This is a genomic window from Sulfitobacter sediminilitoris (genome assembly GCF_010667575.1).
Taxonomy (GTDB): domain Bacteria; phylum Pseudomonadota; class Alphaproteobacteria; order Rhodobacterales; family Rhodobacteraceae; genus Sulfitobacter; species Sulfitobacter sediminilitoris.
In genome coordinates this window covers 57,078-113,965 of record NZ_JAABNT010000014.1, presented here as the reverse complement: position 1 = coordinate 113,965, position 56,888 = coordinate 57,078, and the positions used below count along the sequence as shown (strand labels likewise).

The following is a 56,888-nucleotide window of genomic DNA, read 5'->3' as shown; positions in this document are numbered from 1 at the left end:
GCCGAGTTGGCCATCTTCCAATACATCAACGGCTTCTACAATCCGCGACGGCGGCATTCAGCATTGGGCTGGAAAAGCCCGGTCGCCTTCGAAAGGAAAGTGGCTTAAACGAGCACTTGGAGCGGCACGAAAACGGGACAGGTCCAATGCGTCATCTGATTAGTAACATACCGCAATAGGCACGATCACAACATCAATGCGCAATCATCACGTGCCTTACGGCCGTGTAATCCTCAAGCGCGTACATCGACATATCTTTCCCGTAGCCGGATTGTTTCAGTCCGCCGTGGGGCATTTCATTCACCAGCATGAAATGCGTGTTGATCCATGTACAGCCATAGCGAAGGCGCGCTGAGACATCCATCGCGCGGCCCACATCCTGTGTCCAGATCGATGAGGCCAGCCCGTAATCGCTATCATTCGCCCATGTGACAGCCTCGTCAGGGTCTGTGAATCGCGTGACGGACACCACGGGGCCAAAGACCTCGCGCTGGACGATTTCATCGGATTGTAGTGCACCTGCGATAACGGTCGGCTGGTAGTAGAAGCCGCTCCCGCTGTGAATCACACCGCCAGTTGTGATTTCCATATGCTTGTGCTCGCGGGTCCGCTCAACGAAGCTTGCAACGCGGTCGCGCTGGCGCATGGAGATGAGCGGAGGAATTTCGTTCAGCGTATCATCTGCGTTGTCATAGACGATCGTTGACACGGCGGATGATAGTTCAGCCACAAGCTTTTCATAGACTTTCGATCCGGCATAGATCCGGCAGGCAGCAGTACAATCCTGACCCGCGTTGTAATAGCCAAACGCCTTGAGCCCATCGACGACGCGGCTCAGATCGGCATCGTCGAACACGATGACGGGTGCCTTGCCGCCCAATTCCAGATGCGTGCGTTTGACGGTCTTGGAGGCGGCTTGCAGCACCTTCTTACCCGTCGCAACATCGCCCGTGATCGAGACCATATCGACGTCAGGATGGCTGATGAGCGTATTGCCAACGCTCGCACCTTGACCGATGACTACATTGACGACCCCTTCTGGCAGGATGTCGGCCATCAGTTTGGCCAGTCGGAGGGCCGTCAGGGGTGTCTGCTCGGATGGTTTCAGCACGACTGTATTACCGCCCGCCAGTGCCGGAGCCAACTTCCAAGCCATCATCATCATAGGGTAGTTCCATGGCGCGATGGAGGCCACGACGCCAATCGGATCACGGCGCACCATAGAGGTATGCCCCTCCATGTATTCTCCAGCGGCGGAGGTGTGCATATTGCGAACAGCACCCGCGAAATAGCGGAAGCAGTCCGCGACAGCAGGAACTTCTTCGTTCCGGACTTCGTTGATGGGCTTGCCGCAGTTCAACGCTTCAAGCTGGGCCAGTTCTTCGAGATTGGCATCAACTGCGTCCGCGATTGCCAGCAGCTTGGCGGAACGCTCCGACGGCGTGGTGCGGGACCAATGCGCGAAAGCCGCACGCGCGGAGCCGACTGCACGGTTGATTTGGTCGCTGTTCGCCTCGGCGAGCTTAAGGATGGTTTCACCGCTGCGCGGATTGAGCACCGACTCTTCAGTATCCGTACCCGCCTCGAACGATCCACCGATCAGCATATTCGTTTCCATGGTGTCACTCCCTTTCGTATTGTTATTTCGGTTTATTTGCCCTGACCGGCGACCGTATCGGTACCGCGTGTCAGATAGTAAGCTGCGAGGATGGGCAGGAAGGTGACCAGAACCACGACCATCGCAACCACATTGGTCACGGGGCGTTCGCGCGGGCGCACCAGTTCTTCAAGCATCCAGATGGGCAAGGTTTGCTGTTGGCCAGCGGTGAAAGTAGTCACGATGACCTCGTCGAACGACAGAGCAAAGGCGAGCATTCCGCCCGCAAGCAACGCCGTAGAGATGTTCGGTAGGATCACATAGCGGAAGGTCTGAAAACTGTTTGCTCCCAGATCCATCGACGCCTCGACCAAAGAACCGGATACCCGCCGGAACCGTGCCACTGCGTTGTTATAGACAACCACCACACAGAACGTTGCGTGGCCCAGAACGATGGTCCAGAAGCTGAAGGGAATATCCGCCAGGTTAAAGGCAGAGCGCAGCGAGATACCGGTGATGATGCCCGGCAAGGCAATGGGGAGGATCACGAGAAGCGAAATCACCTCACGCCCGAAAAACTTCGTGCGGCTCACCGCTGCGGCACACAGCGTGCCGAGGATCAACGCGATCACGGTCGATATACTCGCGACCTTGAGGGAGAGCGACAGCGCCTCCCAGACGTCCGTCCGGCCCCACGTGACCGCGAACCATTTTAGCGTGAAGCCGGGAGGAGGCCACTGGTACGACTTATCTTCGGTCGTGAAGGCGTAAACAAAGATCAGCAGTATCGGCAGATGCATGAATGCAAGGCCGAAACCTGCCGCGATCTTGAGGCCCAAGCGTGCGCGGTCAGAGTGCATCGAAAGCCCCCTTACGCTTTGCAATCCAAAGATAGACGGCCATCAGTAAGATCGGGACCACGGCGAAGGCCGCCGCCAACGGGATGTTTCCTGCCGTCCCTTGGAAGGCATACACCGCTTGCCCGATAAACCGCCGCGAGGACCCGACGATCTGCGGAATGATGTAGTCGCCCAGCGTCAACGAGAAGGTAAAGATCGATCCCGCGATCACACCCGGAAGGGCTAATGGCAGCAAGACATGACGGACGGTTTGCGATGGGCGTGCGCCCAGATCTCCTGAAGCTTCCAGCATCGAGATGGGCACCCGTTCAAGCGACGCTTGAATGGGAAGGATCATGAAGGGGAGCCAGACATAGAGGAACACAAGGAAAGTGCCGGTCACACTCACCGACAGGGAATTTCCACCGATAATCGGGATCGACAGATAAGCGTTAAGAAGCCAACTGAGATGCAAAGTCTCGAACAGCCAATTCAGTATGCCCTCCTTGGCGAGGATCAACTTCCACGAATACACTTTCACCAAGTAGGACGACCACAGCGGCATCATGATGCCGAGATAAAAGATCGCCTTCCATTTACCGCGTGCATATCGCGCGGCGTAATAGGCCACTGGGAAGCCGATTATTGCCGCACCGATTGTGACTGCGGCCGCCATCACGACCGTGCGGACAATGATGTCGAAATTTGAAGGGCGAAACAGCTCACCGTAGGTTTTCAGCGTCCACTCATATTGAATCTGGCCAGTGAACTCATCAATCGAGAAGAAGCTCTGCGCCAGTAGTGCAAAGAGTGACCCCAGATATATGATACCGAGCCATAATGCTGGTGGCAGGATCAGCAAGAAGATCAGCATCGACGGCTTGCGCCACAGTGCGTCCGATATTCGGCCAAGCAAACCGATGTTGCGATCTATGAAGGCCTGATCACTCATGCGCCCATCACATGCAGATCATCGGCTGCCCAGTCGACATGGACCGTCTCGCCACTTTTGGGGATCACCGCGCCTTTGGGCAGCAGCATCGTCATCGGCGTGCCTGCTACATCAAGGCTGACACGCGTGGCCGTGCCCAGAAAACTCACAGTTTTCACCTGCGCAGCGTGACCTTGTGCGGCCAGAGATACGGCTTCGGGGCGGACTGCGCCGTGGGCCTTTGTTCCCGTTAGTTTCGCGACGAATTCAGGAGGCAAGACGTTGGAAGAGCCCACAAAATCCGCCACAAACGGCTGCTCGGGTCGATAATAAATCGCCTCGGGTGTACCGACTTGGATGATCTTACCATCATTAAAGACCGCAACGCGGTCGGCCATCGATAGAGCCTCGCTTTGATCATGGGTAACAAAGACAAAGGTGATGCCAAGGTTGCGTTGCAGGACCTTCAACTCTTCCTGCATCTGTTCCCGCAGTTTGAGATCGAGGGCGCCCAATGGCTCGTCCAAGAGCAACGCTTTGGGCTTGTTGACCAATGCGCGGGCCAGAGCAACTCGCTGGCGTTGTCCGCCGGACAATGCCGAAGGCTTGCGGTCGCCGTAGCCACCAAGTGCTACCATTTCCAACGCTTCATCCGCCGCCTTCTGCCGCGTCGCTTTCATCTGTCCTGCGATCATCAGGCCATAGGCAACGTTGTCGCGTACATTGAGATGCGGGAAGAGCGCGTAATCCTGAAATACGGTGTTCACGTTGCGCTTGTAAGGGGGCGTACCTTGCACGACCTGCCCGAAAATTTCGATGTCTCCGGCTGTCGGGCGTTCAAATCCTGCAATCAGGCGCAGGCAGGTCGTTTTTCCCGAACCCGATGGCCCAAGCATCGCGAAAAATTCGCCCTCAGCGATATCAATGTCGACGCGATCGACAGCTTTCACGTCGCCATAGTGGCGCGAAACGCCCGAAAAACGAATTGCAGAAGTCATGGGGTGTCCCGGGATTTGGGCCCACCACACAAACGTGCAGCGGGCGCATCTTTCTGAGAGGCTTACCGACCGCCGATGACGCCGATGTAATCGGATACCCAGCGATAGTAGGGCACGCATTCATCCTGACTCTCACAGGAGGAGACCGGTGTGGTCCAGAATTTGATGCGGTCGAAATCATCAAGACCGTTCAAGGTACAGCCTTCGGCAGTTTGCATACCGCGGCCGTCTGTACAAGCCGCAGGTACGGCTGGGTTGGCTCCAAACCAGACCGACAAATCTGCTTGTAGATTGGAGGCCAGAGAATGCTCCATCCACATATAGCTGCAGTTCGGGTTGTCTGCATCGACATGCATCATTGTTGAGTCAGCCCAACCCGTCGCACCTTCTTGCGGAATGGTGGACGCAACAGGTGTGTTGTCGCCTTGAAGTAGGTTCACCTGAAACGGCCAAGTTCCAGACGCAGCCATGCCTTCGTTCTTGAAGTCGTCGATCTGGATGAAAGCATCATGCCAGTAGCGGCTGACAATCGTGCGTTGCTCCCGGAGAAGATCAAGCGCCGCGTCGTATTGCTCCTGATTAAGTTCGTAGGGCGATACGATGCCCAGCTCCGGCTGGTGGAACATCAGATAATTGGCCGCATCTGCAATGTGGATCGGGCCGTCATAGGCTTGAACGCGGCCTGCGTTTGGCTGACCATCGGGCAGGTCCATCGCCTTGAAGACGACGTCCCAGCTGGTCGGCGCTTCGGGGAAGACTTCGGTGGAATACATCAGGACGTTCGGGCCCCACATATAAGGCACACCATAGTGTGTCCCATCGACGTAGTGCCACGGCGCTTCCTTAAGGCGGTCATCGACGGTCGACCAGCTTGGGATTAGATCAATGTTGATGGGCTGGACGCGGTTGCCTGCGACCATGCGCAGCGACGCATCGCCAGAGGCCGTGACCAAATCAAACCCGCCTTCGTTCATCAGAGCGACCATCTCGTCACTGGTGTTCGCGGTCTTGACGTTGACCATACAGCCGGTGGCTTCTTCAAATCCGGTGATCCAGTCAAAATCGGGCGATGTCTCGCCACGTTCTAGATAGCCAGGCCATGCGACGATGTTCAGCTCACCTTCGCCTGCGCCAAGTTCGGTAATCATTGTTTGTGCTGTGGCCTGACCTGCAACGGTCAGCGCCAGAACCAGTGTTATACTTGATTTCAAGACATGTTTCATCTGCAGTCTCCCCTTTGAACGCATCATGAGTTTCTCTGTTTTCCTTCACCGTGGGGGAGTCGCGCTGCAATCACAAATTCAATTAACAGAATAATGGTATCGGAAATTCCGATATGACCGTATCAGTCGTTACTGATCATCTTGTGGGCTTGCGCAACATCGATAAATTCGCGCGCAGCCGCGGATAATTGCAATCCCTTGCGCCAAACCAGACCGACCTGAACGACCGGCAACGCGCCCGATACATCACGTGCCTCAATCCGGTCTCCTTCCAGTGACCATGGCCGGTAAACGAGATCCGGTAACAAAGCGACGCCTGCTCCCGTAGCCACCAAAGAACGAACGGCCTCTACCGATCTGGTGCTGAAGGCGACTTTCGGGCGGGTCCCCAAAGCAGAGAGCAACTTAACCGTCTCTTGCTCCATTTCGTCAAGGTTTAGCATGATCAACGGCTCGTTCTTAAGGTCTGCCAAACTGATGCTGTTCTGGCTCGCCAAACGGTGCCCTATAGGCATCCAGAGCCGGTAGGGTGAAACGTCCAGCGTCTCTGAATAGAGGGCGGAGCGTCCGGTCATTTTAGAAGTCATCATGACGGCGACATCCATTTCGCCGCCGATCAGAAGGTGTTCGAGATACTCTCCCGATTCCTCAATCGCACTGATTTCAACCTGCGGATTGGCCCGCCGGTATTTCGCCAAAAGGTCAGAGATAACGTACCCTGCCACCAAGGACGTCAGGCCAAGATGCAACCGTCCTCGCGCCGTCTGGCTTTCATCCTCGAAGGCACCCCGGGCCACCGCGACCTCTGCAAGGATCGATGTGGCATGGCGCAAGAACTGGTGGCCGCGATGCGTAATGCGCAACCCTCTTGAGTGACGATCAAAAAGCGCAACGCCCAGATCAGCTTCAAGATCCTTGATGGATTCGGTGACAGCGCTCTGCGAGATCGACAAGGACTGCGCGCCCGCGCTGACCGAACCATGCTCCGCGACAGCTACAAAGTAGCGGAGTTGCCTCAGCGTGAATGACAAGAGAGACCGCCTTTAACGTTGTTTTGTACATTAAACCTATCGACCTCCGGTGCAGTTCACAATCGTCTGTCAAGGCAAATGCCGATCTTGGCAGCTGAAGGCCATATCGGCTATTCGCTCTGAGCGTGCGAAGCCAGAGCGTTTTCTTTCTGACATCGCGACAGACGTTGTCGCGCTATTCCTGGACGCGTAGCACCGTGGCGAGATGCGCATGCAAAGGGATGATGATCCGAGAGATGCGTTTGACATTCTACTCCGGGTCAAACTAAGGGCGCTGATTTTAGCCACGAAAGGGTATGTGCAATAGGTGGATCGCAGCCCTGAATCGATTTATGACGAAACAAGGGTTTATCCAAATGGCGGTCATATGCCCCTTAAGTTGCTACGCTCTCAAATGTCCGCTTCTGGGAGAAGCACCGCAGCGCTGTGAGATTCAGTCAGCGGTAGCTTTGGGCCGGTCGCGAGTGCCGAGTTGATGCTGCAAATGCGAAAAGCCCTTGTTCTGATACGACTGCAATGGGCTCGTCTCGGTCATCTGAGCGTTTTGCTCAGATGTCTGCAAAACGTCTGATACCGGCCACTTGGCGCTGGTCGGCAACGAAGCAGGGTCCGCTTTTACCAACACCGGCCATCCGCTGCGGTTGCGCTCGATGTCTCACATGCGGATAAACCCGCCGTCGAACAAAAAAATGTTCAGACCATTCCCAACTCATTCCTTTAGTCCAGCCGATGAATTAGGTGCTCGCCTTCAAGCCCTTGCAACTGCACCGAAGTGGTGTAGGCAAAGCGGTAATCCCGCGTTTCGCTGACCATTTTTCGAGTGGCATCAGAGACTTGGATTTCGCCGGGTGCTGCGAGGGCAGCTATTCGGGCGGCCTTGTTGACAACGGTCCCAAAGAAATCATCCTTTGTCTGGACGACTTTGCCGGTATGGATGCCGATGCGCACAGCGATGGCAGGCCCGTCGGACTGCTCATTCGCTTGGAGGATAGCCCGCGCAGCCTGTAGCGCCTTGGCTGGCTGCGGAAAGCTCGACATGGTTCCATCGCCCAATGACTTTACGAACTCACCGTCTGCATCTTGGATGATTTTGCGCAGCGCGGCAAAGTGCCGGGCCACCTCGGAGGACCAAAGGCGGTCGCCCATCATCGATGCAAGGCGCGAGGAATTGACGATGTCAGTGAACATGATCGAGGCAAAGCCTTCCCGCTGATCCAGTGAGAAACCTTTCCGCGCAGCAGCGACCAGATCGGCAATGGCGTTTTGTTCGATTCCCGTGAACTCGATGTTCGGGATCGGCACCGAGCCATGGCGGTGCACGATCTTCCAGACGCCGTCTTCGAGCGCAAAGATCAAGGTGGTCCTTACATGGAATGTTCGGTCGGGTTGATCGGCGAAAGCAATGTCATGAGTGAGGCAAGCCCATCCGGTTTCACCATTCTCGAATGCTTCGGCAAATGTTTCATCGTGTTTGGAAATTTGCGGGATTACTCCAAAAAAATCTCCGATACCCTCGCGTACTGCATCACCCGCCCACAGTTCGCCTTCGCCGCTACCGACGAAGCGCAGGTGGTCGTGTCCGGACAGAATGTTGCGCAGCTCGTTTTTCCGCTTGTGTCGGATTGCTTCGATCCAACGGCGCGAAACGGCGAGCAATTCCTTAGACGGCCGCGTCATCGCCGCTGGTCCTGCCAGAAACTTGCCAGCACGAATTTCTGTTTTTCCAACCCGAACCTCCGGAATTATGCGTCGCTTTTCACGCTCTCGCCGAGATTAGCACATTCCAGCGGACTTGCGATAAGTGCGATGGAATGCTCCGTCTGCATTGGGCTCGGACCGGTCATTCGCTGCTGACGGCATGAAGGTCCGGTATTGGCGATTGACCTCGAGTCGAGCGCTCCGCGACCGATGGAGGAGTAGAACGAAACTGACTTTTTACCAATAAGTTAGGGGATGGTTTGCACGCGAAAAGCACAGGGAATTAGCGGCTTCTCGGAGGTCTATTGACGGTCGACTCCGGGCTGGGTCAAGCGATTGAGCAAGGGGCGCAGTCACAAATCCAACTAGTCATCGCCATTTGCCTGTCTTCGCTCTCGGGGGGATAGACCACCCCAATCCGTGTGCAGTATGTGTGCAACATGGCCCCGAAAACCGGATCGCGGACCATAGGAGAACCAAGAATGCCCAACAACGCAGCCACTGCGGCAGCGAGATTGTCCATCGCGCCGATGATGGACTGGAAAGGTTTACTCTTATTTTCGATAAGTTAAGTGACACCGTGTGCACCGTGTGTGCAACATTAAATCGGCATCTGGCGCGCTCTGTCGTGTGCTCTGCGGTACAAATGATTTGATCCAATCACGGGTCATTTCAGCGAAAAGTTCGAAATTTCCCAAAGACCCCAAAACTATGGTCTCCATTCTTTGGAGATGTGTTGAACAAGCTTTGGGCGAGATCTCAGATTTGGGTAACCATGATGAGGAAATGTGAGGGCAGGGGCTTTAAGACGTCGTTTCTTTGAAAGTGCTGAGTTCAGAAGAACCAACGGCCTGATAAGATGGGATGCCAAGCTGACCCAAAGCGCGGACCAATTCCAACTGCAATAATTCAAACGCACGCTGAGCGCCTGCGTCACCGCCTGCACCAACACCATAGGCGAACGCGCGGCCTACAAACGCAAAGTCAGCCCCTAGGGCCTTTGCGCGCAGGAAATCTGCACCGCGCCGGATGCCGCTATCGAGAATAATGGTCATGCGGCTTGCGACGGCCTCGGCAATGGCAGGTAATACTTCGATCGTGGGCGGGCCAAAGGCCACCTGACGGCCGCCATGGTTGGACACCACAATTCCATCGCAGCCCTGTTCGGCGCAGGCCACGGCGTCTTGGGCATGCAGGATGCCTTTGACCAGAAGTCGGCCTTTCCAGCGCGCACGCAAGCGTTTGAGGTCTTCCCAGGTGAACCCCGGAGTAATCAGGGTTTTTTGTACATCCGAGTAGGACGTCGCGCTTTGCAGAAGGTCGGCATAGTTCGCCACGTTTGGCGTGCCATGTTTCAGGCTGGTCAGTGCCCAACGCGGGTTGGCCATACATTGCAGGATCACTTTGGGCGTAAAACGGAAGGGCACAGCAAGCTGGTTGCGGATGTCGCGGTCGCGCTTGCCCGCGGCTGGGACATCGGCCGTGACCATCAACGTGGTGTAGCCGGCCGCTTCGGCACGTGCGATCAGGCCTTCGGTCACTGTTGCATCGCTGGACACATACAGCTGGAACCAACCGTTGCCGTCTGCGGCTTCGGCCAGTTTTTCGAGCGTGGTCGAAGAGGCAGAACTGGCCGTGTAGGGGATGTTTTGCGCCTTACACAGCCGCGCGAGCATCAGGTCGGCACCCGGCCAGAAGGCGTTAAGCATACCGATAGGTGCCATGCCGAAGGGGGCATTGAAGGTTTGCCCGAATATTGTCGCACGGGTGTCGATGTTGGACACATCCACCATATAGCGGGGCGTGAGCTCTACTTCCTCAAAAGCTTCTGTGTTGCGGCGCATATTGCGTTCATCTTCCGCACCGCCATCCACCAGATCAAACGCAAAGCGCGGGATGCGGCTTTTGGCGCGCAGCCGCAGATCATCGATTGAAGCTGCGCGGTCCAATCCCATCAGATCGACCACCCACCATCGACGGCAAAGGCCTGTCCGGTGGTAAAGGCGGACATGTCCCCTGCCAGATAGCATACCATCTCCGCGATTTCTTCGGGTTGGCCGAGCCGCCCCATGGGCTGGCGTTCTTTGAATGCGGCGAGGGCTTTGTCAAAATCACCGGTTGCGGTCAGGCGGTCGTTCAAAGACGGGCTTTGCACGGTGCCGGGACAGATTGCGTTACAGCGGATGCCGTCCCTCACGAAGTCAGCGGCGATGGCCTTGGTCATGCCAATGATCGCCGCCTTGGACGCGCCATAGGCAAAACGGCGCGGTGCGCCTTTCTCGCTGGAGACGATGGAGGCGATGTTGATGATCGACCCGTTCTTGTTGGCGAGCATACCTGGCAGCACAGCCTTAGTGATACGGTACATCGCCTTTGCGTTCAGATCGAAGGCGCGGTCCCAGACGTCTTCGTCGCAATCGAGGATCGTGCCGTCGTGAACCCAACCCGCACAGTTGAGCAAAATGTCGACGGGTGGCAGGGAGGCAACAAGCGCCTGAACCGCTGCGGCGTCAAGCACGTCCAGAGCGTGGCCTTCTATATTGGGTGATGTTTCGGCCAGATCAGCAACCGCCGCGCCATCCAGATCGGTGGCGATGACCTGTGCGCCACGCGCCGCAAGCGCTTCGGCGCTGGCGCGGCCAATACCTGCGCCCGCTGCAGTGATCAGCGCGATTTTTCCTGTAAGTGATTGTTCCATAGTCTTTCTCCTAGCGGGCGAGCCAGCCTCCATCGACGGTGACCACGCTTCCGTGGCAATAATTGGCGGCGTCAGACGCCAGAAAAACCGCAGCACCTGCGATTTCCGAAGGGTCTGCAAAACGGCCCGCAGGAATGCGTTCGAGCAGCGCCTTTGAGCGGTCCGGATCGTCGCGCAGCGCTTGCGTGTTGTCTGTGGCGGTATAGCCGGGCGCGATGCTGTTGACGTTGACACCGTGCGGTGCCCACTCATTGCAAAGTGCTTTCGTCAGGCCGACCACCGCGTGTTTGCTGGAAACATAGGCCGGAACCCGCAAACCGCCTTGCGATGCCAGCACAGAAGACACGATGATGATTTTACCCGAGCCTTGGGCCACCATGCGCTTACCCGCCGCCTGAGACAGCAGCCACACAGAATCAAGGTTCACCGCCAGCACGCGCCGCCAATCCTCCAGCGGCATGTCGGTACTGTCTTCGCGGTGGATAATCCCAGCGTTATTTACCAAAATGTCTAGTCCGCCCAAGGCGTCGCTGGCAAAGCCTATCACGTCCTCGGCCCCGGTCTGATCCATGTTGGAAAAGTCAGCTTTCACTGCGGCACCTTTGACACCCAACGCCTTGATCTTCGCGAGGGTGTCTTCGGGTTGATGGCTGCGATAGGTCAGCACCACATCGGCCCCGGCGGCAGCAAGGCCGAGGGCAATGCCCTCGCCGATGCCGGTCGCGCCGCCGGTGACCAATGCCTTGCGACCGGTCAGGTCAAACGGGTTGCCCATATCAGTACCGGTTCGCGATCGGCAGTTCTTCCGCTGGGAAGAGGCTGATGACCTCGCAGCCGGTTTCGGTCACAACAACTTCTTCTTCGATCCGTGCGGCTGAATAGCCGTCGGTTGCAGGGCAGTAGGTTTCCAGCGCAAAGACCATTCCGGTCTTGATCTCCATCGGGTGATCCATCGACACCGCGCGCGAGATGATGGGCCTCTCGTGCAACGCAAGGCCAAGCCCGTGACCGAATTGCAGCCCAAAAGCTTGGTCTTCGCTCGCAAAGCCAAGCGATTGGGCCGTTGGCCAAACCTCGGCCACCTTATCGGTGGAGACGCCCGGTTTGATCATCGCGATGGACGCATCGATCCATTCGCGGGCCTTCACATAGGCATCGTTCTGCGATGGTGTTGCGCGGCCGACGTTGAACGTGCGGTAGTAACAGGTGCGATAGCCTTGGTAGGATTGCAGGATATCAAAGAAGGCCTGATCGCCTGGCCGGATAAGGCGGTCTGTAAAGTTATGCGGATGCGGGTTGCAGCGTTCACCAGAAATGGCGTTGATCGCCTCAACATCGTCTGACCCCATCTCGTAGAGCATTTTGTTGGACAGGGCGACGATATCGTTTTCGCGGATGCCCGGTTTCAGCTCTTCGTAGATCATATGATAGACGCCATCGACCATGGCAGCCGCTTGGGTCAAAAGCTGAATTTCATCCGTATTTTTGATTTCGCGCGCCGCCAACATGATTTGCTGGCCATCGACCACATTGAGGCCTTCTTGTTGCAGCGCGTGGAACATTGCCGTTTCCGCATAATCCACACCAACGGGCATATCGGCCATACCGGCATCGCGGATCAATCCGGCGATCTGCTTGGCGTATTTCTGCATCAAACCGAATTCCGGCGGGATAGTGCCGCGCATGCCGACAACGCCAGCAAGGCAGTGGCTGGGCTCGAGCCAGTCTGAATGCCGCTTGTGGTGCTCTGCGGCTGATCCAAAATCCCAGACATAGGGGCTGTCGTCACCTGTCAGCAGACAGAAGCGGCACATCTTGTCGCGTTCCCATTCGCCGATCTTGGTGGCCGAGACGTAGCGGATATTGTTCACATCGAACAAAAGCAGCGTGCCAGCGTTCGAGGCCTTGAGCGATTGCCGTGTCCGCGCGAGGCGGTAGCGACGCAGGCGGTCGTGGTCGATGCGACGTTCAAAATCCACGGACATATGGCCATGGGCTGGCAGTTTTTCGCGCCATTCCCAATTGGGCTCAAGATCCATTGGGGTGAGCAAGTTCGGCATTAAGGCATTGCCTGGACGTTCTGACATTGAAGTCTCCTTCGGGGCACGCGGCCCCGTTCTGAATTACAGGTTAGAAAAGGGTGGCCCGTTACTGGATGCACCAGCCGCCGTCGACATGGATCATCTGGCCGGTCATGTAGTCGCTGTCGTCGGACGCGAGGAAGGACGCGGTGCCGACGATGTCTTTGGGGTAAGACACACGCTTGATCTGAAGCGCATCGCGTACGATGTCGTCATAAGCCTGGCCTTCTTTTTCTTTGAAGCCGATATCAACAAGGTCCTTATCGAGCTGTTCCCAAAGCGGGGTCACAACGACGCCCGGTGCATAGCCATTCACGGTGATGCCGTGCTCGGCCAGACCAATTGCGCCACAATGGGTCAGAGCAAGGCAGCCGTATTTCGAGGTGCAGTAGACCGTGACATCCACCAGCGGCTTGCGCGACGCGATGGAGCCAACGTTGATCAGCTTGTAAGGGTGACCCTCCATCGGACCCTGTTCGATCATTTGGCGTGCAGTTTCCTGCATACCCAGCCACATCGCTTTGGTGTTTACGTTCATGATCATGTCCCAGTTGTCTTCATCGATATCCATGAAGAACCGGGGTTTGTTCAGACCCGCGTTAAAGACGCCGACATTGATGGACCCGAAGGCTTCGACAGTCGCGGCCACAGCGGCGGCGTTGTCTTCACGTTTGGTGACATCCATTTTAACGGCAATCGCATTGCCATTTCCGGCTGCATTGATCTCATCCGCGACAGTTTTCGCCATGTCCAGGTCCAGATCACCGATGCAGACGTTGGCACCCTGTTCGGCAAATGAACGTGCGTTGGCCTCACCCATGCCGCGAGCGGCGCCTGTGATGAGAATGTTTTTACCTTTGAGGCGGTTGGGGTCCATGGGTGTCTCCTCCTGACGTCATGATTATGTTGGTGGTTGTAGGGTTGCGTCGGCTTTCTCTTGGGCGCGGCGCAATGCATCTTGCGGGCTGATGATGCCGCGCAGCATGTCGTGAAATTCTTCTCCGCAAATCTGGATGATATCGTTGATTTCGGGGATCGGCGGCCTAGGCCAGAACTGCAGTTCGTCGCGCCAGGACATCCCATCGACCGCTTCGAATATCGGGGACAGACGCCGCACATCGGGGTCTGATCCCACGGAATAGCGTGGGTTGGTACGGCTGCCGTTCTGGACATACAGCTTTTGCGCAGTGGGGGAGGTGAAGACCAGCAGGGCTTCGACCGCCGCTGCAACGCGTTCTTTGGGCAGGTTGGCCGGTATCCCCATCACATAACCGCCAACTGGGGCGATGGGTGCCCCGTTAGGCCCCGCGGGGTGAGGCAGGTATCCGGTCTGATCCTTGGCGGGCGACGCGTCATCAAGTTCGAAATAGGGGGCAAGCAGCGTGTAGCCGTAAGCCATCGTGATCCGCCCCGCGGCATAGGGGCGAATGCGTTCGTACCATGACATCGAAAGAATATCCGGGGGTGAATACTTGAGCAGCTCCCTGAGGAACTCTGCCGCTTGCAGACCCGCTGGCGTATCAATCGTGAAGCGGTAATCGCGGTTTGCAAGATGTTGCGTTTCATAACCGCCCGCATTCGGTGTCAGGTCAAGGATGGGTTGCCCGAAATCCGCCAGTGTCATCAGAACCGTATGACCCAATGCTGTCCCGCGCGCGGCGTTCCAAGCAATGCCATGCAGCCCGCGCTGCGGATCGTGCAGTGCCTTTGCGGCGTTCAGCAAATCTTGCGTCGTCCTCGGAGGCTCAAGGCCCGCCTGTGCAAAAAAGTCCTTTCGGTAGAACAATAGCTCAGGGGTCGTTTGCGCAGGAATACCATATGCACGACCGCCCCAATGAGCGGCTTGCCAGCCAGCCGTGTGGAAATCCGACGGGTCGATGCGGGCAATATCCATGACCTCATCAAGTGGCATCAAGACGTTCTCTTCAGCGAACCCGCCGACCCAAGGCAGATCAACGGCGATGATGTCGTAATTGCTTGATTTGCGGTTTGCGTTGCGCACCGTTTCTTCGCGCAGGCGATCAATAGAAAAGGCGCGTTGATGAATTTGCGTGCCGATCGTCTGTTCAAACTGGCGTTTCAGGTTGTCCATCACCATGAAGGTCGGATCGCCATGCACCAGAACACGCAGCCCCCCCGCCAGCTTGAGCGGCTCGGAAAGGACCTCCATCGGCGGGATCGATTTCGCGCTAAGGTACGATCCGCCGAAATAGTAATCTGAAGTTTCTGCTGCGGCGGCACCGCCGAATTGCGAACTTGCAAGGCGCTGCACGCGGCTGGTCAATTGTGTCCATTGATCCAACAATTGAACGCTGGGATGTAGAGAAAAGCTTTTTCCTGTCACGGTGCGCGGCCGCTGATCTATCAGGCCGGCCTCCTGCATGTCCTTTATGCGGCGATTGGCCGTTGCATAGGGCGCGCGGCTGGCACCAATCAGGGATGTCATCGTAGTGAGCCGCCCTTCCAGATGACCACGGATCAGATGCATCGTAATGCGTAGGTTCGTTGTGGATGCAAACAGCTCAGACGAGTTTTCCAGCTCATCGCCGAGATTTTCCATAAAGGACAGAACGCTCAGCATATCGGCCTTTGCCTGAGGCGGTATGAGCTGATTGAAATTCTCCCCCCTCATGACATTCATACCCTCCGCTGCTGCCTTCCTTTTATTGTGGCGATGGCGCGACTGGCCTCGACCACGTGATTTATCCATTTCGGATGATTTTTGAATCGTCACGAGTTGCTCCTCATGTTGATGTGGGAATGGCTTCGAAGTGTATCGCAATAATATCCAAAATGGATACATAAATGTCCAAATTGGATATTATTCTGGAGGTTATGCTGGCAGGCTCACGGCAAGGTGAGGGAGATCATATCGGTACGCCGAATGGTGATTCCCCCTTGGGAGAGTGGGGAGCAGACATAAAAGTCTAATAAGTTCTTGGAGGAGCTCACTATGAAACTACGCACAATTTTGACTGCAACTGCCGCAACGACAGCACTGACTGTTGCAGGGGCGGCCTATGCAGACGGCCACAGCCCGATGCGCATAGGCATCACGCAGAACAACGTCGGCGTCGATAGCTACCAGACTACATATGAAAAAGCATTCATCGCCGCAGCCGAAGCAAACGAGAAGGTCGAAGTCGTCGTTCTGGATGCTGGCGGCGATGTCGCCCGCCAAATTGCCCAAATGGAAGACCTGATCCAGCAGGAAGTTGATGCCATCATTATCTGGCCAACAAACGGTGAAGCGGTGATCCCTGCTGTGCGCAAGGCGCATTCTGCTGATATTCCGGTTGTTGTGACCAACTCCAACATCGCTGAAGCCGGTTTCGATTTTGTCGCAACCTTCTCTGGTCCTGATAACATTACCCAAGGGTCGCGTTCCGCTGAGATCATGTGTGACCGGTTTAAGGCACTCGGTATCGAGGACGAAGCGCGCGTTGTGCAGATTTCTGGCCAGCCCGGCTACACCACCGCCATTGAGCGCCAGCAAGGCTTTGACGACCGCCTGCCAGAGGTGTGCCCGAACGTCACGCTGGTTGAGACACAGCCAGGCGACTGGAACCGTGAAAAGTCCCAGCAGGTCATGGAGGCGTTTCTTGTGAAGTATGACGACATTGATGGCGTTTATGCTGGCGACGACAACATGGGTGTTGGCGCTCTGAACGCTGCACTTGCGGCAGACCGTGCCGAAGGCATCACCTTCGTCGGCGCGACCAACTTCGCAGTTGGGTATGAGGCCATGGAGCGCGGCGAATACTGGGGTTCGATCTATCAGTCGCCCGTTGATGACGCAGAAGCGGCGCTTCAGTCTGCCATCGACCTGATCAGTGGTGAAGAGCTTCCGTTCCTCAATTACTTCGACACACCGAAGATCACACAGGACAACATGACAGAGTACACAAAGCCTGTGTTCTGAACACCTCCCGGGTTGCGGGGCGCTTAGGCGCCCCGTTTCAGTTCTATTCTTATTACAGATTTGCGGGGGGTGCGTCATGGGGCGTGTGACTGGACGGTCTTGTATTGTGACAGGTGCCGCGCAAGGTATCGGGCGCGCAATTGCCGAGGCGTTGTTGGATGAAGGCGCTGACGTATGCTTTGCAGACATCAACGGTGACAAGGTCGCGCAAGTTGCGGATGTAAATGCTGACAGGGCAACGCAGCATGGCGGCAAGGTCATCCATGCGCAGGTCGATGTAACGGATCGCGCGTCAGTCAAAGCGATGATCGCACATGCGGTTCAGTCCTTCGGCAAACTTGATGTCAAATTCAACAATGCTGGCGTGAACCGCCCGATGAATTTTCTGGACGTGACCGAAGAAAATTGGAATTTCATCATGGGGGTCAACGGCTTGGGCTGCATGATCGGTATGCAAGAAGCGGCCCATCAGATGATCGCCCAAGGCACTGGCGGCAAGATCATCAACACTGCCTCGATCGCGAGCCGTCAGGGGTTTGACAATGTTGCCCCGTATTGTGCCAGTAAATTCGCGGTCGTGGCGCTGACCCAATCGGGCGCGCGCGATCTGGCAAAGCATAACATTACCGTCACAGGCTTTGCGCCCGGCGTCGTTGCCACGGAAATGTGGGAACAGGTTGATCAGGACCTGATGGAGATTGGTGCCGCAGATCGACCTGGACAGGCGATGGAAGAATTCTCTTCAGAGATCCTGCGCGGCCGCGTTGCCAATACGGAAGATATTACCGGAACAACGACGTATCTGGCGTCGAAGGATAGCGATTACATGACCGGACAAATCGTCATGATCGATGGTGGGATGACCTTGGTCTGACGTATAGGCAGACTATGGCCGGGCCTTTGGCCTTTGGGAGGGAAATATGGCGAGCATGTCTAAAGCGGACATAGGACGATTTTTGGCGCGGCAGGGCATCTTGATTGCCTTTGCCGTGTTCATCATCGGGTTCACATTGGCCAACGAACGGTTTCTGAGCCCCGACAACGTTATGGGCGTGGTGCGATCTTCTGCCATTCTGGGAGTCATGGCGCTTGGTGTGACATTCGTTGTCATCAGCGGCAACCTTGACTTGTCGGTCGGGTCAATGATGTCGTTCTCAACCATCGTGGTTCTGGATCTGCATGACAAGCTCGGACCCGCGCTTGCCATTCCCGCGATGTTTGCAATGACACTTTGTCTGGGGGCGTTCATCGGGTTTCTGGTGGGCTATCTCAAGCTGAACTCTCTGATTGTGACCTTGGGCATGCTGTCGGCCATTCATGGCCTGACGCTAACCTATTCAGGTGGCCAGAACATGGATATCGTTGATAAGGAGGGCACTTGGTTTGGCGTTTTTGGACAAGGGTCCGCACTTGGGATTCCTGTGCCCATTCTCATTTTCGTGGCTTTGGCTGCGCTTTTGGGCATCATATTGGCAAAGACGCCCTTCGGTCGCAAAGTCTACGCGGTCGGCGGTAACGGGACTGCTGCGACCTTCTCGGGTATCAAGCGCGCCCGCGTGGTCTTCTTGTGCTACGTGATGTCCGCGTTTTGTGTGGCCGTGGCTGGTCTTATTCAAGCGAGCCGGTCGATGGGATCGCAAAACACCGTCGGCCAAGGGCTCGAACTTGACGTGCTGGCCGCCGTGATCTTGGGCGGCGCGTCCTTGCTAGGTGGGTCTGGAACCATCTTCAAAACCGTCATTGGTGTGCTGATCCTTGGATTTATCCAGAACGGTCTGCTGCTGGTCGGCCTTCAATTCTATGTCCAATTCGTCGTGACATGGGTCATCATCATTCTTGCGGTCTGGCTCGATATTGCGGCCAAACGCGGCAGACTTTGGTCAAACATCGCGTAGGGGAGCGGAAAAATGGAAGCTGGAAAACTGTCCAAATTTCTCAAGAACGGCGCGATCTGGGGCTTTATCGTGCTTGAGCTGATCTTCTTTAGCGTGGCGGGTGAATTCATGTCGTTGTCCGACAAGGCGTTCATGGACGTCGACAACATGCTGCTGTTGCTCAAGCAATCGGCCCCCATCGGCATCATCGCCATGGGCATGACGATTATCATGGTGAACGGGAATATCGACCTGAGCGTCGGTGCCATTTTTGCCTTATCGGCGGTGATACTGCTCGACAGTATGACGTGGGAAGTCCTTGCCGGTCTGGGCGATTGGGTGATCCCTGTGTCTTGGGGTCTGGCGTTGCTAACGGGTGTCGTCTTGGGGGCGATCAACGGTTTGATCGTCTGGAAAACGGGCGTCGACGCCTTCATCGTGACGCTTGGGTCCATGTTGGGCTTTCGCGGTTTGGTGTTCATGTACAATGGCGAAAACCCGACTTCGAGCCTCAACTGGACCTTGGTAGACTTTGCCGAGGCGCAATTTCTGGGACTGCACACGGCAACATGGTTTCTGGCCGTCGTAACGCTCGTGATCTGGTACGTGATGACGCGCACAGTGCATGGGCGCAACGCCTATGCCATCGGGGACAACCGCGAGGCGGCAGTGAACGCTGGTATCAAGGTTGGTCCGCACATGTTGATCAATTTCATGATCATTGGCTTTTTGGCGGCCTTGTCGGCGGTGGTGTTTTACTCCGAATCTGGTTCGGTCAATCCAAACGATGGCCAACTCTATGAGCTTTGGGTCATTACAGCGGTGGTTCTTGGCGGTACCAAATTGACCGGTGGGGCAGGGTCGATCGTTTCGACGTTGGGCGGGGTTCTGGCCATACAATTGCTCCGCAAGGGATTGGGTCACATTGGTGCAGATACATCGACAGTCAATCTTGTGATCGGACTGATCCTGATCGCCGTCCTGTTCCTTGACCGCCAGTTAAACACCAAGGGCAAAGAGGAGTTGAAGATATGACCGACCAGACACCCGCCTTGCGTCTTGAAGGGATCGTCAAAACCTTCCCCGGTGTCCGCGCGCTTGATGGCGTTTCCTTTTCGGTGATGCCCGGCGAAGTCCACGCCCTGATGGGAGAAAACGGAGCTGGAAAATCAACGCTTATGAAGGTCTTGGGCGGTATCTACCAGCCCGAAGAAGGCCAGATCATTGTTGAGGAAGTGCCGACTGTGATGACTTCGCCCTTGCAGGCGAAATCCAAGGGGATCGTATTCATCCACCAGGAACTCAGCCTCGCGGAAGAGCTGACCGTGGCAGAAAATATCTATCTGGGTGAACTGCCACGCCGCTCCTTCGGGCGGGTCGACTGGGCTACGCTTTATGCGCAAACCGATGCGATCCTCGAAAAGCTGAAGGTGGGGTTCAACGCCAAAACGATTGTTGGTGATCTGTCCATTGCCAACCAGCAGATGGTCGAGATCGCCCGCGCGCTTACCGTGGATGCCAAAGCGGTCATTTTTGATGAACCCACAGCCTCCCTGACCGACGCCGAAAAGGTCGTGTTGTTCGATGTAATTTCCGACCTGCAAAGCCAGGGTGTAGGGATCATTTACATTTCTCACCGGATGGAAGAGATTTTCAAGATCACCGACCGGATCAGCGTTCTGCGGGACGGGTCCTATCGTGGCACGCTGGAAACCCGCAACACCAACGAAGAAGAGGTCACGCAGTTGATGATCGGCCGCGCGCTTGATCTGTCGCGCAATGAAACCCATCACGAGATGGGCGATATCGCCCTTGAGGTGCGTGGCCTGTCCTGCGGGGACCTTTTCGAGGACGTCAGTTTTGAGGTCCGGCGTGGTGAGGTCTTGGGATTTTACGGTCTGGTCGGGGCAGGGCGCACGGAGATTGCAGAGACATTGTTTGGATTGCGGAACCCCAGTGCCGGCACAATTCTGTTGGACGGCGAAGAGGTCCGCGTATCGTCCCCCGCCGATGCAATCAGTAAGGGCATTTCTCTGGTGCCGGAGGACCGTAAAGGCCAAGGCCTCGTGTTGGGTATGAATTGCCGTGATAACATGACCCTGCCGCAGGTGGGTGATCTGTCATCCGGCCCCTTTGTCGCCACCGGCGCTGAGACAGAGATTTTTGACAAATACAAGGACAAGCTCGATATCCGAACGCCGGGCTGGAAGCAGACGGTGGGCAACCTGTCTGGCGGCAATCAGCAAAAGATCGTTATTGGTAAATGGCTGTCGATGCATCCCAAAGTGCTGATCGTGGATGAGCCGACGCGAGGGATTGACGTCGGATCAAAGTCCGAGATTCACAACCTGATCCGCGAGCTGGCTGCACAAGGCTATGCTGTCATCGTGGTCAGCTCCGAGATGCCCGAGGTGCTGCACGTCAGCGACCGGATCGTCGCGATGTTCTCAGGCAAGGTGATGCGGACGTTTGCCTCGGCAGAGGTCACCGAGGAGAGCCTTATTCAGGCGATTTCAGGGATCACTGCTACCGAAAAGGTCGCCTGAGGTGCGCATCGGCTTTGCTGGGTTGGGCAGGATGGGGCAGCCCATGGCCCGCAACCTGATCGCAGCCGGTCATGAGGTGTTCGTCTGGAACCGGACCGAGCAAACTGCCACAGATTTTGCTGTGACCGAGGGTTGTATGGCGGTGCCGACCGCTGCCAATCTAATGGCGCAGGCCCAAATCGTAATTACCATGTTGGCCGATGACGCGGCCTCTGTTGCAGTGCATCTTGGCAAAAACGGATTGTTTGCCTCAGCACGCAGCGCGACTCTAGTTGAAATGGGCACGATGAGCCCTGACCACATCGCCGAATTGGTAGCAAAGGCGCCGAAAAATGTACGAGTGATTGATGCGCCGGTTTCCGGTGCGACACAAGCTGCTGCGAATGCAGACCTGCTGATTATGGCCGGATGCCGTGACGAAGATGCAGATCTTGCGGCTATATTCGATGCGGTAGGTCGCGAAACCATCTATCTCGGTCAGTCCGGGGCAGGGGCTGTGATGAAACTGGCGGTGAATTCGCTGATCCACGGGATCAATCAAACGCTGGCCGAAGCAATGACCTTGGCCGAAGCATCCGGCATCACGTCCGAGGTAGCATTCGATGTGATCGAAGCATCCGCTGCCTGTGCGCCGATGCTCAAATACCGGCGTCCGCTGTATCTGAACGAGGCAGATCACGACGTGACATTCACGGTGGCACTGGCCCGCAAAGACATGGAAGTGACGGTACAACTTGCAGATCGGCTTGGCTCTGCGATGCCACAAGGCCGTACCACCTTGGCCAAATTGATCGAGGCGGAAAAGGCAGGTTATGGCACCCGCGACATGGCGTCGATGCTGAACTACATGCGAAAGGCCACACCATGAAAGCGGCCTTGTTCGTCGGCGGCTGGGAAGGCCACACGCCGACCCATTTTGCGGATTGGTACAAAGACTTGCTGGAAGCCAACGGTTTCGCGGTCGATGTCTATGACTCGCTGGAACCCCTAGCGCAGCCGGAACATTTGGCGGATGTCGATTTGATCACGCCGATCTGGTCTTCTGCGCGCTCAGGTCACCAGGAAGAGTTCGGCAACATGACCAAACCGCAAGAGGACGGTCTGTTGAAGCTGATCGCAAACGGGTGTGGGATTGCAGGATGGCACGGGCACATGGGGGACGCGTTCCGCGACCGCCCGACTTATCATTTTCTGATCGGTGGTCAATTTGTGGCGCATCCGCCCGGATGGCCTGACAACCTGCAGCCGCGTGAAGACTACGTTGATTACGACGTGACGATCTGCAAACCAGACGATCCGATTGTGCAAGGCATCAAAAGCTTCCGCCTGACGTCCGAGCAATACTATATGCTTGTCGATCCGTCCAACGACGTCCTGGCGACCACGACGTTTTCGGGCGATCATCTGTGGTGGATCGAAGGCACCGTGATCCCAGTTGTATGGAAGCGGCGCTGGGACAAGGGCCGCGTGTTCTACTGTTCGATCGGCCACGAACTGGACGACCTGAGGGTGCCGCAAGTCACCGAGATCATCCGCCGCGGGGCGCTGTGGGCGGCGCGCGGCGCAGCCTGATGAAACCAAATTCACTCAATAAAAAAGAGGACACGATATGAAACTTCTCCGCTATGGCGCACCTGGCGCAGAAAAACCCGGACTTTTGGATGCATCAGGCCGTGTGCGCGATTTGTCGGGCGTCGTGCCGGACATCTCTGGCGATACATTGCGCCCCGCTGGCCTGAAGGCCCTGAACGCGCTGGACTCGGAAACGCTGCCACTTGTGGAGGGCACACCACAAGAAGATCTGCGCCTAGGAGCTTGTGTGGGGAATATCGGCAAATACGTCTGCATCGGTCTGAACTACGCGGATCACGCCGAAGAGGCCGGCATGCCGATCCCCGAAGAGCCCATCATCTTTAACAAATGGACATCTGCCGTGGTTGGCCCGAATGATGACATTCAAGTCCCACGCGGTTCGGTCAAAACTGACTGGGAGGTCGAACTGGGCGTCGTGATCGGCGAACCGGGGTCCTATATCGACGAGGCTAACGCGATGGACCATGTCGCTGGTTTTTGCGTTATCAACGATGTGTCAGAGCGAGATTTTCAGCTCAACCGCGCAGGCACCTGGGACAAGGGTAAAGGGTGCGACACCTTTGGGCCGACAGGCCCGTGGCTTGTGACACTTGATGAGATCGCAGACATGGACAACATGGACATGTGGCTGGATGTGGATGGCAAACGCATGCAGACCGGATCAACCGCGACGTTGATCTTCAAGATCCCGCACCTTGTTTCCTATTGCAGCCAGTTTATGAGCCTGCAGGCGGGCGATGTGATCTCGACCGGGACACCTCCCGGTGTGGGCATGGGGCAGTCCCCGCAGCAATACCTGCACGGTGGCGAGGTTGTGACCTTGGGTATTGCCGGATTGGGCGAGCAAAAATCGAAAGTGTTGCCAGCCTGACAGGGCACCAATAGCCCCGGCCTATCAAGCCGAGGCCATTTTATCTGAAACTGCTTTTTGCGCGATCACTTTGGCTTGGTCGCGTAAGACAAATTTCTGAATCTTGCCTGTTGACGTGCGCGGGATCGGCATGAACACGAACTGTCCCGGCACTTTGTAGGGCGCAAGCTGGTCCTTGCACCAAGCGCGCAAAGTAGCGGCATCCACAGTTTCACCGGTGGCCAATTCCACAAAGGCACAGGGCGTTTCTCCCCATTTTTCGTGGGGCATGGCCACCACGGCGACAATCGCGACTGCGGGATGACGATAGAGCGCTTCTTCCACCTCGATGGAAGAGATATTTTCGCCGCCCGAAATGATGATATCCTTGGAGCGGTCCTTGAGCTGAATATAGCCATCGGGATGCCGCACGCCCAGATCGCCAGAATGGAACCAGCCGGCGGCAAAGGCCTCTTGCGTGGCTTTCGGGTTGCGGAAATAGCCCTTCATGACGACGTTGCCGCGAAACATCACCTCGCCCATGGTTTTCCCGTCGCGCGGAACCGGCAGCATGGTTTCTGGGTCCAGCACATCCAATCCCTCAAGCGGCAGATAGCGCACGCCCTGACGCGATTTCAGGGTGGCCTGTTCGACGGGTGACAGATCATTCCAGTCCTGATGCCAGTCATTCACCACAGCAGGTCCATAGGTTTCAGTCAGCCCATACAAATGGGTCACATCAAAGCCCGCTGTTTTCATATCGGCCAACAGTTTTTCTGGTGGCGGGGCTGCGGCAGTGAAGAACTGCACGGTTTGATCCAGTTTGCGCTTTTCGGTATCGGGGGCCGAGATCATCAGCGACATGACAATGGGCGCGCCGCAAAGGTGGGTGACGCCCTCATCAGCCAAAGCGGTCCAGATCGGTTCTGCCCGCACCTGACGCAGGCAGACATGGGTCCCGATGATCGCCGACAGGGTCCATGGGAAACACCATCCATTGCAGTGAAACATCGGCAGCGTCCACAGATAGACCGCATGTTTCGCCATCGACGTGGTCAGCGCATTGCCCTGCGCCAACAGATAGGCGCCCCGGTGGTGCGAAACGACCCCCTTTGGATCGCCCGTCGTCCCCGAGGTGTAGTTGATCGAAATCGCGTCCCATTCGTCCAGTGGCATCAGCCAGTCAAATTCAGGGTCGCCCATCGACAAGAAGGCCTCGTAATCCTGTGCATCTGTCGCCGTTGCAGGCCCACAGAATTCAGCGTCGTCATATTGGATCAGCAGTGGTGTCACCGTGGCCAACGCCAGCGCGTCCTGCATCAACGGCATGAATTCGCGGTCTACGATGACGATTTCGGACATGGCATGGTCCAGCTGAAACGCAATCACCGACGCATCGAGGCGGGTGTTCACGGAATGCAGAACACCGCCGCACATGGGAACACCGTAATGGCATTCAAGCATCGCAGGCGTATTGGCCAGCAAAGCCGACACCGTGTCGCCGCGCCCGATGCCATGTTGTGCCAAAGCGGACGCCAACTGACGTGATCGCGTATAAAATTCGGCATAATCGCGCCGCAACGCGCCATGCACGATCGCTGTCTGATCAGGAAAGACTGAGGCCGCGCGTTCCAGAAATGTCAGCGGCGTCAACGGCTGATGGTTTGCAGGATTGCGGTCCAGATCGGCGTTGTAGGGGTTCGCGGTCATGGCTCAGGCGTCCTGCCATTGGGGCGCGCGCTTTTCGATGAAAGCACCGATGCCTTCTTCGGCGTCTTGCGCCAACAAGTTATTGACCATCACACCCGAGGCGTAATCGTAGGCATCAGGCAGCGACATTTCGCGTTGTGCGTAGTAGGCGCGTTTGCCCGTTGCCAGCGTCATGCTGGATTTCGACGCAATTTTGCGCGCCATCTCCATCGTTGCCTCTTGCAGGGCTTCGGGGGCAACCACGCGGTTCACAAGACCGATCTCGGCTGCCCGCGCGGCTGACGTGATATCACCGGTCAGCAACATCTCCATCGCGTGTTTGTCGGCCACATTGCGGGACAGGGCCACCATGGGTGTGGAACAGAACAGCCCGATATGCACGCCCGGTGTGCTGAACTTTGCTGTGTCTGCTGCAATGGCCAGATCACAGCTTGCGACCAGCTGGCAGCCTGCTGCAGTGGCCACGCCAGTGACTTCAGCGATAACGGGTTTGGGGCAATTAACGATGCCCTGCATCACGCCTGCGCACATCGCCATGACATTTGCAAAATAGGCTTTTCCACCATCCTCATTCAAACGCCCGGCGGTCATTTCCTTGAGGTCATGACCCGCACAAAACGCAGGACCTTTGGCCGCCAGAACAATGACCCGCACCTTTGGGTCGGCCCCCGCGTCTGCAAACTTAACTCTTAGTTTCGCCAGCATCGCCTCGGACAAGGCATTGCGCCGCGATTCATCGTTCAAGGTCAGGCGCAGTATACCGTTCACGTCCAGATCGCTCAGCAAGATGTCAGATGTGGTCACGTGGCTTTTCCTTTTGAGTGCTAGAGAATGTTGATTTCGACACAGTCGGCCAAGGTGTTCGCGATAAAGCAGTAGCGGTGCGCGCGGTCCTGCATCTGCGCCAGCTCCTCGTCGCTGACCGAAAAGCCGGTGTCGAAACGCACCACTGGACGCAGGTCAATCCGCGTCACCGACATCTGGCCCTTGGGGTTCTTCCCCAAATGGGCTTCAGCGTAATCGTGGTAACTGGCCACGGGCCAACCCGCTTTTGCTGACAGCGCAAGAAAGGTCATCATATGGCAACTCGACAGCGCCGAGGCGAGGGCCTGCTCGGGGTTCGTGTTTTCCGGATTTCCGCCCCAATCAGGGGCGGAATCGACCAGCAGGTCATACCGGTTGTTGTATTGCACGGTATGCTCGTTCGAGTAGGCACCAGTTTGCAATACGGGAGTGGCGCGCTGCCAATGCAGCTCGATCGCGAGGTCTGACATTTCGGTCTTCTTTCGTGTGGCAGGGCGTTAAGCGGCCGCGATTTGCTTTTTGGGATCATAGAACGGACGCTCGCAGATCGTTGCGCGGATGGGGCCGGATTTCGTGACGACCTCAACCTGGGCACCGATGTTGGCGTGTTCGGCTGAAACCATGGCCAAAGCAATGTTCTGCTCCAAACGTGGGGAATAAACGGCGGATGTAACCTTACCGATTGCTTCGCCATCGGAATTGATTTCCCAGAACGTCGTGTTGGGACCAGATAGAGGGTCACCGTCGATGATCAGGCCGATCTGCTTGCGGCGGACACCTTCGTCCTTGATGCGACGCAACGCGGCTTTGCCGATGAATTCAGCCTCCATGTCCAGGTTTACCAGCCGGTCAAACCCAAGCTCGTAAGGGTTGGTGCTCATGTCGGCATCCGCGTGATACGACAACATCCCACCTTCAATGCGGCGGATGGACGATGTGTGTCCGGGCTTGAGGCCGAATTCCAGACCTGCCGCCATGATGGTTTCCCACAGCAGATCGCCTTTGGATCCGTCGCGCAGGTAGATTTCGTAGCCCAGCTCGCTTGACCAGCCTGTGCGGGACACGATCAGCGGGATGCCATTCAATTCGACTTCGCGCAGCCAGTAGTAGCGCAGGTCCATAATCTCGTCGCCAAACAGCGCACGCATGATCTCGCCGGACTTGGGGCCCTGCAATTGCAGCGGGGACACATCCGGCTCACCAATCGTGACATCAAGGCCAGAGTTGATCGCAACCCCCTGTGCCCACAGGAGGATGTCGCTGTCAGCCAGAGAAATCCAGAAATGGTTTTCTGCAAGGCGCAGCAGGATCGGGTCGTTCAGAATGCCCCCATCTGCATTAGTAATCAGGATATATTTGCACTGGCCCACGGCCATCTTGGACAGATCACGACAGGTCAGCATCTGGGTGAATTTGGCAGCGTCAGGGCCAGTAATTTCAACCTGACGTTCAACGGCCACATCACACAGGATTGCGTCATTCACAAGGTTCCAGAAGTTCTGCTCCGGATCTCCGAAATCGCGCGGGATATACATGTGGTTGTAGACGGAAAATCCTTGCGCGCCCCAACGCACTGTGGCGTCAAAATAAGGCGACTTGCGGATCTGTGTGCCGAAACCAAAATCATCTGCTTGCATTGGAACTTCCTCCCGTTTTGTCCCTGATCGCTTTGATCGAAGACTGTCAAAATCTTTGCGAGATGTAGTCCAGGACAGGCAACGAAAGTGGTCTGAAGATTCCGAGTTCTCAGACCATGTGGGCCGTTTTTTTGGCCCTATCAGGACCGATTGGGCCAGATTGGCTATTTTGTGTTTGCAGCGGCCAATTTCGAGAGGTTCGGCAAACCCGATTTCACTTGTCGCGTCGCAAAGTGGGTCATGTAGCGGTCAATGCCGAGATCTTCGGTATGAAATTCTTCCATCAAGTCTTGAAACGCAGCAAGGCTGGGGCTGATGATCTTCATGATATAATCGACCCCGCCGCCGGTGGCGATGCAATCAATGATCTCATCTCGGCTGTTGAGGAAAGCCTCAAAGCGTTCAAAATCAGCCTTTCGATGGCGGCTTAGGGAAACTGTCACAATCACTTGCGCGAAATCTGCGAGATGCCCCAGAGCAATATCGGCATGATAGCCGCGAATATATCCGCCCGCTTTCAATCTGCCCAGCCGCGCCCAGCACGGGGTCGCGGAGAGACCGCTAATCTCGGCTAGCTTAGCTTTGCTCAATTGCCCATGCTGCTGAAGCGCACTGAGAATGCGGATGTCTGCTGCATCAAGGGCAAGTCTCTTCATTCAATCGGGTCTTTCATCGTATGAATGCACGGCCAAATGTCGCACGACCGCATGCTAGATTAGGATCTACCTATCTGAAAGCTTTCCATCACATGATTGGTTTTGCGACCGAAACGAGCAAATCCACGTCCAATTGATCCGCGTTGTCCGCCAATACGGGCTTATCGCGGTGCGATATCAACATGTCCCGGGGCGCCCATCTCCGAAAAGGCAATGCAGTCCGAACTCGTGCATACAGCTGTCTCTGTCCAAGCTCAGCAACGGCGAAAGCCACAGCAAGAAAATGCTTCGGGCTGCAGCCGGATTTTGGTTGCATCACGTTCTATGCCACGAAGTACGTTTAGGATCACTGCACGATGGACGGGATTTCCAGATATTGGAGCTTTTCTAATCCAAAACTGATTCAGCGTGGTTCGGAAGCTGTTTTGTGCCCCATCAGCGAAGCCATCTCTGATTGCAATGATACGTTGAAGGCCTCTTCTCAAATTATCACCGATGGAGGAGTAGAGCGCATCTGAAGGAGCAGGAGTGAGTTGGGCGTTGATGTGCACGAAACTTGCACACGTGCGTTTTAGCAGTGCCTTTCCCAAGACCCTTCCGTGACTGGGCCGAGCGAAAGGATAGGTGAGCCAGATCATAGCCCAACCCAATCACCGCCGATTGCCTGTCGTCACTCTCGGGGGGCTAGACCACCCCAATTTGTGTGCAGTATGTGTGCAACATGGACGCGAAAACCGGTTCGCGGACCATAGGAGAATTAGGAATGCCCCACAACGCAGCCGCTGCGGCAGCGAGATTGTCTATTGCCCCTATGATGGATTGGACCGACCGTCACTGTCGGTACCTGCACCGCCTGCTGAGCTGCCAGACCTTGCTTTATACCGAAATGGTCACGGCACCTGCATTGGTGCGGGGCGGTGCGGTGCATCTGCTGGAATACGATGTCTCCGAACATCCGGTCGCGCTTCAGCTGGGCGGTTCAGATCCGCGTGAACTGGCAAAGGCGGCCAAGCTGGGCGCGGATGCCGGATATGATGAGATCAATCTAAACGTTGGCTGTCCATCTGACCGGGTGCAGTCGGGCTCGTTCGGTGCCGTGCTGATGGAACAACCCGCGTTGGTTGCGGAATGTGTGGCTGAGATGATCGCGGCGGTGGATGTCGATGTGACCGTGAAATGCCGGATCGGCGTCGACGATCAGAACCCCCAAGACGTGCTGCCGGAATTTCTTGCCCGTGTCATCGCTGCAGGCTGCACGCGGGTGTCGATCCATGCGCGCAAAGCGTGGCTGCAGGGGCTCAGCCCAAAAGAGAACCGTGATATTCCGCCGCTGGACTATCCGCTGGTGCAAAAAATGAAAGAGTATTTCCCAAACCTGCATATCTCGATCAACGGCGGAATCACCTCACTGGATCAGGCAGAGGCGTTTCTGGACAGCGGTCTGGACGGCGTGATGATAGGGCGCGCAGCATATCATCAGCCTTCGGATATTTTGTGTCAGGCGGACCGGCGCATCTTTGGCACGGGCGCCGACACTAAGCCCGAAGATGCAGTCATGGCCATGATCCCTTACATCGAAGCACATCTGGTATCCGGCGGCAGGCTTAATCAGATCACACGGCACATGTTGGGTCTCTTTGCTGGCCGCCCTGGTGCGAGAGGCTGGCGGCGGGCGTTGTCGGAGGGTGCGTCAAAGCCGGGCGCAGGGCCTGAGCTGGTGTTGGATGCGCTTGATCAGCTAGAGACACTGGCAGCCCGGCAAGAAGCGGTGTAGCAGGGCGTCATCACTGCCGGAGAGACCGCGATGCCTGATACCATTCTCTTGATACAAATGGCGCTTCTGTTGATGGCCATTGGCGCCTTTGCAGGGGTGCTGGCGGGCCTTTTGGGGGTCGGCGGTGGCATCGTTCTGGTCCCGGCATTCTTTTATGCGTTTCAAACCCTTGGTTACGATGGTCCGCAGTTGATGCAGATGTGTTTGGCGACGTCGCTGGCAACAATCATCGTGACCTCCGTGCGTTCAGTTTTGAGTCACAACAAGAAAGGCGCGGTGGATTGGGATATCTTGCGCAGTTGGGCTCCGGGGATCGTCATTGGTGCCGTGATTGGGATGTTTGTGGTGGCGCAATTGCGCTCAAACACCTTGCAGGCGATCTTTGGTGTTCTTGCACTGATCGTGGGTTTGTATATGGGCTTTGGCCGTTCCGAATGGCGTCTGGGGCAGGCCATGCCAACGGGCCTCACCCGTGCCATCCAGTCACCGCTTGTTGGTTTCATGTCCGTGCTGATGGGCATCGGCGGCGGCAGTTTCGGGGTCCCCTTGATGAGCCTTTATAACACGCCGATCCATCGCGCTGTCGCCATAGCGGCGGGCTTTGGTGTGTTGATTGCCGTGCCTGCGGTGATTGGTTTTCTGTTTGTACCCATGCAGACGGGCGCACCGCCGCTAACGATTGGCACGGTCAATCTGGTTGCCTTTGTCATTATCATCGCAATGACTTTGATCACCGCACCATGGGGCGTGAAGCTGGCGCATGCGATGGATCCAAAGCCGCTGAAACGGGTATTCGCTGTGTTTCTTGTTCTGGTCGCCCTGAACATGCTGCGCAAGGCGCTTGGATGGTAGAGGACGGCTTTGTCGTCTTTGATAGTGACCCGGACGTCAAGCGCTGGGCTGCGGCAGCACATCGGATCGCATGTAAAGTTTCTGCAGACCCGGCAATACGCGCCGCAAATCTGAGGCATGGTGAGACGTGGTTCGTTGGTGTGGACTGCCTTCCAAATAATGCCAGCGGGGCGATCTGTGATGTCGCATTGAAAGGACCGTGGGAGGCCAAGGTCCCGGCTCCTTCGAAATGGCACGCAGCACAGCTTTCCATCGTTTATCCGGGTTATCCGGCGCAAGACCCCGAAGAAAGTGATGCAAATCATCGCTACCGCATCAAAAGGCACGCGGCGCATGTGGACGGCCTGCTGCCCTTGGGGCCGAAGCGGCGGAGATACCTGCGCGAACCACATGCATTTATTCTGGGGCTGCCGCTGAATGAGGCGAACGCGGCCCCATTGATGGTCTGGCCGGGCAGCCACCGGATCATGGGGAAGGCATTTCGGCGCCTTGTCGGTGATCGCAACCCCCTCGATGTTGATCTGACGGACATCTATCAGGACGCACGTCGCGAAGTGTTTGAGCATTCAGCGCCGCAAGCCATCATTGCCAAACCCGGCGCATCCATCTTGTTGCACCGCCATCTGCTCCACGGCGTTGCCCCATGGGCGCAGGGTCAGGTCGCACCGCCCGAAGGCCGGATGATCGCCTATTTCCGTCCGCAGTTCAGCGCCGCCGATTGGCTGGCCGATACCTGATGAAATTGGAAACAATCAAACAAAGACCCAAAGCTTGCCGCATTGTTGCCAGATCCGACACGATATTGAATGCCATAAACTCCGGCAAACGGGACAGCAGTACGATGGCAGCAATCATGACAGGCACACATGGCACCTTGGCTTATTGGGACGCCGCACCGGCAACGGAATGCGGACGTGCCTTTGGGCCAAGGGGCGACTTTCGCAAGCCGCAGCTTATCAGCTTTGCGCGGCTCAGCGCCTTTGCGGCAAACGGCAATCATGCGCCATCTGAATGTGATGGTGCAGTGACTTGGGACGCAGGTCTTGACCTGCTTTTCAGGATCGCGGGCAGGCGTTAAACGCCGCTAACCCTGCGCAAGGCGCGCAGCGCGGCCGCCACGCCGCTTGCGCAACTGACCTGCGCGCGATGGCAGAGCGTTCATGATCTCACGACGTTCGATTGGGCTCATCTTTGACCAGCGTGTGATCTCGTCGATGGACCGCAGGCAGCCGGTGCACAGCCGCGCCTCTGGGTGGACGACGCATATTTTCACGCAGGGGCTTTCGACCTCTTCACGCTTCCAGATAGTATCGCTCACGTCGCGGCTCCTTCGTTGCGCATCACCCTCAAGCGGTCCAACACGCCTTGAAGGATATACCCTGCTGCGACGTGATCAATCACCTCCGCGCGACGCTTTCGGGTCGTATCCGCCTCCAACAGTGCCCTTTCTGCCGCAACCGTGGACAGACGTTCATCCCAAAAAGTGATAGGCATCGGCGTCAGCCGGTCAAAGTTTCGGGCAAAGGCGCGTGTCGATTGGCAGCGCGGCCCTTCGGACCCATCCATGTTGCGGGGCAGGCCCAGCACCAGACCGCCGATCTGCCGGTCCTGTATGATTTCATTAAGACGGGCGGCGTCCACGCCAAATTTCTTGCGCTTGATGGTTTCAAGGGGGGTGGCAACGCTCAGGAAGTTATCCGTGACCGCGACACCAATGGTCTTCTCTCCCAGATCAAGACCGATCAGCGCGCGCATTGGCGGGACCGCTGCCGCAAACTCGGCCATGTCCTCAAAGATCATTCGGCAACTCCGGCCTGCTGGCCTGCGGCGCGGATAGTATCAATTGCCCCCGGTTCGCCTGCGAAAACTTCCATCGCATTGTCATAGATCGCCCGCGCCTGCGACGGGTTGCCCATGATCGCCAGCGAAGTGATCAGCCGCGCCCAATCCTGCGGTGGCCCACCTTCTGTTGCCAAACGGTTCGACAAGCCTTCGACCATGCCGCCGATCATTTCCATCCGCTCGGCGGGGGTCATATCGGCCGCAGTTTCGATATCTTGGGCGGAAGGGCCGGGTGCATCCGAACCGCCAATTGCCGGAATGGTGTAGTTTACGCCGGCAAGCTGCGCGACGCTTTCGATCTGAGCGAGAATGGGTTCAATCCAAGGAGCGTCAGCCGGACCGCGTCGCAGCAAACCGTCCCAAAGCCGGAAGGCGAGGTCGGGCCGTCCGGTCTGGATCATCATCAAACCGATATAGTAGCGCGATCGCGCGTCATTCTCATCTTTGGCCAAGGAGGCGCGAAACGCTTTCTCCGCCTCGGGCGAGACGTAACCGCCCGCTGCCATCACCAGCAATTCACCGTAGTCAGAAATGTCGTCGGCAGTAATCTCGCTGCCCTTGATGCGCAGCACAGCTTCCTGCGCTTTAGCGGCGGCAGTGAAATTGCCTATCCGTGCCTCATTTTGCGCCAGCAACTGATGGCCTTGCAGATCGTTAGGACGCCCCGAAACGGTTTCACGCAGGCGTTTCATCAGCGTCGTGAATTCCTCACTCAAGTCTTCCTGCGGGACAAAAGGCGGTAGGCTGTCGACGGCGGTCTGTTGACTTGGTCGGTTCTCGCGCATCTGCTCTGCAAAGGCGATCCGGTCCTCAAGCGCAAGATCGCCGTAGCCCGGCTGACCGATCCATGTATAGAGCGCGACGCTCCCGCCGATCAATGCTACGGCCACCAATCCAATCAGCAGGCACGGCGCTGCCGTATCTTTCTGGCCAATGACGCTACGGTTTGCATCGGCGGCAAGGATGCGGCGCGAGATTTCGGTGCGGGCCCTTTCGGCATCCTCTGCTCCGATAACACCGCGCGTGACGTCCCGGTCGACCTCGGCCAATTGATCACGATAGACCTTGAGATCGTAATCGGAGGCATCGGGTACCAGATCATCCCCGGCCTGCAACATCACCCGGCCCAACATCAGAACGACAACAGCCGCGATGGCAACAATGATGATCCAGAAAGTCATGAGGCGCCCATACGTTAAAACTTTGCACGTACCTAAGGCTTCCGTGCGCCGGACAAAAGGGCTCAATCACGGTGATAGCTGCGACGCCTGAGCGCAATTGCATCTCATGTCGCAAAATTGATAACAAATGCCGTGGCCAGTATCCTTTTTTCCCAAGCATCCGCCAGAACGGGGGCACTAGCCAAGAGGGTCCCGAATCCGGGGCCAATCCGCCTGTTCCAAGGAAGCGTGACATGAAGAAGTATTCCGTCTTTGCAGTGGCCCGCGAGGCCATGCGTAATCACACCGGCTGGGATCGGGCGTGGCGCGATGCACAGCCCAAGTCGAAATACGACGTCATCATTATCGGGGCAGGGGGCCACGGGCTGGCCACTGCGTATTACCTCGGCAAGAATTTCGGCATCACCAATGTGGCGATCCTTGAGAAAGGCTGGCTGGGTGGGGGCAATACCGGTCGGAACACGACGATTATCCGCTCGAATTACCTTCAGGATCCTTCGGCGGCCATCTACGAGAAATCCCGCTCGCTGTATGAGACGATGTCGCAAGACCTCAACTACAACGTCATGTTCAGCCCACGCGGCGTGATCATGCTGGCCCAAACCGAACACGAGGTGCGCGGGTACAAGCGCACGGCGCATGCAAACGCTCTTCAGGGGGTCACGACCGAGTGGATAGACGCGGCGCGGGTAAAGGAACTGTGCCCGATCATGAACATAGACGGCCCGCGTTATCCGGTGCTGGGCGGCCTGTGGCAGGCGCGCGGCGGTACGGCGCGGCACGACGCGGTCGCCTGGGGCTATGCGCGGGCGTGCTCAGACATGGGCATGGACGTGATCCAGAAATGCGAAGTTACAGGCATCCGGCAGGAAAACGGCAAGGTCACGGGTGTAAGCACCAATCGCGGCGACATCGCTTGTGACAAGCTTGGTATGGTCGTGGCCGGTCACTCCGGGCATCTGGCAGATATGGCTGGTTTCCGTTTGCCGATTGAATCTGTCGCCCTTCAGGCGCTTGTGTCCGAACCGATCAAACCCTGCATGGACATCGTGGTGATGGCCAACACGGTGCACGGCTATCTGTCGCAATCCGACAAGGGCGAGATGGTGATCGGCGGCGGCACCGATGGCTATAACAATTACACCCAGCGCGGGTCGTTTCACCATATCGAAGAAACCGTGCGCGCACTGATTGAAACCTTCCCGATGCTGAGCCGCCTCAAGATGCTGCGCCAATGGGGCGGTATCGTGGATGTGACGGGGGACCGGTCGCCGATCCTGTCAAAGACGCCTGTCGAAGGTATTTTCATCAACTGTGGCTGGGGAACAGGTGGCTTCAAGGCGATCCCCGGATCAGGCTGGGCCATGGCCGAGTTGATGGCCAAGGGCCGTTCGCCGCTGACGGATGCTTTTGGGCTGGAACGCTTCACCGAAGGCCGGTTCATTGATGAGTCTGTCGCAGCTGGAGTGGCGCACTGATGCTGCGCTGCGTAGTGAATCTATCGGCCAGTCTTGGCTCAAAAAGCGTGTCTGGCGACAAATCTCTTGATTTGAACTATCCTCCGGCCATGCTTCTTGCATCCAAAGGAAAGGATGCGAAATGGCACAGCAGACCATTCACAACGGAGGATCACGGCGCGGAATTGTTATCGCGCTTTTGGTTCTTGCAGTCTTCGTTCTCGGCATTGCCATGCTGGGCAACGGATCGGCGCCCGACGGCGTTGCACCGACCGCAACAGCGACGGACTAGGCTCGGCTTCTACGGGCGGCGGGCTGGCAACAGCCTCCGCCTGCACAGCGCGCGGCTTGCGCGCACCACATCAAATTCAGAAGATACTGCCACCATGCGGGGGCTGTGCGATCGAGCTTTCGGCGCGCAGTTTTTCCGCGTCGGTATAAGCCGCTCGCACGCAGTCGCGCGTCGGGTCCGGGCTGTCATTCGTCACGATGGACCGTCGCTTGCGCCACTCATAGAGCGCCAGCACAGCGGCACCGAGGGCCAGTGCACCCAAAGCATACATAAACCACATGATATCAATGAGATGGGCTCACGCCCCCGTTTTTTCAAGCCTGGAGCCATCCCATGCTGACCATCCACTGCCCCAATTGCGGCGTTACTGCCGAAGAAACCGAATTTCATGCTCACGGCGAGGCGCATCTGACGCGCTTTGGTCCCGGTTCCACGGATGATCAGTTCGAAAGCTATCTGTTCATGCGCCGCAACCCCAAGGGTGTGCATTTTGAACGCTGGCGGCACCAGAACGGCTGTGGCAAGTGGTTCCATGTGGCGCGCTGCACCATGACGCTTGAAGTCTTTGGCAGTTATTCGGCCCAGACCACAGAGCCGCCCCAGGACATCATCGATATCATCAAGGACCGCCGCCCCGATTGGGACGGTTTGGAGGCCACCACATGAGCACACGTCTTGCCACCAAAGGTCGCCTGATCGACACCAGAAAACCGCTGTCGTTCTCGTTCAACGGTAAGAAAATGCGCGGGTATGCGGGGGATACGCTTGCCTCGGCGTTGCTGGCCAATGACCAGATGCTTGTGGGGCGTTCATTCAAATACCACCGTCCGCGCGGCGTCGTCGCTTCGGGCGCGGAGGAACCCAACGGTCTGGTGAACCTTGGCAAAGAGGGACAGTTTGAGCCGAACCAACGCGTTACCACAACAGAGCTGTTCGATGGACTTGAAGCGGAAAGCCAGAACCACTGGCCCAGTCTTGAATTCGACATCGGTGCGATCAACAAGCATCTAAGCCGCTTTCTGCCTGCCGGTTTCTATTACAAGATGTTCATGTATCCCCGTGCCGCGTGGAAACATGTCTACGAACCTTTCATCCGCCAGTCGGCTGGTCTGGGTAAAGCGCCCAAATCACGGGATGAGGACACATACGAGCATTTCTATGCGTTTTGCGATGTCTTGGTCGTGGGCGGTGGTGTCGCCGGTCTGCAGGCGGCGCTGACTGCGGGCAAATCAGGCGCGCGGGTGATCCTGCTGGAACAGACCGATCACTGGGGCGGACGCGCGCCTGTCGACGGCGGGACCATTGATGGCGGGCCTGTGGATAAGTTCGTGGACGAAACCCTTGCCGCATTGAAATCAATGGACAACGTCCAGTTGCGTAACCGAACGATGGGCGCTGGTGTCTATGACCACGGCTATGCGCTGGGCTACGAACGCCTGACGGATCATGCGCCTAAAGCTGGCGGTCCACGGCACCGCCTGTGGCGCATCCGTGCGGCGCAGATCATCACTGCGACAGGGGCCATTGAACGCCCGCTCAGCTTTGCCGGAAACGACATTCCGGGCGTGATGCTGGCCTCTGCTGTGCGCGACTATGTGGTGAACTACGGCGTTTCAGTCGGCGACCGGACCGTCGTTGTGACAAACAATGACAACGCTTACCTTACGGCAATTTCGCTTAAGCATGCAGGCCTCGACGTGCCTGTCATCCTTGATGCGCGGGTGCTGCCAGATGATCGAGGGCTGGTCGCGCAGGCCAAGGCGCTGGGCATTCGTGTGCTGATGGGTCACGGCATTGCGTCGGTCAAAGGTGGTAAGCGGGTGACCGGTGTTCAGATCTGCTCTCAGGCCGGTGAAGGTGCCGTGCTGGAAGAGGTGGCATGTGATGCGGTCGCCATGTCTGGTGGCTGGTCACCGGTGGTGCATTTGTGGTCCCACTGCGGCGGCAAATTACGCTGGGATACCAGTCATGCGTGTTTTTTGCCGGATGTGGACAATCCGCCGAAAGGCGCTGATGGCATGGGTTTTGTCACCCCCGCCGGGGCTGCATCGGGGATGTTCGCGCTGGATGACGTGTTGCACGACGCACACTCAGCAGCTGAGGGGGTCATCACCAGCCTTGGTATGAGGCTTGCCAAGAATGTGAGTTCTCCGATTGCGGATCGCCGCGAGGAATCCCCGCTGGCGCCCGTCTGGCTGATGCCGCATGGCGCCAGCGCCAAGCTGCGAGAGAAAACCTGGCTGGATTATCAGAATGACGTGAAGGTGTCTGACGTCCGTCTGGCGGCGCAAGAGGGCTTTGTATCGGTCGAGCACGCCAAGCGCTACACCACACTTGGCATGGCGACGGATCAGGGCAAGCTGAGCAACATCAACGGTCTGGCAACCCTCGCCGGAGCGTTGGATGCGGATATTCCCACCGTGGGTACAACCACCTTTCGACCGCCGTACCACCCGATCTCGCTCGCTTCGATCGCAGGAGAGGCAAAGGATCACGTGTTCCAGCCCATCCGCCGCACGCCGATTCACGACTGGCATGAAGCAAACGGAGCCATCTTCGAACCTGTTGGGCAGTGGCGCAGGCCGTATGCCTTCAAGCGGGGACTGGAAAGCACGCATGATGCCGTGATGCGCGAAGTGAAGAATACCCGCGAAAAGCTTGGCCTTCTGGATGCGTCCACCCTTGGCAAGATCATCGTCAAAGGGCCGGACGCGGGCAAGTTTCTGGACATGATGTACACCAATGTGATGTCGACGCTGAAGGTCGGAAAATGCCGCTACGGGTTGATGTGTTCGGAAAACGGTTTCTTGATCGACGACGGCGTTGTTGCACGGATCGATGAAGACACTTGGCTTTGCCATACCACCACCGGCGGGGCGGAGCGTATTCACGCCCACATGGAAGAATGGCTGCAAACGGAATGGTGGGACTGGAACGTCTACGTGGCCAATGTGACAGAGCAGTACGCGCAGGTTGCCGTCGTTGGCCCGAACGCACGTACCGCGCTTGAACGGCTTGGCGGTATGGACGTGTCGAAAGAGGCGCTGGGTTTCATGGATTGGGCGGATGGAGAGCTGGGCGGTTTCAAGGTGCGTGTCTATCGCATTTCGTTCTCCGGTGAGCTGAGCTATGAGGTCGCAGTCGATGCCAGCCACGGACAGGCGTTCTGGGACGCGTTGCTGGCAGTTGGTGCTGATCTGGGTGTGATGCCCTATGGCACCGAATGTCTTCACATCATGCGGGCCGAGAAAGGCTTTATCATGATCGGCGACGAAACCGATGGGACCGTGATCCCGCAGGACCTTGGGCTGAACTGGGCCATTTCCAAAAAGAAAGACGACTACCTTGGCAAGCGCGCGCAGGAACGCAGCCATATGACCGATCCGAACCGCTGGAAATTGGTAGGGTTGGAAACCGTCGACGGCTCAACCCTGCCTGATGGCGCCTACGCCGTGGGCGAGGGGACGAACGAGAACGGTCAGAAGAATATGATCGGGCGGGTCACCTCGACCTACCATTCGCCAACTCTTGGCAAGGGGATTGCCATGGGGCTGGTCTTGCACGGCCCCGACCGCATGGGTGAAGTGCTGAGCTTCCCCGGTACGGACGGCAAGACCTATGAGGCCAAAATCGTTGATCCGGTCTTTTGCGATAAGGAAGGGGAGAAGCAGAATGTCTGAGCCCGTTACCGCCCTGAAAGGTGGGACCAACACCGCAGGCTTCGCCTCCGTCACCGAAATCGGTCCGATTGGCATGATCACGCTGCGCGGCCGACTGTCAGAAAAAGCGATCACCAAGTCTGCAGTGGCCGCAAGCGGCGTAACGATGCCGGAACAGCGCATGTGCAACACCCAAGGCGAACATGGCATCGCCTGGATGTCGCCTGATGAGCTGCTGGTGATGTGCCCCTACGCAGAAGTCCATGACCGTTTGGCTGATCTGCAAGAGAAGCTGGCCAAGCATCATGCGCTGGCGGTCAACGTATCGGACGCGCGGGCGGTGTTTCAGGTCAAGGGCGAAGGGGTGCGTGAAGTTCTGGCGAAACTCGCGCCAGTGGACATGCATCCCGATCAGTTCACGCCGGGCATGTTCCGCCGCACGCGGCTGGCACAGGTTCCCGCTGCTTTCTGGATGACGGATGATACCACCGTGCACATCATCTGCTTCCGCTCGGTGGCGCAGTACGTGTTTGAAGTGCTGTGTGTTGCGGCGCAGCCAGGCTCAGAGGTTGATCACTTCTAAGCCATCTTGGGCGTTTCGTGTTTGCCGCACTGGCCTGCTCCTGTAGGTAGGGTTCCAACAATGGCTCAAATCGCGAACATCATCTCTGGAACTTTGCGCTGCGCTGCCTTCGCAGTGTCACTGTGTTTTGTTTGGGCTCAGGCCACAGAGGCATCTGGCTTTCTGTATGAATGTGATATGGATGACCCTGATCAGGGGCTGGGTTGGGTCTCACCCAAGATCGCCATCGTGCTGCCGGGCGACGGAAGCGTGACCGTGGTGGACGCCCTGACGCTCACGTTTGCCGAAGATCCGGTCCTTGGTAGAATTTTGCGCGACAATGATGCGCGGTTTATCGTGAAATGGACGCTAAAGGACGTGCGCGCCGATACAGGCCGTAGCTTTGCCAACTTTGACTACCGCGCATCTATCGCCAAATCGACAGGCCGGATCGAGCTGACCGCTGGTCCGAGAACCTTCGATTCCGGCCTGCGGAGCGTCGGAACCTGCCGAAAGCGCACCGAATAGCGAGGAAGACAGTCCAATTCGGGCAGCTTGACCTTGACGGCAGGGCAATCTGCGCTCCATTTGATGCAAGGAAACACCAATCATCAAGGAGGCCCAACAATGGCTTTTTCACTTCCCGATCTTCCCTATGCCCATGACGCGCTTGCATCCAAAGGCATGAGCGCCGAGACGCTGGAGTTTCACCACGACAAGCACCACAACGCCTATGTCGTGAACGGGAACAAGGCGATCGAGGGCACCGAGTGGGAGGGCAAGTCCCTCGAAGAGATCATCAAGGGTACCTATGACCCCAAGGCCGTTGCACAGAACGGCATTTTCAACAACATCAGCCAACTGTGGAACCACAACCAGTTCTGGGAAATGATGGGCCCCGGCGAAAGCAAGATGCCCGGCGAGCTGGAGAAGGCGATCACCGAAAGCTTTGGCTCCGTCGACAAGATGAAAGACGACTTCAAGGCAGCGGGTGCCGGTCAGTTCGGTTCTGGCTGGGCATGGCTGGTCAAAGACACCGATGGCAGCCTGAAGGTCACCAAGACCGAGAACGGCGTGAACCCCGTCTGCTTTGGCCAGACAGCGCTGCTGGGCTGTGACGTGTGGGAGCATTCCTATTACATCGACTTCCGCAATGCGCGCCCTGACTATCTGGCAAACTTCCTCGACAATCTCGTGAACTGGGAAAACGTCGCCTCCCGCATGTAAGTGCGAATGCTGATCCGCCGTTGCTGAACAGGTGATGGTTTGCAAATACCAAACCCCCGCGGCTTTACGTTGTCGGGGGTTTATGTTTTTGCTGGTTGATGTGGTTGAATGCGAGGTTAGCCAAGACGGTCGCGCAAAGCCGAAAGCGCAGCTTGCGCATCTGGCACAACCGTCAGGTAGGACAGGATCGTCGCATCAGCAAAGCCGCTATCGACCACATGGTTGAGCAAGGACATCAACGGTTCCCAGTATCCGACCGAATTGATCAGGAAAACTGGCTTTTCATGCAGCCCAAGCTGGCGCCAGGTCAGCACTTCGAACAGTTCATCCAGTGAACCGGCGCCTCCTGGCAGGACCACTACGGCGTCGCAGTTCATGAACATGACTTTCTTGCGTTCGTGCATCGTCTCAGTGATCACATAGGCAGTCAGATCAGTCTTTCCGACTTCCCAATCCACCAGATGCTGCGGGATCACGCCAAAGGTCTCTCCTCCGGCATCCTGTGCCGCCCGCGCAACTGAGCCCATCAGGCCAACATCGCCCGCGCCATAAACCAGCCGAAGCCCGGCATTTGCAATCCCCGTGCCAAGCGCAGCTGCGTCCTCCGCATACGCCGGATCGCGGCCCGGGCGTGACCCACAATAGACACAGACAGATTTCCGTAGCATTGGCGCGCCTTTTTCTTGCATTTCCAGTTGTACTGGGATGGACCTGTTTTGACCCCTGTTAGCCTGCTTGCTAATAAGGCTCAACCTTATGGGATGATGGGACATGCGGAATTTCTTGGCAGGGCTAAGCGGCGGATCAGGTGCCTTTGCGGCGGCAGTTGTCGCTGCGGCGCTGATCGCAGCGGGACTTTGGGTCCAATCGCAACGCAAAGCTCAGGACATCTCCGAGGAGGTCGCCATTGTCGCCCCATCACCGCAGTCTGTCACAGATGCGCAAGCGCCTGCGCTTGCCTTGGACGAGGACAATGCAGCCAAACTGGCCGAGCCGCCGGAAGCACCCCAGACGACGGATGCGCAATCCGACGAAGGTTCTCCAGACGCTGAGACCACACAAACGCTGACAGAGACCGATCCTCAGCGCGCTGAGCAGTCTGAGGCGGCTTCTGTGCCATTGCCTGCCTTCGATGAAGTACGCCGGGAGGCGGATGGTGTGACCGTGATTGCCGGGCAGGGCGCACCGGGTGCGGATGTGCAGATTTTGCAAAATGGCAGCGTTGTCGCGCGTGTCACGGCAGACCGGTCAGGCAAGTTTGCAACCATCGCACTGATCCCGCCGGACGGGCAGGGGCATGTGCTGACCTTGATGCAAACTTTCGAAGGGCAGGAACTGGCGTCAGAGGACGAGATTATTCTTGCCCCTATGACGGCACCGGTCGTTGTGGCGCAGGCATCACCGGAGCCTGAACCCGAAACGGCAACGCAGCAGGTCGCGGCGCAGTCCGTAGAACCAGACCCTGTCGCCCCACTGGCGGAGACCGACAAGACAGAAGAACAAGACGAAACGGTGGTGGCCGCAGAGCCGAAGGCGACTGAAACGCCGGCACCGTCCCAGCCCGAGGCAGATCAACAGGTGTCCGCCCTGGCACCGGAAGATAATGCTGAGCCGTCACAGCCGCAAACCCCGTCGGCGGTACCAGCCCAAAGCGTCGACGCCCCCGTGGAGGCGGAGCCGTCAGCTCAGGTTGCAGCACCGGCACCGGAACAAGCGCAAAAAGCAGAAACAGTCGCCATTCTCAAATCGACAGCAGAAGGTGTCGAACTGCTCAACACACCGTCCCCTGAGGTGATGGACAACGTGGCCATCGACACCATCAGCTATTCTGACGCCGGCGCGGTGCAACTCGCGGGCCGCGCACAGACCAAGGCCACCACTGTCCGCGTTTATCTTGATAACAACTCGGTCATTAGCCTTCCTGTGGACGATCAGGGCCGCTGGCGTGGAGATCTGCCAGAGGTGGATGAGGGCATCTATACCCTGCGCATTGACGAAGTTGCAGCAGACGGACAGGTCACAAGCCGGGTTGAAACACCTTTCAAGCGGGAAGCCCCCGAAACGCTGGCGGCAGCGGCAGCGCTGCAGGACGGGCCAATCAAGGCGATCACGGTGCAAAAGGGGGCGACCCTTTGGGCGATTGCACGGGACCGATATGGGGACGGACAGCTTTACGTGCGGATATTTGAAGCCAACCGTCAGTCCATTCGCGATCCTGACCTGATCTACCCCGGTCAGATTTTCGATCTCCCGGACTAAGCTTCTCCTCTGGAATGATCTTATTCCGCTGCTTGGCTGGCAACCCCCCGGTCGTGGGACTATGTAGCAGTCAAACAGACGGGATTATCCATGGCCGCCGATACAACACAATCGCCTTCAACAGCTTCCGAGGCAGCCGCTAGCCAACGCAACACGGCAGCGGCCATGGCAGAAGAAGAACGCCAGTCGGGTTTCTTTGTGCTGCGCAAGGTTGCCCCCTACCTGTGGCCAGCGAACATGCCTTGGGTCAGACGCCGGGTCTTGCTGGCGATGATTGCGCTTTTTGTCTCAAAGCTCATCTCAGTTGCAACGCCGCTCTTCTATCGGGACGCGGTGGACGCGCTGGCGGGCGAGGGTGTGCCCATGGTCGCTCTTGGTGCCATTGGCCTGACCATCGCCTACGGCATGGCGCGCCTTATGACAGTTGGTTTCCAACAGCTGCGTGACGCGATCTTTGCGCGCGTGGGTCAGCGCGCTTTGCGCATGCTGGCGCTAGAGACATTTGAGCATATCCACAGGCTGTCGATGCGGTATCACATCACGCGCAAGACAGGCGGTTTAAGCCGAATTATCGAACGCGGTGTGAAAGGCGTGGAATTTCTGCTGCGCTTTTTGCTCTTCAACATTGGCCCGCTGATCCTTGAACTGCTGATGATCGGGGCCATCCTGACGATCCTCTTTGACTGGTCCTATCTCTTGGTGGTGGCTGTCACCATTGGGCTTTATGTCTGGTTTACGTTCTCGATCACAGAATGGCGCGTGCGTCAGCGCCGCCAGATGAATGAGGCGGATACCGACGCCAATCAAAAGGCGATCGACAGCCTGCTGAACTACGAAACCGTCAAATACTTCGGAGCCGAGGCGCGAGAGGCGGACAGGTATGACAGCGCGATGGCGGGCTACGAGGACGCTGCGATCAAGACCAGCCTGTCGCTTGCTTTTCTGAATTTTGGTCAGTCCCTGATCATCACCGCGGGTCTTGTCGGGGTTATGGTGATGGCAGCCATCGGGGTGCAGAATGGCACGTTGACGGTTGGCGATTTTGTCATGGTCAACGCGTACATGGTACAGATCACGGTGCCTTTGAACTTTCTTGGTACGGTCTATCGCGAAATCCGGCAGGCGCTGGTGGACATGGGGCAGATGTTTGGTCTGCTGGAACAACCGGCCGAGATTACGGACAAGCCTGATGCGCCGGATCTGAAGGTAAGCGGTGGTCAAGTGACGCTTGAGAACGTGCATTTTGGCTATGATCCCGAACGGATGATCCTCAAGGGCATCTCGCTTGAAGCCAAGCCAGGGGAAACCGTGGCCATCGTCGGCTCTACAGGGTCGGGCAAATCCACCATCGGGCGGCTGCTGTTCCGGTTCTATGATGTAGACAGCGGCGCGCTGAAAATCGATGGGCAGGACGTGCGCGATGTCACGCAACTGAGCCTACATCAGGCCATTGGTGTGGTGCCGCAGGATACTGTCTTGTTTAACGATACCATAGGTTACAACATCGCCTACGGCAAAGACGGTGCAACGCAGTCCGAGATTGAGGCGGCGGCCAAAGATGCGCAAATCCATGATTTTATCAAAAGCTTGCCGGATGGTTACAACACGACCGTGGGCGAGCGTGGTCTCAAGTTGTCGGGCGGTGAAAAGCAGCGCGTGGGCATAGCCCGAACGCTGCTCAAGAACCCGCCGATCCTGCTGTTGGACGAAGCCACCTCGGCGCTTGATAGCGAAACCGAGAGCGACATTCAGGATGCGTTGATGCGCGCAGGCGAGGGCCGCACGGTTCTGACCATCGCGCACCGCCTCAGCACCATTGCCGATGCGGATCGCATCGTTGTGCTGGAGAAAGGCGAGATCGTGGAGCAGGGGCGGCACGAGGCCCTTTTGGCCAAGGACGGTCGCTATGCCCAGCTTTGGCATCGCCAGCAGGCCGAAGACGCGACGTGAGCGGTGGCAGGGGCAAGGATTACCCTCGCACACCAGATGGACATTTCTTTGTCTCGAAAGGCCGGCTCTGGCGCTGTACCGATCCCTCTCTTGAGGACAGCGAACGTCGTGCAGCGGTCAAGGCCCTGATGCAGGCGCGCCTTGCCGTCAGAAACGCCCGATACGAGGCCGAGACAAAAGAGGCACGGGCAAAGGTCGATGCCGCCAAGCGGCGGCTGGGAGAACGTGGCCCGGTCTGGTGGGACGGGGACAGCCCCGACGAGGGTGGCAAACATCCCAAGAACACGATTTACGCCGCGTGGTGGGAAGCGCTTGATCCGGAAAGCCGCGAAAAGGGGCTATAGTCAGTAGCAGCCGTCGCTACGCACCGAGCGTCAGCTTATTAATCGTCTGAAATTGCCTTTGTTGTCAGCTTGTCCAAAGCACCTGTCATCATTTGAATATACTTCGCATCCGTGGGCAGCCCGTGCGTTTCGGCCAGGCTGGCAGGCGCGTGATATGTCACATGCACGATCCCGTCTGCATCCGCATAGGCGAGCACCCGCAACGGCAGATCAAGGCCTGCAGTCTGCCCATCTAGCATCGCGGGGGTTCCAAGCTTCGGATTGCCAAAAATCAATAGCTGCGTCGGTCGCAGTTCCATGTCTACTTTCGCTGCGCCTGCCGCGTGATCCACGCGGGCAAAGACAGTGGCACCTGCCCCCTCAACAGCATCGGATAGCCGGTCCATCGTAACCTCAACGGTATGGGGGCTGACCTTATCGATCATCTCGTTGGCGTAGACGGGCAGCGACAGTACCGTGCTCAAGGTCACGGCAGCAAGGGTTTGACGGATCATCGGGCAGTCTCCTTTGGCAATCTCCCTCAAGACTACCGCGAAGCGGCCTAGATGTGAGAACACGCGCTCTCACATCTGCTTGATCGGTGCTATTCCGCCGCTGAAAGACGTGGTGCTGCCATCGGTGCGATGGGCGCCGCATCCGGATCCCAAATGATTTCGTCCGCCTTCAGGCGCCGCGCGTCGCGCTGCAACGCCCAGTCCCGCGCCGCTCTGCTGGCCCGTCCCAGTGACATCTTGGCCAAAAGCCGCGCTACCCAGTGTACATAAGTTGTCGCCCAAACACGGATCGCCAGCATCGAAGGTGTCACCAGCAATGTCAGCACCGTTGCAATGCCCAGACCAAAAACAACCGCCGTCGCCAACTGCTTCCACCACAGCGCTGTGGGGCTGTCGATGGTGTAGCCGCCGTCCGCAAAGTTGAGGCTGAGGCCGAACATCATCGGTGCCAGACCAGCCATTGTGGTGATTGTAGTCAGCAAAACCGGCCGGATACGCGCCTGTGCGGTGCGGATTATGGCTTCGATCCTTGGCATGTACCTTTCATATTCCTGATAGGTGTCGATCAGGATGATATTGTTGTTCACAACAATTCCGGCCAAGGCGACGATGCCTGTCCCGGTCATGATGATCGAGAACGTCTGATCCATGACCAGCATGCCGATCAGAACCCCGGTGGTAGACAAGACCACGGCCAAAAGCACCAGAATGGCATTGTAGAAAGAGTTGAACTGCGCCAGCAAGATGATGAACATCAAACCCAGCGCTGCTGTGAAAGCGGAACTGAGGAAGGCTTGGCTTTCTGCCTGATCTTCCTGATCTCCGGTCCATTCCGTGCTGACGCCCAAGGGCAGGGGGGTATCGTCCAGCCATTTGGTGATTTCGGCAATGCGTTCGTTCGCATTGATCGGGATGAGCCGAAGCGCACCTGATTTCACACCCCCGGCGATGTCGACATCAGCACCCTCATCCGTTTGCTGAGTGATCTTGTAGGCGGTGCCGTCAGGCGCACGTACATCGGCATCATTTCCCGCAGGCCTTAGCGTGGCGAGGGTGGTGGAGACATCTGCACCACCTATCCGAGCGGTACGCACGACCTTCATCAGTCCGGGTGCAACATCGGCTTTGACGTCAAGGTACCGTTTTTGATCAATGCGGTTGATCTCGGCCAGTTTTGGCACCGGTGTGCGGGAGATGAAGTTGCTCAGCGGGATCAGGCCGTCAGCGGTGCGGACTTTCAAAGTATCAAGCGTGCTCAGAACGCGGTCCTCTTCGGGCAACCTGACACGAATTTCAATTTCCTCATCCGAACTGTCCACGCGCATAGTGTCCAGCAGCAAGCCGCGTGTGACCAGCTGCACCATCGCGCCCACGGTCAACACGTCTGCGCCGTAGCGGCCCGCCTTCTCAACATCAACGTCGATCTGCCAGTCAATACCGGGCAGGGGGCGCGTGTCTTCAATCAGGGTAAGGCCCGGCGTTGCCTCGAACTGCTGGCGAGTCAGCGCCGTAGCAGCCAGAAGGTCGGTGAAATTGTCAGACTTGAGACGCAGATGCACTGGTTTACCAGATGCAGGTCCACGGGCCTGCGCCAGAATTTCGATGCGAATGCCCGGTATGTTTGAGAGTCGCTCAGTCAGTTCCGCAAGGATCACGTCGCCATCAAAAGCGGGATCCTGCGTTGCACGGGTCACAGTGTAACCGATGAAAGGGACCGTAAAGAGCGGGGTCACCTTGTTCGGGCGATCTTCCCACGGGATTGTTTCAAGCTGGATTTGGCCGATTCTGTCCTTGGGCGCCTGCGCGCCGCCTGTATTGCTGTCGAGCCCCCCTTCACCTGCAAAGGCGAAAGCGGTCTGCACGCCGGGATGCTGCAGTACAATCTGTTCGGCGCGCTCCAGCAAGTGATCCTTTTCCTCAAGGGACAGGTTGCCGCGTGCCAAGACGTAGACGATGGCCTGCTCCGGCTCGGATTCGACAAAGAATTCCACGCCTTTGGAGTTGTTGCCAAAGAAGATCATCACTGTGCCCACAAAGACAAAGACGATCCCCGCCATGACCAGCGGCATCACCGGGTTGCCGACGATAAAGGCGATTACACGGCCAAAGGTGCTGCGGCGGTAGCCCGCATCAATTCGGTCTGGCGTTTTGCGGAAAAGCTTGGAGGTAATCCAGCGCCCGCCGCGACCTGCGCGGGTGAAGACGCCAAAGAACGCCAGCAATCCCATCATCGCCCCCGACAGGCCCACAGACAGCAACGCGCAAAGCGCTACGATACAAAGGAAGACAGTGACGAAGGTCGGGATGACGGACCCCAGCAGGTTCAGCCCGTCCATCGCGGCAAACTGGGCTGAGATAACGCCAAAGAGAGGCTGCATCAACGACATCGGTACGATAATCATCGCCAGCGCCAATGGGAAAAACAGCAGGTGCAGATACCACCGCAGACCTGCAATGGCCTCCATGTTATCGGCCATCCAACGCTCAAGCCGTCCGGTCACGCCGCCCATGACAGGCAGGTAAATCAGGGCCACAACAAGTGAGGCTGAGAGCACGAATATCAATGTGACCGGCAGCATTCCCATGAACTCGCCCGGCACACCGGGCCAGAACAGCATTGGCAAAAAGGCGCAAAGCGTCGTGGCTGTAGATGAGATAATGGGCCAGAACATCCGCTTGGCGGCATGGACATAGGCCTGCATCGGCCCTTCGCCCTGTTGCTGGCGCGCATCCGCGTATTCGACCACCACGATCGCCCCGTCCACCAGCATACCCACGGCAAGGATCAAACCGAACATCACGATGTTGGAGATCGAAATGCCCATAAGCGCGAGGAAGGCAAAGCAGAGCAGGAACGATGTTGGAATCGCAAAACCAACCAGCAGGGCCGCCCGGATGCCAAGGGCCGCCAGCACGACAATCATCACCAGTGCAATCGCGGTAAAGACTGAGCCCAAGAGCTGCTGGACCATGGAATTCACCACGCGGCTCTGGTCGTTTGAGGTACCGACTGTGACAGCGGCTTGCAGGCCATCGGGCCAGCTTGCGGCCCGCGCCTCAACGATCTCTTTGACCTGACTGGACGTGTCGATCAGGTTGAAACCCTTACGCTTGACCACTTGCAGCGCCAGCGTCTTTTCCCCGTTAAAACGCGCCGTACCCTGACGATCCTCAAAAGTAAGGTTGATTTGGGCCAGATCGCCCAACGTCACCACGCGGTCGCCGTTGGTCTTGACGGGTAGGGAGTAGACATCGCGCGGCTCATTGAAAGACGACGGTATCTTGACGGCAAAAGTGCCTTGAGCGCTCTCGATTTCACCGGCTGCAATCAACTGGTTGTTGTTCTGCACAACATTGATCAACTCGCCTGCGGTGACATTATAGGCCTCCAGACGAAGCGGATCGATCAGCACCTCCAGCATCTCGTCACGGTCTCCCGCAAGGCCTGCCTCCAGCACGGAATCGAGTGCCTCCAGCTCATCCTGCAAGTCTCGCGCCACGCGGGCCATCGTGCGTTCAGGGACCGGGCCGGTCAGGTTCACGATGATGATCGGAAATTCGGAAAAGTTGAATTCGTTGATGGAGTATTTCTCATAGCCGTCAGGGAACTGCGCCTCGGCCGTTGACATCGCGTCGCGTACATCGGCCATCACACGGCTTTTGTCCCAGCCGAATTCGAACTCCAGCACTACGCCGGCGTAGTTTTCCGCCGCCGTGCCGGTCATCTGTTTCAAGCCGTCCAGATCGGCAAGCTCTGTTTCCATCGGCTTGACGAGGAGCGTCTCACTGTCAGCGGCAGAAATGCCGGGGAATTGAACAGAGACGAACAATGCCGGAATTTCAATGTCCGGCTCACCCTCTTTTGGCAGGGTGGAATAAGAATAGCCGCCGACCACGAGGCTGAGCAGGATAAAGGCCAGCACCATGCGTGCACGGCCTGCGGCCCAATCGACGACGCCGGTCATTGCGTGACCTCCACCCAGGTGGGGGCCACTCTGACACCTGCCGTGACGTATTCTTGTCCGACAACGATCACGTCCGCGACCTCTGGCAAACCGGTGACCCAGATGCCCCGGCTGGTGTCGCGCATGATTTCGACGGGGGCAAATGATACGACCGCATTTTCATCGACTAACCGCACGCCCAATGTGCCGTCATCGTTCAACGTCAGCGCGGACTGCGGGACGAGATGGGCTTTGACACCTGCCGAGGAAATCGCGATTTCGGCGGTCTGACCGTCGCGGATGCGCAGATCATCGTTAGGCACTTCAATCTCGACGCGGAACGTTCGCGTCTGAGGATCGGCAGAGCGTGAAAGGAACGTCACGTTGCCGATGACCTGCTCGCCGCCAGCTGCCAGCCGTGCACCTGCCTGCGCGCCAAGCATGACCCGGTTCACCTCGGTCTCGGGTACAAATCCCACCAGTTTGATCGGATCAAGTTGAATGATTGTGGCGCACAATGCGCCCGGCTGCAAAAGACTGCCCAATTCCGCAGTGTCGCTTTCCAGCAGTCCGCTGAAGGGCGCTGAGATCGTCAGACGTGCAATTTCCGTTTCCGCGGCAGCAACGGCGGCGGTGGCCGCTTCAATGCCGGAACGTGCCGCGCGCAAACCTGATGTGGCGGAGCTTACACCCGCCTTGGCGGCGGCCACCGCGGCATCCGTCGCGGCAAGCCTTGTCTGAGAGGCAAAACCATCTTCACTCAATCGGGCCGCTGCGTTTTGATTGATTTCTGCCTCATCCAGACGGGCTTTGGCTTCTGCCAGCCGTGCCTCCCCCTCCGGTACGCGCGATTCAGCTTCTGACAACCGTGCGCGCGCCTCGTCCAATGCGGCCTGCCGAGTGCCGGGGTCGAGCACGCAGAGTGCGTCACCTTCCTCAACGTGCGCGCCCTTGCGCAACGGATCGGACACGATCACGGCAGATGTCTCGGACTTTACGTCCACCTGACGCGCGGCTTCCGTTTCGCCGCGCAGGATGACCGCACTGTCAACCTGCTGTCCGGTCAGCTTGCGCACCTGTACCTTGACCAATGTGTCCGGGTCTTGTTCCACAACGGAAGGTGTCTCGGACACCTGTTCGGTGGTCTCTTGCTCTGTCCGTGTTTCGTCACCGCCGAGCAATGCCACAAGCTGCGGACGCGCGAGGATCGACATCGCCAGCAAAAGGGTTACCGCCAGTGCGGCCAGAATGGAGAAAATACGCATTGCGATACCTCGCGCCGGAAATGCCGGGACACCTGCCCGGTTGGTTGCGCTTTATGTAGTGCATGATAACTGAACTGACTAGTTTAGATGGCATGTTTTTTAATAGAGGTGGCTTTGCTGCCCAATTCTCGGGCAAAGACCTGATGGAACGGGGTCTTGGCTTGCCCCGTTCTGCGGGGTAAGAGGGTCAAAACCGTACCGCCAGAGGCAGATCAGATGAGCAACACAGACAGCTTTATCGAAGAGGTCAATGAAGAGGTCCGCCGCGACCGGCTTTATGGCTATCTGCGCCGCTATGGCTGGATTGCCGTGCTGGCGATCCTGCTGATTGTTGGTGGGGCGGCCTATTCCGAATACCGCAGGGCACAGGCGCGCGCGCAGGCCGAGGCGCTGGGCGATGCGATGCTTGCTGCCTTGGCTGTGAATACAAGCGCAGAACGAGCCGAAGCACTTGGTAGTATTGAGCCTGCAAAGCCGACCGCAGCTGCCGTACTTCGCATGATGACTGCCGCTGAACAGGCCAATGCCGGTGATACTGACATGGCTGTGGCAACACTGAGCGCAGTGGCTGTTGATGGTGATGTACCGCCGGTCTACCGGCAGTTGGCACAGTTCAAGGCAATTACCCTGCAGGGGGCTGATGCGCCTGTCGCAGACCGCCGTCAGGCGCTTGAGGCCATGGCGCAGCCGGGCAATGCCTTTCGTCTGCTGGCCAGCGAACAACTCGCGCTGATCGACATCGAAACCAGTGACACCGACGCTGCCATCAACCGCTATCAGGCGATCCTGTCGGATGCGGAAGTCAGCGCAGACTTGCAACAACGCGCCCTTCAGGTGATTGTGGCACTGGGTGGCGAGCCGGAACTGTCTGACGTGGTTGGTCTGGGTGGTGGAAGCGCAGCGGCCCAAGATAATTGATCCATGCCCCGGCGGGCAACGAGAGCGATAAAAAGAAGTGAGCAGGGCCATGAACCATCCAGCGTATTTCGGGACAAAGGCGTGGGGGGTCGGGCTTTTGTCAGCTGCTTTATTGCTCAGTGCATGTAACGAACGTCAGGTGTATCTGCCCGGACCACGTGAAGACATAAGGTCGGTTCTGCAAACACCCGAACTTGCCGCCCCAATTGAAGGCGAAGTCACGCCCGAGAATACAAGCCGTCCGATATCCTTGGGTGTTGCAACCAATAACGCCAATTGGACCCATGCGATCGGAACGCCCACCTACCGCGTTACCCATCCTGCCCTGCGGAACGCTCCCCAGCTGGCTTGGTCGGCTGACATCGGCGACGGTGACAGTCGTCGCTACAGAATTACTGCCGATCCTGTTGTGTCCGATGGCCGGGTTTTCACGCTCGATGCAGGTGCGCAGGTCGTGGCGACCTCGACTTCTGGACAGACCCTTTGGACCCGCGATCTGACCCCGGCAAGTGACAGGCAGGGACAGGGCTCTGGCGGCGGATTGGCCGTTGAAGGCGACACGCTTTACGTCTCTGTCGGGTACGGCGTCCTTGCAGCAGTGGACGTGGCGACGGGCGGTGTGCGCTGGACGCAAGACCTGGACGCCTCTGGTTCAGGAACGCCGACTGTGTTTGGTGATCTTGTCTATCTTACTGCGGGGGATGACACCGCTTGGGCGGTTGAAAAGGCCAGTGGTCGCGTCGCATGGCAAACCGGTGGCAGCACCAGTGTTAACAATGTGCTTGGTGCGCCGGCCCCGTCGGTGACAAACGAACTCGCTCTGTTTGCTTATGGGGCTGGCGAAGTGCAGGCTGTGTTCCGCCGTGGGGGGCTGGACCGCTGGAATGCCTCCGTCGTGGGGAAACGGCCCGGTCGGGCATTATCCTCAATATCTGATGTCACAAGCGCGCCGGTGATCTCTGGTGACAGGGTTTTCGTCGGTAACCAGTCCGGGCGCCTTGCCGCACTCAGCCTGGGGAGCGGCAAGCGGATATGGACTGCACGCGACGGTGCCGTAGGGCCAGTCTGGCCCGCGGGCGGTTCTGTTTTTGTCATCAGTGACCTGAATGAAGTGCTCCGCCTTGATGCCTCGGACGGCGCGCGTATCTGGGGCGTGCCATTGCCAAACTTCGTCAAAGACAAGCCGCGGCGCCAATCCGAAGTCTATACCCATCATGGGCCGGTCGTCGCTGGCGGGCGCGTTTGGGTGGCATCTGGCGACGGCGTTTTGCGCAGCTTTGATCCCACGGACGGGACGCTTGCGGGTGTTGTCGAAATCCCCGGCGGGGCGACCACAGCCCCTGTCGTTGCAGGCAGCACGCTTTACGTTGTTTCACGCAAGGGCCAATTGCTCGCTTTCCGTTGAGCGAGAAATGGTCTAAGGCCCATGTTTGATTTTGCCCCAATTGGGGCTTTGGAGCCTTGAAATGTCCTTTACCCTCGCCATCGTGGGCCGCCCGAACGTGGGCAAATCCACGCTGTTCAACCGCCTTGTAGGCAAACGTCTGGCATTGGTCGATGACCAGCCCGGGGTGACGCGCGATCTGCGTGAGGGTGCGGCCAAGCTGGCCGATCTGCGCTTTACGGTGATCGACACTGCCGGTCTGGAAGAGATAACGGACGATAGCCTTCAGGGACGCATGCGCCGCCTGACGGAGCGTGCTGTGGACATGGCCGACATCTGCCTGTTCATGATTGATGCGCGAGTCGGTGTGACTCCGTCCGATCTGGTCTTTGCCGATATCCTGCGCAAGCGCTCTGCCAATGTGATCCTTGCCGCCAACAAGGCTGAGGGAAAAGCAGGCGAAGCGGGCGTGCTTGAGGCCTATTCGCTGGGGTTGGGCGAGCCGATCAGCATGTCGGCGGAACACGGCGAAGGGTTGCATGACCTTTATACCGCGCTGTTGCCACTGGCCGATCAGTTTGCGGAACGCGCCGAAGAGGACGCGCCAGAGACAGACGTGGATCTGAGCGAGGAAGAGGCCGAAGATCCAGACGCCATTCCGATGCCCACCAAGACAAAGCCATTGCAAGTCGCGGTTGTAGGCCGCCCGAACGCCGGCAAATCCACGCTGATCAATCAGATCCTTGGTGAAGACCGGTTGCTGACCGGCCCCGAAGCCGGGATCACCCGTGACGCGATCTCGCTGCGGATCGATTGGAATGGCGTGCCGATGCGCATTTTCGACACTGCGGGCATGCGCAAAAAGGCGAAGGTTCAGGAAAAGCTGGAAAAGCTGAGCGTCTCTGATGGCCTGCGCGCAGTGAAATTTGCCGAAGTGGTGGTTGTGCTGCTGGATGCTGAGATCCCCTTTGAACAGCAGGATCTGCGGATTGCCGACCTGGCGGAACGCGAGGGACGGGCCGTTGTCATCGCGGTGAACAAATGGGACATAGAGGAAGACCGTCAGGCCAAGCTCAAAGCGCTCAAGGAAAGTTTTGAGCGTCTGTTGCCCCAACTGCGCGGCGCACCCCTGATCACGGTTTCCGCGAAAACGGGCAGGGGGCTTGACCGCCTTCATGATGCGATCATGCGCGCCTACGAGGTTTGGAACCGTCGGGTCAGCACCGCCCAGCTTAATCGCTGGCTCTCTGGCATGATGGAGGCGCACCCGCCGCCCGCACCGCAAGGCAAGCGGATCAAGCTGCGCTACATGACACAGGCCAAGACGCGCCCGCCGGGCTTCGTGGTCATGTGCAGCCATCCCGACAAGGTGCCCGAAAGCTACAGCCGGTATCTGGTGAACAACCTGCGGATCGACTTTGACATGCCCGGAACGCCGATCCGGCTGTGGATGCGGGGGCAGAACGATGCGAACCCTTATAAGGGACGCAAGAAAGCCGGACCGTCGAAGCTGCGCAAACATACCGAAGGCCGACGCAAGGATTAATTTTAGGGTCGAGATCTGCGAAAGGTCCCGACCCCTTAAATTTTCCAGACGGGAATTAAACGGCCCGAAATGCCTTGAGCGTGGGAAAGATCAACGCCAACGCCCCGCCGCCGGCGACATATGCGACGATCGGCGTGGTCTCGTAATTGGCGACTACAACCGCCACCAGCGCCCAGATCACGGCGATCCCGTAAGTTGGTGCGCGCCCCAGCGCACCTTGCACAAACCCACCGATCACGATGGCGAGGCCGACAAAGGCGAGCGCGGCGGTCGTTTCATCCAGCCAGCCATACCCTGCCGCAAGCAGACCCAGCGACACGCAGGACGCCGCCGACAGCCACCCGGCATAAAGACCAACGGGCCAAGCTGCCCACGGCTGATCCGAAACGGGGGCCACGAAAAGTGCCGCAAGCGCGCTGAGCAGCATGATCCAGATCAGAACGCTGGCCCACATCGGGCTGGCAACCGCGACAGCAAGCCATGCCGCGCCAACTGCGAGCGATGCGCAAAGCGGTTTTCGCATGTCATGCCATTGACCGTCCTTGGGGGCTTTGAACAAACCCCAAGTCAGTCCCAATATCAACCAGCCGTAGATCACCCCCCAGATCGCAAATGCGTATCCCGCAGGCTGAACCGGCGGATTATTCTGTGGGACCGGGAATTGGTTAGGGTCAAAGCCCGCGAAACCTTCGACAAAAAATGGCGAAGCAGCGAAGGCCAGGCTCAGCAACAAGCATAGGGCAGCAACGATGGTACGAGAGGCAGGCATGTCGGGTCCCTTTCCGTTCATTCCTGTCAGCACGCTAGCACAATCGCCGTGCCTTTCAATTGTCCTGTGCCAATGAAATTGTTTAGATTTGACGACTTACGCCAGTGTCCCGTCTGCCGTCAGGGCAGTCTTGCCACCAAGATAGGGGGCGAGGACCTCAGGCAGCTTCACTGACCCGTCCGCTTGCTGACCGTTCTCAAGTACCGCGATCAGGCAGCGCCCCACGGCCAGACCGGAGCCATTCAGCGTGTGCACGAACTGCGGCTTGCCGCCATCCTTTGGCTTGAAGCGCGCGTTCATGCGCCGAGCCTGAAAGTCGCCCGTAGTCGAGACGCTTGAAATCTCGCGATATGTTTTTTGTCCCGGCACCCAAGCCTCAATGTCGAAGGTCCGGCGGGCGCCAAAGCCCATATCGCCGGTGCACAGGATCACCGTCCGGTAAGGGATGCCCAGCCGCTCGAGAATATCCTCGGCACAGCGC

General features: G+C 57.6%; 55 protein-coding genes (1 of these 55 only partly in view). 27 read left to right on the top strand and 28 right to left on the bottom strand.

What is annotated here, in order from left to right; genetic code table 11:
• Positions 1-108 (top strand): IS3 family transposase (locus tag GV827_RS24025; RefSeq protein WP_328823184.1); only part of this gene is annotated, 108 nt, incomplete at its 5' end.
• Between the two features lie 85 nt (positions 109-193).
• On the opposite strand, the gene GV827_RS18520 is transcribed toward GV827_RS24025, so the two are convergent.
• The 13 genes from GV827_RS18520 to GV827_RS18460 form a co-directional block, all read right to left on the bottom strand.
• Entirely contained in the window at positions 194-1,618 is a 1,425-nt protein-coding gene (locus GV827_RS18520; protein WP_164355306.1) for a gamma-aminobutyraldehyde dehydrogenase, read from the bottom strand.
• A gap of 32 nt (positions 1,619-1,650) precedes the next feature.
• Positions 1,651-2,457, bottom strand: a complete 807-nt coding sequence (locus tag GV827_RS18515) for an ABC transporter permease (protein ID WP_164355305.1) — start codon at positions 2,455-2,457, stop codon at positions 1,651-1,653.
• Positions 2,447-3,388, bottom strand: coding sequence for an ABC transporter permease (locus GV827_RS18510; RefSeq protein ID WP_164355304.1), 942 nt, complete (start codon positions 3,386-3,388; stop codon positions 2,447-2,449). Before GV827_RS18510 ends, GV827_RS18515 begins: the two co-directional genes overlap by 11 nt.
• Positions 3,385-4,365, bottom strand: coding sequence for an ABC transporter ATP-binding protein (locus GV827_RS18505; protein ID WP_164355303.1), 981 nt, complete (start codon positions 4,363-4,365; stop codon positions 3,385-3,387). The genes GV827_RS18510 and GV827_RS18505 overlap by 4 nt, the downstream gene beginning before the upstream one ends.
• Before the next feature lie 62 nt (positions 4,366-4,427).
• A complete protein-coding gene (locus tag GV827_RS18500) occupies positions 4,428-5,588 on the bottom strand; it encodes an ABC transporter substrate-binding protein (RefSeq protein WP_164355302.1) in 1,161 nt (386 codons plus the stop codon).
• Positions 5,589-5,710: 122 nt separating this feature from the next.
• Positions 5,711-6,619, bottom strand: a complete 909-nt coding sequence (locus GV827_RS18495; protein WP_164355301.1) for a LysR family transcriptional regulator — start codon at positions 6,617-6,619, stop codon at positions 5,711-5,713.
• A 717-nt stretch (positions 6,620-7,336) separates the two neighbouring features.
• Positions 7,337-8,296 carry an adenylate/guanylate cyclase domain-containing protein gene (locus GV827_RS18490; RefSeq protein ID WP_164355300.1) on the bottom strand — a complete coding sequence of 320 codons (960 nt, stop codon included), beginning with the start codon at positions 8,294-8,296 and terminating at the stop codon, positions 7,337-7,339.
• 824 nt (positions 8,297-9,120) lie between these two features.
• Complete coding sequence (locus GV827_RS18485) at positions 9,121-10,284, bottom strand: alpha-hydroxy acid oxidase (RefSeq protein WP_164355299.1); 1,164 nt, start codon at positions 10,282-10,284, stop codon at positions 9,121-9,123.
• Positions 10,272-11,015 (bottom strand): SDR family oxidoreductase, encoded by a 744-nt coding sequence (locus GV827_RS18480; protein ID WP_164355298.1) that lies wholly within the window; start codon positions 11,013-11,015, stop codon positions 10,272-10,274. The genes GV827_RS18485 and GV827_RS18480 overlap by 13 nt, the downstream gene beginning before the upstream one ends.
• Before the next feature lie 10 nt (positions 11,016-11,025).
• The gene (locus tag GV827_RS18475; RefSeq protein WP_164355297.1) at positions 11,026-11,790 is read right to left on the bottom strand and encodes an SDR family oxidoreductase; all 765 of its coding nucleotides are present in this window, start codon (positions 11,788-11,790) and stop codon (positions 11,026-11,028) included.
• Between the two features lies 1 nt (position 11,791).
• A complete protein-coding gene (locus GV827_RS18470; protein ID WP_164355296.1) occupies positions 11,792-13,102 on the bottom strand; it encodes a M24 family metallopeptidase in 1,311 nt (436 codons plus the stop codon).
• A gap of 61 nt (positions 13,103-13,163) precedes the next feature.
• Positions 13,164-13,973 carry an SDR family NAD(P)-dependent oxidoreductase gene (locus GV827_RS18465; protein ID WP_164355295.1) on the bottom strand — a complete coding sequence of 270 codons (810 nt, stop codon included), beginning with the start codon at positions 13,971-13,973 and terminating at the stop codon, positions 13,164-13,166.
• A 24-nt stretch (positions 13,974-13,997) separates the two neighbouring features.
• Positions 13,998-15,728, bottom strand: coding sequence for an ABC transporter substrate-binding protein (locus GV827_RS18460; protein WP_235930437.1), 1,731 nt, complete (start codon positions 15,726-15,728; stop codon positions 13,998-14,000).
• A gap of 321 nt (positions 15,729-16,049) precedes the next feature.
• Between GV827_RS18460 and GV827_RS18455 the strand changes: the two genes are divergently transcribed.
• The 8 genes from GV827_RS18455 (at position 16,050) to GV827_RS18420 (ending at position 23,902) form a co-directional block, all read left to right on the top strand.
• A complete protein-coding gene (locus GV827_RS18455) occupies positions 16,050-17,018 on the top strand; it encodes a sugar ABC transporter substrate-binding protein (protein ID WP_164355293.1) in 969 nt (322 codons plus the stop codon).
• Between the two features lie 76 nt (positions 17,019-17,094).
• A complete protein-coding gene (locus tag GV827_RS18450; protein WP_164355292.1) occupies positions 17,095-17,892 on the top strand; it encodes an SDR family NAD(P)-dependent oxidoreductase in 798 nt (265 codons plus the stop codon).
• Positions 17,893-17,938: 46 nt separating this feature from the next.
• The gene (locus GV827_RS18445; protein WP_164355291.1) at positions 17,939-18,913 is read left to right on the top strand and encodes an ABC transporter permease; all 975 of its coding nucleotides are present in this window, start codon (positions 17,939-17,941) and stop codon (positions 18,911-18,913) included.
• 12 nt (positions 18,914-18,925) lie between these two features.
• Positions 18,926-19,927 (top strand): ABC transporter permease, encoded by a 1,002-nt coding sequence (locus GV827_RS18440; protein WP_164355290.1) that lies wholly within the window; start codon positions 18,926-18,928, stop codon positions 19,925-19,927.
• Complete coding sequence (locus tag GV827_RS18435) at positions 19,924-21,438, top strand: sugar ABC transporter ATP-binding protein (protein WP_164355289.1); 1,515 nt, start codon at positions 19,924-19,926, stop codon at positions 21,436-21,438. The genes GV827_RS18440 and GV827_RS18435 overlap by 4 nt, the downstream gene beginning before the upstream one ends.
• A 1-nt stretch (position 21,439) precedes the next feature.
• Positions 21,440-22,306 (top strand): NAD(P)-dependent oxidoreductase, encoded by an 867-nt coding sequence (locus GV827_RS18430; protein WP_164355288.1) that lies wholly within the window; start codon positions 21,440-21,442, stop codon positions 22,304-22,306.
• Positions 22,303-23,010: a ThuA domain-containing protein gene (locus GV827_RS18425; RefSeq protein ID WP_164355287.1), complete on the top strand. Its 708-nt coding sequence runs from the start codon at positions 22,303-22,305 to the stop codon at positions 23,008-23,010. Before GV827_RS18430 ends, GV827_RS18425 begins: the two co-directional genes overlap by 4 nt.
• A gap of 37 nt (positions 23,011-23,047) precedes the next feature.
• On the top strand, positions 23,048-23,902 hold the full coding sequence (locus tag GV827_RS18420; protein ID WP_164355286.1) for a fumarylacetoacetate hydrolase family protein: 855 nt from the start codon (positions 23,048-23,050) through the stop codon (positions 23,900-23,902).
• A gap of 24 nt (positions 23,903-23,926) precedes the next feature.
• Here the strand turns inward: GV827_RS18420 and GV827_RS18415 are convergent, their stop codons facing one another.
• From GV827_RS18415 to GV827_RS18395, 5 genes are all read right to left on the bottom strand, one after another.
• On the bottom strand, positions 23,927-25,591 hold the full coding sequence (locus tag GV827_RS18415; protein WP_164355285.1) for an acyl-CoA synthetase: 1,665 nt from the start codon (positions 25,589-25,591) through the stop codon (positions 23,927-23,929).
• A 3-nt stretch (positions 25,592-25,594) separates the two neighbouring features.
• Entirely contained in the window at positions 25,595-26,395 is an 801-nt protein-coding gene (locus GV827_RS18410; protein ID WP_164355284.1) for an enoyl-CoA hydratase, read from the bottom strand.
• 20 nt (positions 26,396-26,415) lie between these two features.
• The gene (locus tag GV827_RS18405) at positions 26,416-26,865 is read right to left on the bottom strand and encodes an OsmC family protein (protein WP_164355283.1); all 450 of its coding nucleotides are present in this window, start codon (positions 26,863-26,865) and stop codon (positions 26,416-26,418) included.
• 27 nt (positions 26,866-26,892) lie between these two features.
• Positions 26,893-28,032 (bottom strand): glycine cleavage T C-terminal barrel domain-containing protein, encoded by a 1,140-nt coding sequence (locus GV827_RS18400; protein ID WP_164355282.1) that lies wholly within the window; start codon positions 28,030-28,032, stop codon positions 26,893-26,895.
• 164 nt (positions 28,033-28,196) lie between these two features.
• Positions 28,197-28,688: an Lrp/AsnC family transcriptional regulator gene (locus GV827_RS18395; RefSeq protein WP_164355281.1), complete on the bottom strand. Its 492-nt coding sequence runs from the start codon at positions 28,686-28,688 to the stop codon at positions 28,197-28,199.
• A gap of 356 nt (positions 28,689-29,044) precedes the next feature.
• Between GV827_RS18395 and GV827_RS18390 the strand changes: the two genes are divergently transcribed.
• The 5 genes from GV827_RS18390 to GV827_RS18370 all read left to right on the top strand — a co-directional run bounded on the left by GV827_RS18390 (position 29,045) and on the right by GV827_RS18370 (position 32,392).
• On the top strand, positions 29,045-29,206 hold the full coding sequence (locus GV827_RS18390) for a hypothetical protein (protein ID WP_164355280.1): 162 nt from the start codon (positions 29,045-29,047) through the stop codon (positions 29,204-29,206).
• A 245-nt stretch (positions 29,207-29,451) separates the two neighbouring features.
• Positions 29,452-30,462, top strand: a complete 1,011-nt coding sequence (dusA, locus tag GV827_RS18385; RefSeq protein ID WP_164355279.1) for a tRNA dihydrouridine(20/20a) synthase DusA — start codon at positions 29,452-29,454, stop codon at positions 30,460-30,462.
• A 30-nt stretch (positions 30,463-30,492) separates the two neighbouring features.
• A complete protein-coding gene (locus tag GV827_RS18380; protein ID WP_164355278.1) occupies positions 30,493-31,314 on the top strand; it encodes a sulfite exporter TauE/SafE family protein in 822 nt (273 codons plus the stop codon).
• Positions 31,308-32,051: a hypothetical protein gene (locus GV827_RS18375; RefSeq protein WP_164355277.1), complete on the top strand. Its 744-nt coding sequence runs from the start codon at positions 31,308-31,310 to the stop codon at positions 32,049-32,051. The genes GV827_RS18380 and GV827_RS18375 overlap by 7 nt, the downstream gene beginning before the upstream one ends.
• A 104-nt stretch (positions 32,052-32,155) precedes the next feature.
• Positions 32,156-32,392 (top strand): hypothetical protein, encoded by a 237-nt coding sequence (locus GV827_RS18370; RefSeq protein ID WP_164355276.1) that lies wholly within the window; start codon positions 32,156-32,158, stop codon positions 32,390-32,392.
• A gap of 6 nt (positions 32,393-32,398) precedes the next feature.
• On the opposite strand, the gene GV827_RS18365 is transcribed toward GV827_RS18370, so the two are convergent.
• Genes GV827_RS18365 through ccmI form a run of 3 tightly spaced genes read right to left on the bottom strand, consistent with a single transcriptional unit; the run spans position 32,399 to position 34,337 of the window.
• Complete coding sequence (locus tag GV827_RS18365) at positions 32,399-32,632, bottom strand: DUF1289 domain-containing protein (RefSeq protein ID WP_164355275.1); 234 nt, start codon at positions 32,630-32,632, stop codon at positions 32,399-32,401.
• On the bottom strand, positions 32,629-33,114 hold the full coding sequence (gene ruvX / locus GV827_RS18360; protein ID WP_164355274.1) for a Holliday junction resolvase RuvX: 486 nt from the start codon (positions 33,112-33,114) through the stop codon (positions 32,629-32,631). Before ruvX ends, GV827_RS18365 begins: the two co-directional genes overlap by 4 nt.
• A complete protein-coding gene (ccmI, locus tag GV827_RS18355) occupies positions 33,111-34,337 on the bottom strand; it encodes a c-type cytochrome biogenesis protein CcmI (RefSeq protein ID WP_164355273.1) in 1,227 nt (408 codons plus the stop codon). Before ccmI ends, ruvX begins: the two co-directional genes overlap by 4 nt.
• A 233-nt stretch (positions 34,338-34,570) precedes the next feature.
• Between ccmI and GV827_RS18350 the strand changes: the two genes are divergently transcribed.
• Together GV827_RS18350 and GV827_RS18345 are read left to right on the top strand one after the other, a co-directional pair.
• Positions 34,571-35,815, top strand: a complete 1,245-nt coding sequence (locus tag GV827_RS18350; RefSeq protein ID WP_164355272.1) for a sarcosine oxidase subunit beta family protein — start codon at positions 34,571-34,573, stop codon at positions 35,813-35,815.
• A gap of 121 nt (positions 35,816-35,936) precedes the next feature.
• Positions 35,937-36,086, top strand: a complete 150-nt coding sequence (locus GV827_RS18345; protein WP_164355271.1) for a hypothetical protein — start codon at positions 35,937-35,939, stop codon at positions 36,084-36,086.
• A gap of 76 nt (positions 36,087-36,162) precedes the next feature.
• On the opposite strand, the gene GV827_RS18340 is transcribed toward GV827_RS18345, so the two are convergent.
• A complete protein-coding gene (locus tag GV827_RS18340) occupies positions 36,163-36,366 on the bottom strand; it encodes a hypothetical protein (protein WP_164355270.1) in 204 nt (67 codons plus the stop codon).
• Positions 36,367-36,419: 53 nt separating this feature from the next.
• Here GV827_RS18340 and GV827_RS18335 point away from each other — a divergent pair, with 53 nt between their 5' ends.
• The 5 genes from GV827_RS18335 to GV827_RS18315 all read left to right on the top strand — a co-directional run bounded on the left by GV827_RS18335 (position 36,420) and on the right by GV827_RS18315 (position 41,534).
• Positions 36,420-36,752 (top strand): sarcosine oxidase subunit delta, encoded by a 333-nt coding sequence (locus GV827_RS18335; RefSeq protein ID WP_164355269.1) that lies wholly within the window; start codon positions 36,420-36,422, stop codon positions 36,750-36,752.
• The gene (locus GV827_RS18330) at positions 36,749-39,766 is read left to right on the top strand and encodes a sarcosine oxidase subunit alpha family protein (RefSeq protein WP_164355268.1); all 3,018 of its coding nucleotides are present in this window, start codon (positions 36,749-36,751) and stop codon (positions 39,764-39,766) included. The genes GV827_RS18335 and GV827_RS18330 overlap by 4 nt, the downstream gene beginning before the upstream one ends.
• Positions 39,759-40,328, top strand: a complete 570-nt coding sequence (locus tag GV827_RS18325; RefSeq protein WP_164355267.1) for a sarcosine oxidase subunit gamma — start codon at positions 39,759-39,761, stop codon at positions 40,326-40,328. The genes GV827_RS18330 and GV827_RS18325 overlap by 8 nt, the downstream gene beginning before the upstream one ends.
• A gap of 177 nt (positions 40,329-40,505) precedes the next feature.
• The gene (locus GV827_RS18320; RefSeq protein WP_164355266.1) at positions 40,506-40,835 is read left to right on the top strand and encodes a hypothetical protein; all 330 of its coding nucleotides are present in this window, start codon (positions 40,506-40,508) and stop codon (positions 40,833-40,835) included.
• A gap of 99 nt (positions 40,836-40,934) precedes the next feature.
• Positions 40,935-41,534, top strand: coding sequence for a superoxide dismutase (locus GV827_RS18315; RefSeq protein ID WP_164355265.1), 600 nt, complete (start codon positions 40,935-40,937; stop codon positions 41,532-41,534).
• A 116-nt stretch (positions 41,535-41,650) separates the two neighbouring features.
• Here GV827_RS18315 and GV827_RS18310 read toward each other — a convergent pair whose 3' ends face one another.
• Complete coding sequence (locus tag GV827_RS18310; RefSeq protein WP_164355264.1) at positions 41,651-42,202, bottom strand: LOG family protein; 552 nt, start codon at positions 42,200-42,202, stop codon at positions 41,651-41,653.
• Positions 42,203-42,305: 103 nt separating this feature from the next.
• On the opposite strand from GV827_RS18310, the gene GV827_RS23675 reads away from it, so the two are divergent.
• The 3 genes from GV827_RS23675 to GV827_RS18295 all read left to right on the top strand — a co-directional run bounded on the left by GV827_RS23675 (position 42,306) and on the right by GV827_RS18295 (position 46,087).
• Entirely contained in the window at positions 42,306-43,793 is a 1,488-nt protein-coding gene (locus GV827_RS23675; protein WP_235930435.1) for a LysM peptidoglycan-binding domain-containing protein, read from the top strand.
• A gap of 90 nt (positions 43,794-43,883) precedes the next feature.
• Positions 43,884-45,743 (top strand): ABCB family ABC transporter ATP-binding protein/permease, encoded by a 1,860-nt coding sequence (locus tag GV827_RS18300; protein WP_164355263.1) that lies wholly within the window; start codon positions 43,884-43,886, stop codon positions 45,741-45,743.
• Complete coding sequence (locus GV827_RS18295) at positions 45,740-46,087, top strand: hypothetical protein (protein ID WP_164355262.1); 348 nt, start codon at positions 45,740-45,742, stop codon at positions 46,085-46,087. Before GV827_RS18300 ends, GV827_RS18295 begins: the two co-directional genes overlap by 4 nt.
• A 38-nt stretch (positions 46,088-46,125) precedes the next feature.
• Here the strand turns inward: GV827_RS18295 and GV827_RS18290 are convergent, their stop codons facing one another.
• The 3 genes from GV827_RS18290 to GV827_RS18280 form a co-directional block, all read right to left on the bottom strand.
• Positions 46,126-46,581, bottom strand: a complete 456-nt coding sequence (locus tag GV827_RS18290) for a DUF302 domain-containing protein (protein ID WP_164355261.1) — start codon at positions 46,579-46,581, stop codon at positions 46,126-46,128.
• Between the two features lie 89 nt (positions 46,582-46,670).
• Entirely contained in the window at positions 46,671-50,546 is a 3,876-nt protein-coding gene (locus GV827_RS18285; protein ID WP_164355260.1) for an efflux RND transporter permease subunit, read from the bottom strand.
• Entirely contained in the window at positions 50,543-51,790 is a 1,248-nt protein-coding gene (locus GV827_RS18280; protein ID WP_164355259.1) for an efflux RND transporter periplasmic adaptor subunit, read from the bottom strand. The genes GV827_RS18285 and GV827_RS18280 overlap by 4 nt, the downstream gene beginning before the upstream one ends.
• A 216-nt stretch (positions 51,791-52,006) precedes the next feature.
• On the opposite strand from GV827_RS18280, the gene GV827_RS18275 reads away from it, so the two are divergent.
• The 3 genes from GV827_RS18275 to der all read left to right on the top strand — a co-directional run bounded on the left by GV827_RS18275 (position 52,007) and on the right by der (position 55,638).
• Positions 52,007-52,708 carry a hypothetical protein gene (locus GV827_RS18275; protein WP_164355258.1) on the top strand — a complete coding sequence of 234 codons (702 nt, stop codon included), beginning with the start codon at positions 52,007-52,009 and terminating at the stop codon, positions 52,706-52,708.
• Between the two features lie 49 nt (positions 52,709-52,757).
• The gene (locus GV827_RS18270) at positions 52,758-54,113 is read left to right on the top strand and encodes a PQQ-like beta-propeller repeat protein (RefSeq protein WP_164355257.1); all 1,356 of its coding nucleotides are present in this window, start codon (positions 52,758-52,760) and stop codon (positions 54,111-54,113) included.
• Positions 54,114-54,174: 61 nt separating this feature from the next.
• On the top strand, positions 54,175-55,638 hold the full coding sequence (gene der, locus GV827_RS18265) for a ribosome biogenesis GTPase Der (RefSeq protein ID WP_164355256.1): 1,464 nt from the start codon (positions 54,175-54,177) through the stop codon (positions 55,636-55,638).
• A 55-nt stretch (positions 55,639-55,693) separates the two neighbouring features.
• Here the strand turns inward: der and GV827_RS18260 are convergent, their stop codons facing one another.
• Both GV827_RS18260 and serS read right to left on the bottom strand, forming a co-directional pair.
• The gene (locus tag GV827_RS18260; protein WP_235930434.1) at positions 55,694-56,428 is read right to left on the bottom strand and encodes a tryptophan-rich sensory protein; all 735 of its coding nucleotides are present in this window, start codon (positions 56,426-56,428) and stop codon (positions 55,694-55,696) included.
• Positions 56,429-56,503: 75 nt separating this feature from the next.
• Positions 56,504-56,888, bottom strand: the final stretch of a protein-coding gene (gene serS / locus GV827_RS18255; protein WP_164355254.1) for a serine--tRNA ligase. The gene runs 908 nt beyond the window's last position; only the last 385 of its 1,293 coding nucleotides appear in the window; its start codon lies beyond the right edge, outside the window; it ends in the stop codon at positions 56,504-56,506.

What these genes read in the sequence shown, in the direction of transcription:
- GV827_RS18520 (WP_164355306.1), bottom strand. Translation starts at nt 1,618, where the DNA reads ATGGAAACGAATATGCTGATCGGTGGATCGTTCGAGGCGGGTACGGAT.
- GV827_RS18515 (WP_164355305.1), bottom strand. Translation starts at nt 2,457, where the DNA reads ATGCACTCTGACCGCGCACGCTTGGGCCTCAAGATCGCGGCAGGTTTC.
- GV827_RS18510 (WP_164355304.1), bottom strand. Translation starts at nt 3,388, where the DNA reads ATGAGTGATCAGGCCTTCATAGATCGCAACATCGGTTTGCTTGGCCGA.
- GV827_RS18505 (WP_164355303.1), bottom strand. Translation starts at nt 4,365, where the DNA reads ATGACTTCTGCAATTCGTTTTTCGGGCGTTTCGCGCCACTATGGCGAC.
- GV827_RS18500 (WP_164355302.1), bottom strand. Translation starts at nt 5,588, where the DNA reads ATGAAACATGTCTTGAAATCAAGTATAACACTGGTTCTGGCGCTGACC.
- GV827_RS18490 (WP_164355300.1), bottom strand. Translation starts at nt 8,296, where the DNA reads ATGACGCGGCCGTCTAAGGAATTGCTCGCCGTTTCGCGCCGTTGGATC.
- GV827_RS18480 (WP_164355298.1), bottom strand. Translation starts at nt 11,015, where the DNA reads ATGGAACAATCACTTACAGGAAAAATCGCGCTGATCACTGCAGCGGGC.
- GV827_RS18475 (WP_164355297.1), bottom strand. Translation starts at nt 11,790, where the DNA reads ATGGGCAACCCGTTTGACCTGACCGGTCGCAAGGCATTGGTCACCGGC.
- GV827_RS18470 (WP_164355296.1), bottom strand. Translation starts at nt 13,102, where the DNA reads ATGTCAGAACGTCCAGGCAATGCCTTAATGCCGAACTTGCTCACCCCA.
- GV827_RS18465 (WP_164355295.1), bottom strand. Translation starts at nt 13,973, where the DNA reads ATGGACCCCAACCGCCTCAAAGGTAAAAACATTCTCATCACAGGCGCC.
- GV827_RS18460 (WP_235930437.1), bottom strand. Translation starts at nt 15,728, where the DNA reads ATGAGGGGGGAGAATTTCAATCAGCTCATACCGCCTCAGGCAAAGGCC.
- GV827_RS18455 (WP_164355293.1), top strand. Translation starts at nt 16,050, where the DNA reads ATGAAACTACGCACAATTTTGACTGCAACTGCCGCAACGACAGCACTG.
- GV827_RS18450 (WP_164355292.1), top strand. Translation starts at nt 17,095, where the DNA reads ATGGGGCGTGTGACTGGACGGTCTTGTATTGTGACAGGTGCCGCGCAA.
- GV827_RS18445 (WP_164355291.1), top strand. Translation starts at nt 17,939, where the DNA reads ATGGCGAGCATGTCTAAAGCGGACATAGGACGATTTTTGGCGCGGCAG.
- GV827_RS18440 (WP_164355290.1), top strand. Translation starts at nt 18,926, where the DNA reads ATGGAAGCTGGAAAACTGTCCAAATTTCTCAAGAACGGCGCGATCTGG.
- GV827_RS18435 (WP_164355289.1), top strand. Translation starts at nt 19,924, where the DNA reads ATGACCGACCAGACACCCGCCTTGCGTCTTGAAGGGATCGTCAAAACC.
- GV827_RS18425 (WP_164355287.1), top strand. Translation starts at nt 22,303, where the DNA reads ATGAAAGCGGCCTTGTTCGTCGGCGGCTGGGAAGGCCACACGCCGACC.
- GV827_RS18420 (WP_164355286.1), top strand. Translation starts at nt 23,048, where the DNA reads ATGAAACTTCTCCGCTATGGCGCACCTGGCGCAGAAAAACCCGGACTT.
- GV827_RS18415 (WP_164355285.1), bottom strand. Translation starts at nt 25,591, where the DNA reads ATGACCGCGAACCCCTACAACGCCGATCTGGACCGCAATCCTGCAAAC.
- GV827_RS18405 (WP_164355283.1), bottom strand. Translation starts at nt 26,865, where the DNA reads ATGTCAGACCTCGCGATCGAGCTGCATTGGCAGCGCGCCACTCCCGTA.
- GV827_RS18400 (WP_164355282.1), bottom strand. Translation starts at nt 28,032, where the DNA reads ATGCAAGCAGATGATTTTGGTTTCGGCACACAGATCCGCAAGTCGCCT.
- GV827_RS18395 (WP_164355281.1), bottom strand. Translation starts at nt 28,688, where the DNA reads ATGAAGAGACTTGCCCTTGATGCAGCAGACATCCGCATTCTCAGTGCG.
- GV827_RS18390 (WP_164355280.1), top strand. Translation starts at nt 29,045, where the DNA reads ATGGACGGGATTTCCAGATATTGGAGCTTTTCTAATCCAAAACTGATT.
- dusA (WP_164355279.1), top strand. Translation starts at nt 29,452, where the DNA reads ATGCCCCACAACGCAGCCGCTGCGGCAGCGAGATTGTCTATTGCCCCT.
- GV827_RS18380 (WP_164355278.1), top strand. Translation starts at nt 30,493, where the DNA reads ATGCCTGATACCATTCTCTTGATACAAATGGCGCTTCTGTTGATGGCC.
- GV827_RS18375 (WP_164355277.1), top strand. Translation starts at nt 31,308, where the DNA reads ATGGTAGAGGACGGCTTTGTCGTCTTTGATAGTGACCCGGACGTCAAG.
- GV827_RS18370 (WP_164355276.1), top strand. Translation starts at nt 32,156, where the DNA reads ATGGCAGCAATCATGACAGGCACACATGGCACCTTGGCTTATTGGGAC.
- ruvX (WP_164355274.1), bottom strand. Translation starts at nt 33,114, where the DNA reads ATGATCTTTGAGGACATGGCCGAGTTTGCGGCAGCGGTCCCGCCAATG.
- ccmI (WP_164355273.1), bottom strand. Translation starts at nt 34,337, where the DNA reads ATGACTTTCTGGATCATCATTGTTGCCATCGCGGCTGTTGTCGTTCTG.
- GV827_RS18350 (WP_164355272.1), top strand. Translation starts at nt 34,571, where the DNA reads ATGAAGAAGTATTCCGTCTTTGCAGTGGCCCGCGAGGCCATGCGTAAT.
- GV827_RS18345 (WP_164355271.1), top strand. Translation starts at nt 35,937, where the DNA reads ATGGCACAGCAGACCATTCACAACGGAGGATCACGGCGCGGAATTGTT.
- GV827_RS18340 (WP_164355270.1), bottom strand. Translation starts at nt 36,366, where the DNA reads ATGTGGTTTATGTATGCTTTGGGTGCACTGGCCCTCGGTGCCGCTGTG.
- GV827_RS18335 (WP_164355269.1), top strand. Translation starts at nt 36,420, where the DNA reads ATGCTGACCATCCACTGCCCCAATTGCGGCGTTACTGCCGAAGAAACC.
- GV827_RS18330 (WP_164355268.1), top strand. Translation starts at nt 36,749, where the DNA reads ATGAGCACACGTCTTGCCACCAAAGGTCGCCTGATCGACACCAGAAAA.
- GV827_RS18325 (WP_164355267.1), top strand. Translation starts at nt 39,759, where the DNA reads ATGTCTGAGCCCGTTACCGCCCTGAAAGGTGGGACCAACACCGCAGGC.
- GV827_RS18320 (WP_164355266.1), top strand. Translation starts at nt 40,506, where the DNA reads ATGGATGACCCTGATCAGGGGCTGGGTTGGGTCTCACCCAAGATCGCC.
- GV827_RS18315 (WP_164355265.1), top strand. Translation starts at nt 40,935, where the DNA reads ATGGCTTTTTCACTTCCCGATCTTCCCTATGCCCATGACGCGCTTGCA.
- GV827_RS18310 (WP_164355264.1), bottom strand. Translation starts at nt 42,202, where the DNA reads ATGCTACGGAAATCTGTCTGTGTCTATTGTGGGTCACGCCCGGGCCGC.
- GV827_RS23675 (WP_235930435.1), top strand. Translation starts at nt 42,306, where the DNA reads ATGCGGAATTTCTTGGCAGGGCTAAGCGGCGGATCAGGTGCCTTTGCG.
- GV827_RS18300 (WP_164355263.1), top strand. Translation starts at nt 43,884, where the DNA reads ATGGCCGCCGATACAACACAATCGCCTTCAACAGCTTCCGAGGCAGCC.
- GV827_RS18290 (WP_164355261.1), bottom strand. Translation starts at nt 46,581, where the DNA reads ATGATCCGTCAAACCCTTGCTGCCGTGACCTTGAGCACGGTACTGTCG.
- GV827_RS18285 (WP_164355260.1), bottom strand. Translation starts at nt 50,546, where the DNA reads ATGACCGGCGTCGTCGATTGGGCCGCAGGCCGTGCACGCATGGTGCTG.
- GV827_RS18280 (WP_164355259.1), bottom strand. Translation starts at nt 51,790, where the DNA reads ATGCGTATTTTCTCCATTCTGGCCGCACTGGCGGTAACCCTTTTGCTG.
- GV827_RS18275 (WP_164355258.1), top strand. Translation starts at nt 52,007, where the DNA reads ATGAGCAACACAGACAGCTTTATCGAAGAGGTCAATGAAGAGGTCCGC.
- GV827_RS18270 (WP_164355257.1), top strand. Translation starts at nt 52,758, where the DNA reads ATGAACCATCCAGCGTATTTCGGGACAAAGGCGTGGGGGGTCGGGCTT.
- der (WP_164355256.1), top strand. Translation starts at nt 54,175, where the DNA reads ATGTCCTTTACCCTCGCCATCGTGGGCCGCCCGAACGTGGGCAAATCC.
- GV827_RS18260 (WP_235930434.1), bottom strand. Translation starts at nt 56,428, where the DNA reads ATGAACGGAAAGGGACCCGACATGCCTGCCTCTCGTACCATCGTTGCT.